Origin of the sequence: Litchfieldia alkalitelluris (genome assembly GCF_002153425.1) — a bacterium.
Taxonomy (GTDB): Bacteria; Bacillota; Bacilli; order Bacillales; family Salisediminibacteriaceae; genus Evansella; species Evansella alkalicola.
On the sequence record NZ_KZ119600.1, the window covers coordinates 1,244,316 to 1,285,092 of the forward strand.

Here is a 40,777-nt window from a genome sequence, read left to right on the forward strand (position 1 = left end):
CGGAGCGCCAGCTTCGGTGGAGGCGTTGGTGGGATACTACCCTGGCTGTACTGAAATTCTAACCTCGAACCGTGATCCGGTTCAGGGACAGTGTCAGGTGGGCAGTTTGACTGGGGCGGTCGCCTCCTAAAAAGTAACGGAGGCGCCCAAAGGTTCCCTCAGAATGGTTGGAAATCATTCGCAGAGTGCAAAGGCATAAGGGAGCTTGACTGCGAGACATACAGGTCGAGCAGGGACGAAAGTCGGGCTTAGTGATCCGGCGGCACCGTATGGAAGGGCCGTCGCTCAACGGATAAAAGCTACCCTGGGGATAACAGGCTAATCTCCCCCAAGAGTCCACATCGACGGGGAGGTTTGGCACCTCGATGTCGGCTCGTCGCATCCTGGGGCTGAAGTAGGTCCCAAGGGTTGGGCTGTTCGCCCATTAAAGCGGCACGCGAGCTGGGTTCAGAACGTCGTGAGACAGTTCGGTCCCTATCCGTCGCAGGCGTAGGAAATTTGAGAGGAGCTGTCCTTAGTACGAGAGGACCGGGATGGACACACCGCTGGTGTACCAGTTGTTCCGCCAGGAGCATCGCTGGGTAGCTACGTGTGGAAGGGATAAGTGCTGAAAGCATCTAAGCATGAAGCCCCCCTCAAGATGAGATTTCCCATCACGTAAGTGAGTAAGATCCCTCAGAGATGATGAGGTTGATAGGTCTCGTGTGGAAGCATGGCGACATGTGTAGCTGAGAGATACTAATCGATCGAGGGCTTAACCAATTTTTAAAATCTTCTTTAAGTCTTATCAATCCAATATGTTATCTAGTTTTGAGAGGACAATCTATTTTGTTTTATCTCAATCAAGTCCAGTGACGATAGCGGAGAGGTCACACCCGTTCCCATGCCGAACACGGTAGTTAAGCTCTCCAGCGCCGATGATAGTTGGGGTTTACCCCTGTGAAAGTAGGACGTTGCTGGGCTATAGTATTCCACAGTAGCTCAGTTGGTAGAGCAATCGGCTGTTAACCGATCGGTCGCAGGTTCGAGTCCTGCCTGTGGAGCCATTTTACGGAGAGCTGTCCGAGTGGCCGAAGGAGCACGATTGGAAATCGTGTAGGCGGTTTGAAACCGTCTCGAGGGTTCAAATCCCTCGCTCTCCGCCATAACATTTCGGCCCGTTGGTCAAGTGGTTAAGACACCGCCCTTTCACGGCGGTAACACGGGTTCGAATCCCGTACGGGTCACCACTTATCTTAATAAGATTTAGCTGCGGAGGATTAGCTCAGCTACGAGCGAAACTTCATGAATCAACTACGAGTTGTTTCGACGGATAAACTGCGAAGCATTACTAGTAGAGGAAGAAACAGGGAACATCACTGAATATACATCATCAAAGCTGCGGAGGATTAGCTCAGCTGGGAGAGCACCTGCCTTACAAGCAGGGGGTCGGCGGTTCGAGCCCGTCATCCTCCACCATTTTTTTATCACATCAAGTAGTTTAGTGACATAGACTACTCAGTGTGAAAAGTTAACAATAAAGTTTTATAACGTCGCGGGGTGGAGCAACGAGCGTTTGCTTCATGAATATGCTGCGAGTTGTCCCGACGGATACTCTACAGAGCGATACTAGTAGAGGAAGGGACAGTCAATACTACAAAGCAATACATCATCCGTAAACTTTATAACGTCGCGGGGTGGAGCAGTCTGGTAGCTCGTCGGGCTCATAACCCGAAGGTCGGTGGTTCAAATCCGCCCCCCGCAACCAAATGGTCCCGTGGTGTAGCGGTTAACATGCCTGCCTGTCACGCAGGAGATCGCGGGTTCGATTCCCGTCGGGACCGCCATTTTTTTGTTTAAAAACGGCTCGGTAGCTCAGTCGGTAGAGCAATGGACTGAAAATCCATGTGTCGGCGGTTCGATTCCGTCCCGAGCCACCACTATTACATTTTACTTGCTGGCCTAGCTCAATTGGTAGAGCAACTGACTTGTAATCAGTAGGTTGGGGGTTCAAGTCCTCTGGCCAGCACCATTAAATTTTACCTTGACTAAAGCACTATTTTTTTGTAATATAAAAATTGTCTTCCTTAAATGGAGGGGTAGCGAAGTGGCTAAACGCGGCGGACTGTAAATCCGCTCCCTACGGGTTCGGGAGTTCGAATCTCTCCCCCTCCACCATTTTTTTTATTTCTAGGGGTATAGTTTAATGGTAAAACGAAGGTCTCCAAAACCTTTGATGTGGGTTCGATTCCTACTACCCCTGCCAAATAAGAAATTTTCTATTATGGCGGTTGTGGCGAAGTGGTTAACGCACCGGATTGTGGTTCCGGCATTCGTGGGTTCGATTCCCATCAGCCGCCCCATTGATATTGGGCTATAGCCAAGCGGTAAGGCAACGGATTTTGATTCCGTCATGCGCAGGTTCGAATCCTGCTAGCCCAGCCATTTATATGCGGAAGTAGTTCAGTGGTAGAACACCACCTTGCCAAGGTGGGGGTCGCGAGTTCGAATCTCGTCTTCCGCTCCAAATATTCGGCGGCATAGCCAAGTGGTAAGGCACGGGTCTGCAAAACCTTTACCCCCGGTTCGAATCCGGGTGCCGCCTCCATATTTTTATAATTGAATGTACAAGCAATAAGTCCTGCCGGGGTGGTGGAATTGGCAGACACACAGGACTTAAAATCCTGCGGTAGGTGACTACCGTGCCGGTTCAAGTCCGGCCCTCGGCACCATTTTAATATTAGCAAGTTACTGCCTTTTAGTTGTTTTGCCGGTGTGGCGGAATTGGCAGACGCGCGGGACTCAAAATCCCGTTCCTTCACGGGAGTGTCGGTTCGACCCCGACCACCGGTACCATACATAGTTTACTTAACTCACAAGTGTTGATACATCAACGTTTGTGAGTTTTTTGTGTTTAAGATAATAGGGCCATATTAAATGAGATTCATTTGGAGTGATTCAGCACATAAATTAATAGTTAAAGGAGAGGAAGAAGATGGATATAATTACAAACCGTATTGTGACAAAGCACGTGAATATTTGGGATCCAGAACAGTTATTAGAAATGGGAGCTCCTGATGATGAGTATGAAATGGAGATCGAACGAATAACGAAGAAGGTACCACGTTGCCAAGATGAAATTGAAGTGGCGGAGGCGATTTTGATGATTCGTTTGGTCAGGATTTTCCCTTTGAAGATTGTCTTGAAATAGCTAAAAAGATTTGGAATGATTTATATAACTAGAGTTTTAATAGGTCATGGTAGAATATAGGGAAATGCTAAAAATCGTGTATAATTAATATTGGAAAGTTATGTATATAATTTATGAGGTAATAACAATGGATACCATTAATGCAGAAATGATTATTATACTTTTAGATGGACAGGAAACAAATCCCAAACATCTCTCTCATGAATAACCTTTGTTCACAATATTACAATGTTTAATATACTATCTAAACTAATCTGAATTATTCAATTCTTATTTTATTTTTTATTGAGTTAAAATATCAATTATGTTTTTAACTGTTCTCCGCATAACCACCCTCTTTAGATGACTCTCTTAGACCATTTGAAGTTCAATATGATTGAGGGGTTCTATCTCCTTCACTAATGATTCAAGTGCCTTCTCAAATGTAAATACCATAAATAGATTCCTTACTCCACTGTCTTCATAATATATTTTTCTCTAAACAATTTTTCAAACCATTTTGATGTTTACTCTAGTTTACTGTTGTTCTCACATAAAGCTATTGTATTTTTACAAAAGATCACTAATAAATTGCTAGATAATATATGGTTATAAATAATCTATTAAATTATTAAATAAACCACACTTTCAATCATTACTTTGATAGACTATAAGTGTAAACGTAAATAAACAGAAAAAGGAGGCTATGGAATAATAAACCAATTGTAATATAACTTAAAACAAAGGTGGTTTTTATATGAAATTAATTAAGAATTATATTATCTTTTTAATCATTTTTTGTATGATATTTAGTTTATTTGGTTCGAGTGTTTCTGCAAATGGAAAACCAACCTTAAATGATAATGTTAAGATTGCTAGTCTATCAGAGGAATTGGTAAAAGTAGTAGATGAACATATCACCATTATTGATAATGCATTTGTATTAACTGATATTGATACACTCCGATCTAATATTACATCTGATGAATATGAATTAATTGTGAAAGTTATTTCAGAGACAAATGAAAGTATTAAATTAACTAATAATTCAATGGAAACAGAGGATAATACTTTTACTGCGGAAATTACTGATCGTCAAGCACAATTGCAAATGATTAAAGCTGGTTATAATGTTAATTTACAAACGAGTAGTGGTCTAGAATTTGGAACACTCTCAACTAACGAAGGTGTAACAAAAGTGGTTTGGAGATGGTGGGGACCGGAAATATATCTTAGTAGAACAGTTGTTCAAAATATAATTCTACATGGAACAGGAGTTGGTCTTGCAGCAATCTCAGGTTTAGTATCAGGTGGTGTATTGACAGCTGTTGGTTTTTATATTAGAGGAGTACTAATTGGTCATTTTATTAGTGAGTCAAATATTAGACCAATAGTTATATATGTACGACCATTAATTACTACTTGGGACTATCAGTAGGAGGGAACATGAGTTTATTAAAGAGAATTCTATTTTTAGTAACAATATATGGAATTTCTTTAACAGTGGTATTAATATTACTATGGTATTTTGAGCCTAACTTAAATGGGTTTATTAGAATTTTAATAATATCATTACCAATACTTATTTCACCTATCCTTGTACAATTAATCGAAAATAAGCAAATTAAGTAAAAATTGAATGGACTAGTTTAGTTTACATTTCCCGTTTTAGCTTTTTTTGAATTGGCTAAAGCGGGGAATTTGTAGTTACAACAAATTCATAGGTTACGGCGTGATTATCTAGAACACGGCGCTAGAGTTGGTTCCTGACCACCAGTACCTAGCTGGGGGCTAGGAACCTTTTCTTCAACCGAAACATGTTTCTGAGGTGAATCAGGATTGTCAAAATAAAGGTCAACCAGAATTATCATATCTGGTTGACCTTTTACAATTTTTTAACTATTCGAAGGATTTTTACACCCTTATATTAATGTGAATTTTTACAAAGACCTTATTCAACATCATACTAAACTGTTAATTATAAGTCTATATTTTCATGAAATTATTTATTATTCTAAGGGTATTAAATGGTTGGAGGTCGAAAACAATTGAAAAAACCTTATAAGATGGATCCTAATTATCTGCAGAATTATATGCGTAATGTTTTTGGTGAAAGTTATACAATAGGCAACATAATAGAGTTGCATGGTGGAGCACAAAAAACAGTTTACAAGATTGATTGTATTAATGGTTTTTCCTGTGTTTTGTATATATGGGATTTAGTTGATAATTTTTTTCAGAAAGAAAAGCTTGGGGAAGAATCAGATGAACGTTCATTCGGGAGTGACTTATTTTATTTAAATAATAAATACTTATCGGAGAAAGGTATTAACACTCCTTTTCTTTATGATTTAAAAACTGATAGAAACATTTATTCATTTGATTATGGATTGATTCAATATATTGAAGGTCATAAGCTGGAGAGCTTTCTGAAAAATTATGAAGTAACTGCTGAAAGAAAGTTAATGCAGCGAGTAGGAGATTTGATCACATGTATGCATTCAGAAAAACGTAATGAATTCGGGTGTCTTGAAAGCAAGGCAATCAACAATGGAAAGTGCCATTTATTGCAATTGAAAAAAGCTATTAAAGATTTGTCTTATACCTCTCAGTATGATACTTCGATTCAATACAACCATGATAAAATACTATCTATTTTAAATGAACTAGAATCAAAAATTAAACTTAGAAATGAATACCGTTTTATCCACTGGGAATTAGGTCCTGATCATATATTAGTTAATGCTGAAAAGGAGCCCTTTATAATTGACATAGAGGGAGCTAAATTCTTCGATGTCGAGTATGAACATGCTTTTTTAAAACTACGATTTGGTAACTTTTATAGGTACTTTGAAGATAAAGACTATGATTTAGATCCGGACAGAATGTGTTTTTATCAATTCTATCACCATATCTCTTTAACTTCAGGGGGCTTAAAACTATTGAACAGAGGATTTCCTAATCAAAAATTTGCTAAAGAGTTGGCACGTTATCATACTGATTGTGTGCTGAACTTAATCAAATGTTACTCTCAACGATAATGACTGAGCAATCACTAAGGTCAATAAGAACCGTCCTAATTTACCATAATCCAATGATAGTGCTTGACCCTCAGTGCGTTAAAATTTTACCGTACAAGGGATCAGGCACTTTTTTAACTTCGCGAGGATATCCTCAATGGAAAATTGGAGACAATAGAGGATTTTTTGGTTTTTTGTCAAATTATAGCAGTAAGGAATTCTGAGCTAGTATTTTGGTAGGGGGAGGGAGGCAAACGAATGAGTGATAAATGGACAGAGGTTTTTGGAGAGGGAAACATTAATAGTTATTTACAACGGACTAATACGCTGCAAGAGATGGATGATCAGATTGAAGAGTTGAAGAATTTACGGCAACGGGCGTCGAATGTCTTCAATGTGAAATTAACGACAACGGATATTGTAGTTTCTGCATCCTCAGGTGTCTTATTAGGTCTTGCGAATGCATTATTTAAGAACTATGTGCCGACGACTGGAAAGTTCAAACATAAGCACTCTGAAACGAGAACGGCTGTAGATTACAAGATTAATAAAACGGATGACCTCAATATGGATGGAAAAATAGGTGATCTTCATCGGCAAATTGGTCCTGGCCATGATTTATTTCGTTTTAAGGAAGCGTTAGATTTAATGAGTGGTAAAACCGATGATTTTAACTTATGGGGAGGGAAAGCAACTGATTTTCTCGGAAAACTCAGGTCTATAGGGTTAAAAGAAAGTCATTTTAATGCACTAGGTGGCTTTAATATCCCTTCAGATCCAAAAGAAGAACTATTGAATCATTTGCTCATCGACTTTTTCACCAAACGTAGTTTACCTATACCAGGTAGTACCTATATTGCTGATCATTCACCGCAGGCTGCAAAAGCGATGTTAACGATGTATAGAGAAGGACTAAATTTAAAGGCTGCGACGGGAAATTTTGTAGGTTTTGCACTTATTCAAGCTATTCTTCACGGTTACTTCTTTTTATTCAAGGCAATACCACAGTCTAGTATATCGTTTGATAATTTATCCGTTGCTAGTTTTAAAGATTTAGGAGCCACATATAAGTCACTTATTCAGTCTAATGAATTCCATATGATGATGATGATGGCACATGGGTCATCCTTTATGGTAGATACACTGATTAGTACAAACAGCCCGAATTTTACGGGGATCTTTCAACTGAATTATGCATCTTTACTGCAGTTTTCTAGACATTTAATGAAGTATCTCTTGAAAAATGGGAAAGAGTATCACTCTTTAATTGGAAAGGTCAAAGAGAAAACGGTTAGATTAGAAGAAATTCAGGGTGTTTGGGTGGAGCAAGCACGGTCAGAATTAAAAATCCAAATGTCCGACCCAAGCTTTCTCTCTATTTTTAGCGAAGAAGAATGGAAGAGAAGTGAAGGAATCGTGGACAAGTTTGTAGATAAATCAAAAGACACACTAAGTAAACGCAAAGAATTACTTACACAATTGGAGGAAATATAGATGAATGAGATCTTACAAAAAGAAGAAGTTTCAATAAAAACTTTTGGGTCAGAGGAAGAGGTAACGAAGAACTTTCCAGAGGTCATCCGTCAAACGATTATTGATAGTACGAAGAGCTTGAATCAAATTACCATAGAAGCAGCAGGTATCAGAACACAAAATGGCTGGAAGAACTTCTGGGCTAAATCGCAAAACATCAATACTATCGCGGAACACTTGGAGCAAGTCGCCATGGTACAGAAAAAATCGTTGGACATGATCCTGTTGTTAATGGGTGCTTCTGGTCGTATGAAGACGGATTATGATGTCATTATCAATACGATTAATGATCTAAATGAAGGTTACAAAGATAATGATATCGTTATAGAACACTTAATTAATGTGAAGATGACGATTAAGGAGCTGCAACAAAGAGAAGTGGATTTTGACGCGTTGAAGGAAGAGTTAGATAGTGTGAAAAAACGCGGGAAGTTAAATAATTGGCTCAATATTATTTGTTTGGTAGCTGTAACGGGAGTTGCTGTTGTGAGTTTGATGTAGTTGGCGATGAGGTGGTGGATTATTTTTAATCAATGGTGACGTTTTATTAACGTAGGGTTCTCTCAAAGTAAATGAGAACCGTTCCACTTAGCCTAGAATTAACGTGCCTACCACCTGTACAGTGAAATTTTACCGTACTAGGGGTCAGGCACCTTTTTGTGTCTCCCACTAAATATATTGGAGCAGGAAGCTATTATTTGAATAACCAAATTCACCAAAAGTATCGTCAAGACATTGTGGAGAAATGGAATAACTATATATGGTCAAAGCACAGTCCTCAATCTGTTCAAAATATTGTATTTGGAGATAAAGTCATCTCTAATGTAAATGGTGAGAAGGATTATTGGGATGGTGCACCGGGGAAAGCATATATTGCAAATGGTGAAATTGGAATTATGGTAAATTACCCAGGGCAATATGGCAAAAATGATAGGAATACTACTTACTATAAATTCCGTTTTGGTTCTTTCGAAGGTAAAGTATTCTCCTATAAGAAAGCTGATTTTGGTGGAGAACACAATGACTCTAAATTAGAACTTGCTTATGCCCTTACGGTTCACAAATCACAAGGCTCTAGCTTTGGAAGAACCATACTTGTCATAAATGGAAAAAGTTCATTTATTACGAAAGAACTCTTGTATACTGCATTTTCTCGTCAAAAAGAAAAACTAATTATATTAAGTGATTTATCGATTCATGAATTGGTTCAGTATTCGAATGACTGGTATTCGGATACGAAACAACGATATACGGACTTATTTGAAGTTCCAAATATCATTGAGATAGAGTCTAATAATCAAAAACGATACTTTGAAGAGAATTTGATCCATAAAACGATTCGTGGAGAAATGGTACGATCAAAGTCCGAAGTAATTGTAGCAAATGTACTCGATAAGTTGAAAATGGAGTATACCTATGAAGAACGTTTAAATGTAAATGGTAAAACCTATATTCCTGATTTCACGCTACGCTCCAAAGGGAAAACGGCTTATTTAGAGCATCTTGGAATGTTAGGGAATAAATCATATGAAAAGGGTTGGGAGAAGAAAAAAGCAAAATACGAAAGTGTAGGAATATCAGAAACGCATGGAAACTTGATAATTACTGAGGATGGACTAGATGGAAGTTTGGATACAACGTTAATAGAACGTAAGGTTCAAACATGGATTAATAACAGTTGATGAATACCTACAAACAACATAGAAAAATAGATAGCTCTCATGTTCCCTCATACCTGTTATCTAATTCATCACCTCATTCTATTGTTACGTGTTTGCGTGTTTGGAGTAGCTTAATGATTTACAAACGGATTCCGAATAGCGGAGTTCGTTTTTCTTTTTTTATTTTAAAAAAGCAGGGTTAAATCCGGTAATAGAGCGGGTGAGATATGTAATGAATACATGCCCCAAATTTGCTATAGCTCTAGCATAACGGGGCACCGTCTTAAGTGTATTTTTTCTAATGTTGAGTGTTGTCAAAATTTGGTTTATGATTAACCTATAATCAGATATATTTGAGGGGTGATAACCAATGTATAAAGCAATATTTGATGATAATATAGTTAACCTACTAAACGATGAATACAAGGATAAGAGAGAATATTTAAAAGCAAATAATGATCACTTCAATTGTCCGATTTGTAAAGAAAAAGTTCGATTAAGGTGGGCAGAGAAGGCAATTAGGGCTCCTCACTTCTATCATAAATCTATTAGTGAATGTATATACCATGATAGTGAATCACCAGAACACAGGGATGGAAAAATTAATTTATTTAATTACTTTTTGGCCAACCTTCAGCATAAAACAGAAATTATTGATGTAGAGCATTACCTTCCAGAAACCAATCAAATAGCAGATATATACATAAAATTTATTAACGGAACACAATGGGTAGTAGAATATCAACGTTCAAATATACCTTCTGAAGTCCTAATTGAGAGGAGAAGTAAATATAAAAGTTTAGGTATTCAGGACATTTGGATATTAGGTGAAAATGTAGTTACTGAAAATGGATTTCTAGAATGTAGTGTTTTGAATATTGGTCAAACCCTAGTATCTGAAACATCATTTGGAAAAGGATCATTAGTCACTTATAACCCTTTAAGTAATGAAGTTATTGTGTATAGGGGGCTATAACAACAAAATAGTAGGAGCTTTCTGATTAATGAAGGTAGATATAAATACCAACTTGATAATGTTTGTATTAATTTATATGGGGAAGTATTTTGTTTTGATGATTACAATAAAAATAATAACAGAGTTACCTACAATTTCGAAGGTACATTTGGACTTTCTCCAATTATTCCTAATGTAAATTTAATTAAAACAAAACTTAATCCTTATAACTTTCTGGTTCAACAGGAGTCTGATGAAATACTTATTCATGTTCCTAATGAACTAATCAAATATATACCGCTAGAAATGAAGAATATTGATGTAAAAGTAGAATGGGTAATAGAATCGCAGAATATACACGAGGAAGGAGGTTTTTTTGCAATAACACTATCCCCAAACAAATGGAACGATCTAATTAACTTATCTATGGGTAAACCAAAACAGTATAACTTTTATAAGCAAGAGGTTGTTGAAGGTACACTTTTAATGGCTATAGAAAACATTTATGAAAGTAGATTTCAAACAGTAGAAGAACTGGAAGAAGAGATTGAATTTAATAAGACTAGGGGAGGGCTCCCCTTTTCGAAAAAAAATTATTTGTTGAGGCAGAAATACGGGTTAATATCGAGAGATTTTAGAAAAGATGAGTTAGCAAAACCTATCTCATTAGAAGAATGCTTATCCGTGTTCTTGAAAATAGCAAAAATAGAATTTAATGAAAAAAACATTATTTCTGTAGCAATTGAGCAAGGTCTAATTACTGAAGAGCAAACCACTAGGATATTTATTTTAGAAGATCTTGAAAAAATTGTAAAACATATAAAAAAAGTAGTGTCTACAAGTAAGGACTATCATCACGCATTTACTGGTGGGAAAGGACTTTTTCAGTAGAACATAATTGAAATTTTGTTAATTAGCAGGGAGAGAATATTATGCAATTACCATTGAACCAAAATCAAATTGATGGTATTTGGAAGACACTCACCTTAGAACAGCAGCAATGGATAAATAATTATACTAATCAACGAAGAAGAGATAAATGGTTTGAAGCACTTGCCAAAAGAAAAGGTATTATAATTAACGCCCAAACTACAGATGAAGAAAAGAGAGAGGCAATTGATGATTGGGAACTAGTTGAAGTTCTGGATGGTGGGAAAGGCAACACGCCATATAGATGTGAATGTGGAAGACAAATAAGGTTTCAATATATAGTTTCTCATGCTTCAAAAACTATATCCTATAAACTAGGTTCGACTTGCATTGAACATTATACAGGTTTGTCAGCTGATGTTGTGAAAGACGTAGAAAAAGGAATTTTTCAAATTAATACGAAGCGCGATGAAATTCTACTAAAAATTAATGGTAATCAACTTACTAATCTTAGTAGATACATAGATAAAGGTATCGAAATTCAAGAGAATATCCTACAACAAGTTGAGTTGGGTATTCCTTTAATGGACGGTCAAATAGATGCTTTAGAAACTCAATTGGAAGATATAGAATGGCAGTTATCATTCGAGAAGAGAAAAAAAGAGAGAACGGAATGGCAACGAAAGTGGAGAGAAAATAAAGCATCAAATAAAAACCAAAGACATCTTTCACGAGTAGACAAAATACCACAAGAAACATTAATAGAGATAAAAGAAAGAAATAAGTACACTTACGATTCATTTATTGAAGAAAATAAAGCTAGTTTAGTCAAAATACGTGAGAAAGAGGCAATGCTATCACCTAAACTAAGTGAAGAATGGGTATGGATGCAGAATGAAGTACGTCGATTGAAAAAAGAAGGCAATATGGATTTTCATAAATTCTTTCTTCGTATGGATAATATGATGATTGCTCTAAAGATAAAAAAATAACTCTTATATTCACATCCCCCTATAAGAAATAAAATCCAACAATATTAATTCAAACATACGTTACAAAACTTGCAAGTTATTGTATCCCAAGGGAGTGAACAATCATGTCACATCGTATTATTGAAAACTATTTAAACGCGAAATACGAGGAAATTTGTTTGGATATTATGAATACGTCAACCTCTGATTACTCAATCGATAATCAATATGGGATAAAATTTTCGAGTTATTTCGATGAACTAGTATTCACAGTTCTATATGAACCAGAAAGGTATAAAGTTACTGTAGAAAGAACTTACAGAATTATTGAAGACAAGTTTATGAACATGGAGAGAAGTGAATTAGACTTCCTTTATTTAAAATGTGAAAACTACAATTCTAACATTTCTGATGAACTTACATACTCTCCAAGCACGCTACATTATCTTGCTAATGAGGTTATGAAATTAATTAACGAAAAAGTGTCAGAACATATATCAAGTCTTTCTAGTGATATACTGAAGTATTATTTAGAAGAGTTGCAAAATAATATAGAAGGTTTTGCTTTTTATGGTTCACTAGAAGGAGATGACTATAACACTAGAAATTATTGGGAAGAATTCTGTTACCAAGTACAATATGGGGATAGTTATCCCTATGAGATTACAGTTGATGTAGTAGAATCACATATAGATTCAATGTTATGTAGTATTCCAAAAAGAGATCTGTATCTTTTATATACATCTACAGATCAATTTATTTACGATGAATACGAACCGGAGGATTATTTCCCTTTCCCTTCAGAAGAAGAGATGATAGAGCCTACCGCAAATAAATTAATGGAAGAGATAAAAAGTGTTGCAACAAATACTTATGTACCCGATTTTTCTAGTGGAGAAGATTGGGAGGATTATGATGAAGAATATGAAGATGAATGGATTCTACAATCTTTATCTAAAGAGCCAATAATTCCTGAAATTAAAGAACTTTTACAACTTCAGGAATATGTTTTACAAAATGAAGGGGAAAAAATTAAAATACCAGATGGTTTCATTCTTGGTGGAACCTTTACCCAAGTTGCATTTCCTGCTGACGTTTCAGTTTCATACTTAGCAAAAGGTCCTGCCGGTCCAGATAGAGAATCGTGGGACCTGAACAAAAAAATAGAATACTTTGAAGAGGTCATATTAAATAAAATAAATGAAATTGAACCTGAGTATTTTAGAGATGCCTTTGAAGAACAACTTGAAATAACATTTGGATGGGTAATAGAAGAGTATGATGAATTAGACCCAGAAGAAAAAGTTTTTACATGCACCCAAATTCTATTTGATTTGTTCTTAGGTGGAGAAATAGTGTTCAAGATATAACTCTACAAATGAATGTGAAACACCACAATATTATAAATATGATTATGTCGGTAAATAATGAATAATAGAAAAATCTATTATTCAAAATTAAAAATATATTCCTTGTCCACTCCCTTTACTGTAAAATAAAGTAAGGGAGTATTTCTTATAACATAAGACTTTTGGAGGGGATGTTAGTATGAACTCTTCTAATATAGATCAAGATAGGGCTTTACGCTTATTTACATATTTGAAGGAATTTTCGATGTTGAAGACTCCTTTAGTTCGTAATGTGGAAAACTACGACGATGTTTTGTGGTTTTCTGAAGTTCCTGAAGAAAAGGAATGTAACACCCCATTACAAGATGGAGATTTTCATGATGTATGGGTAGAAATCGAAAAGCCAATTAAGCCTCCTGTCCCTTCGCCATCTGAGAAAATAGTTACTTGGTTAGAGTCAGAAGATGAATTAAATAATGAAAATAAAGAGCCTAAGCTGGTTGAGCAAATTCCTAATCCTAACTATGTTGAAGATGATGAGGATGAATCACCAGAATCAAGATACATAAATGTAAACGACTATCCTGAAATTATTAATGAATTTCAAAAATACATGGAAAATGAGTGGATGCCTTGGAAAGAAGAGGTATTGCGCTTTAAGAAAGTTCAATCGATCTATACAAATTTATTCTCCATTTATCAAAAGCAAAAAAATTTAGGAGAACAATTTGAGCTGATTGTAGGTGTCGGTTTATTGAACTGGAAGACACCGAATGGGCAGATTGTCCATCGCCACCTATTAAGTGTTCCGGCAACATTTGATTTTGATGCCGACACAGGTGTAATACGGGTTGTTCCTTCTGCTCAAGGGATTAATCCAGATTTAGAACAAGATATGTTGGAGTTAGAAGATCGGCTCGATAGTACTTCACTTCAGCCAGTTATTGAATTGATCCATTTATTACAAGAAAACTTCTGGGACAAGACCACACAAGATTCCATATTAAGATCCTACGTGCAATCATTATCAGCAGAAGGAGTTTATTACGAAGAAGAAACAGAAAATAAACATAATTTTGCAGCTGAACCTATTGTCTTATACAGTCCAGCATTAATCTTAAGAAAAAGGGTGGAAAAAGGCTTTCAACAAGCTTGTACGAAAATAATAGATAATATAGAGAGTGATCCAAGTTCCATACCACAAGGAATAACCCGCATTTTTAAAACTATGGATGACTTACAACCAAATGGTGTAGCTGGAATGGACACTGGTGTGGAAGCAGAGGACAATATTATCTACTTTCCGAAAGAAGCGAATGAAGAACAAGAAAAAATTATTTCCAGGTTAAGTAGTCGAAATGGAGTGATCGTTCAAGGTCCACCTGGGACGGGGAAAAGTCATACCATTGCTAACTTAACCTCTCACTTACTAGCAACAGGAAAAAGAGTGCTTATTACTTCAGAAACGGACCGTGCTTTAAAAGTTTTAAAGGCTAAACTTCCTGAAGAGCTGCAAGGTCTTTGTGTGAGTTTATTAGGGGCTGATTCACAATCCTTTAAGGATTTAGAACATGTGATACATATGATTTCTAATGAACGTGATGATTGGGATCCGGATGTGACAAAAAAAGAAATCGACCACCTGATTAATAAGTTCCATGATTTAAAAGAGCATGAAGCGGCTTTAAAACATCAACTTCGATCAATAAGGGAAAGTGAAACGTATACGCATTATCTAATAGATGGAGCTTATGTAGGTACTGCTCAAAACATAGCCCAACAATTACGAAAAGATAGTGATCAGTACGGGTGGATTTCGGATAATGTTCCTTTAGATTATAAATTTCCATTAACTAATGATGAAATGATGGAATTAGTTAGTCTTTTCGATGAAATTGATTTGAACATAGAGGAACAGTTAAAACGTACCTTTCCAGATTCTAAGAGTTTATTGACTCCCGAGGAATTTACTGGACTCACATATAGGGAATATTCGCTACGGGAACAACTAACTAAACATCAGCACATTTCTGAAGAAGAGCTAGAGCCGTTTTATCGTTACTCTAATACAGCAAGAAATGAGTTATTTTCAACTACTGAGGAAGTTCTTTCTACTATAAAACTACTGGAAAGTAAGAGTGAAACATGGATTCAGCGTGCATTAGATGATTTTTCAAATAAAAAAGCTCAAGAGTGGAAAGAATTTTATCAGCAAGTTGAGGCACTACTTAATGAAGTTAGTGAATTATCAAAAAAACATAGTCTTGTAGAAGTAACTGGTCTATCTGATGGCTCACTAAATGACGTTAAGTCAGATACATCTTTACTACGTAAACACCTAGAGAGTGGTAAGGGGTTAGGCTTTCCATTAATTCGTCCTAAAGTCGTAAAGGATTCTTGGTATATCGTAAAAGATGTAAAGATAGATGGAAGGAAATGCGATAACCTCGAAAGCCTTATAAGGTTGGAAGAAGTGTTAACAGTCGATTGTGCGATTAATTTAATGAATCATTTAATGAATGACCAACTGAACATAGAGCTTCCTAAGAAAACAGGTCGAGGATTAATGATAGCAGCTATAAAAAATGAATTAGAGATTTTTAATGAAATAATGAAGTTGGGAGATTTGCTTAAAGAAATTCCATTAGAGTTATCAAATAATCTATCGAAAGATTCCCTTTTATCCTTAAGAAACAAACTTGAATTACTAGCTGTTAAAGATGAAATAAAAACTATCGAAGAATCGATAAATAATATGCTGGATAATTTGAATCGAGTAGAGACAGATACTCATGATGTTGTTGAACGAATTAGGATGTCGATTACAAATAGGAACATAGAAGAGTATGTTACTTTCTTTAATCAATTATTACAATTAGAACATTATGCCACTAAATCTAATCGTTGCAGTGAATTAAAAATGCTATTAAAAGAAAGTCTACCAGCCCTTTACGATGAACTTAGCCATTCCACAAATTATGTTGAATGGAAAAACAGGATAGAGTATTTCAATAAAGCATTGAATTGGGCGAAGGCGAATACTTGGTTAAATAACTTTATCAATTTAGATGTGGAGCAATTAACAAAAGACCTAGAAAAAGTTGCGAAAGATATTAAAACAACACTCACAGAACTAGGTGCTAATAAAGCATGGAGTTCTACTTTAATGAAAATGACAGAGACACAACGGCAGCATTTAATGGCTTGGTCAACCTCAATTAGGAAAGCTGGGAAAAAGACAGGAAAGCACGCACCTAAACATCTGAAAGACGCTCAATATCATATGAGTTTCTGTCGAGATGCCATACCAGCGTGGGTGTTGCCATTGTATCGAGTTTGTGACACATTTGAAATGGAACCGAATTTATTTGATGTGGCCATTATTGATGAAGCGAGTCAATCAGGTCCAGAAGCTGTTATTCTAAAGTATCTATCTAAAAAATTAATTGTCGTTGGTGACGATAAGCAAATCAGTCCTGAGTATGTTGGTTTAAATAGGGATGATGTTAATTATTTGAGAAAAGAATTTCTATCTGACTTCGAAATAGCAGATATGCTGGATGGGGATACTTCATTCTTTGATCTTGCAAACGTTCTTTTTGGAGGAAGAATTACATTACGAGAGCATTTTCGATGTATGCCGGAAATCATTGAATTTTCAAATAAAATAAGCTATACAAATACCCCATTAACACCTTTACGGCAATATCCGCCCAATAGGCTGGAACCAATAAAGACTAAACAAATAGCCAATGGCTATCGTGAAGGATCAGGACAAAAAGTTTTAAACCGTCTAGAAGCTGAGGCTGTCGTAGAACAAATAAAAAGATGTATAAATGACCCACGTTATAATGGTAAAACGATGGGAGTAATTAGTCTTCAGAGTACTGGACAAGCACAAGAGGTCCAGCGATTGTTAGTGAATGAGATTGGAACAGAAGAAATGGAACGAAGAAACCTTATTTGCGGTGATGCATATGCATTCCAAGGGGACGAACGAGACATCATCTTTTTAAGTCTAGTTGCTGCACCAGGTGAAACTGGGATGCGAGCATTAACATCAGAAAAAGATAGACGCCGATTTAACGTTGCAGCTAGTCGTGCAAAAGATCAGCTTTGGTTATTTCATACTCCTACAGTTAATGACTTTAGAAATAAATCATGCTTACGTTACCAATTAATAGCTTATTGCCAAGATCCTTGTAAAAAAACAATGGAATCTAATCGTGAAAAATGTGAATCAGACTTCGAAAGGGCAGTATTTGATCAAATATCAACAAGAGGATTTAAAGTAGTTCCTCAACATGAAGTTGCCGGCTTCCGAATCGATTTGATTGTTGAGGGTACAACTGGAAGAATTGCTGTTGAATGTGATGGGGATCAGTGGCACGGACCAGAACGATATGAGTACGACATGAATAGGCAAAGAATTTTAGAAAGATGTGGTTGGAAATTCTGGCGTGTTAGAGGTAGCGAGTATTATCGAAGTCCTGAAACAGCACTTGATTCACTGTGGAAAACATTAGACTTATATGACATAAGGCCAGAAGGTTACGAACAAGAGCCTAGGGTAGAAGGCAATTCTGATGAAAGGAGTTCATCAAAGAAACAACAAAACAGTGATAAATTGGCGAGCTCTATTAAAACAAAAACCATAACTTTAAAGAAAAAGAGTACACATAATAAAGACAAGAAGAAAGATAAAATATTTCAGGAAACCCAGGATGAGCCAAATAAGGTTGAACAAATGTACCTATTCTCCGGAGACGAAGAAGAGCAACTAACTTTATTTGAGGAAGAAACTAGTACACCAATTATTACCATATCAGAAGATGAGTCTGTTAAGACGGACGATATGAAGGTTAGCCAGTCACCGACTCTAAAGTCATATTTAGAAAATGAAGGTTTCGAAGTTATTGATAAGCGACCAAAAGGTGGTGCACTATGGGTAATTGAAGCACAAGAATTAACACCGATAATACAACAGCTAAAAAGGCAAGGTATTGAATTTACCTACTCCAAAAATGGTGGTCGCGCAACAAGGAAGAAACCTGCTTGGTTTACATCATATAAAGATTAAGAGTTAGATGAATTTGGACCCCTAGAGTAGTAACATTTTAATGCACTGGGGTACTAGGTCCACTAAAAAAATGATGTACTTAGCAATTAATTAGGAGATTTTATATACTACAGACTTTCCATAAAGTCATGGTCATTCCTTTTTTATCCTTTGGAGAAAAGGTATAATTGTCCTAGAGCCCTTCTAACTAGAGGGTGAAAAAAAGAGGGTGTTACTAACGATGAATTATGCTGCAACATTTATGACGGAAGCTTGGTTTGAAACAGAAATGCGTACGGTGATTCAACTGAAAAAAGAAGAGCTTACTCGTGCGGAGATTCTTGAAAAGCTTATTGAAGAAAACACCTTCCAAATGAGAAGTGTAGATAGTATTAAAGCTCGTTTTCAGTTGGTATATAGACGAGTCAATTCATTAGATAAAGAGTTATCGAATTTATTCCTACAAAGTCATGCATACGACATGAAGGCAATCAATCTATATACCTTTTTAAAAATATATCGAATCCCGTATGAATTCTTTTTAGAAGTAATTGTACCTAACTCTCAAACAAATCAGCAAACATTTGTAAGAAGTGACTTTTATTATTTCTTTGAGAAGAAAGAAGTCCAGTCAGAGATAGTGATGAAGTGGAAAGAATCCACGAAGAAGCGTCTTATTAGTGCGATGTTACAATTCTTTAGAGAGAGTAATTTAATTACTCAAGAAAATAAAAATACATTTAAAATTGCTCCTTTACATATGAGTTCAGAACTAAAAGAATATGCCGGGAAGAACGATAGACTTCTTTCTCTTATGGCGACGTTAAAGTAGGTGAGAAGATGAGTGAAGTATACAAACGATTACAACGGTTAGAAAAACGAATACATGAGGAAGGTTTCACGACCCCTACTGGAATAGGTAGTGAAATTCCTCATTATGTATTTGACTATCCACCAGAAGAAGAACTGCAAGTCCGTTTATATGTTCCAAGTTTAATCCAGCGGTCAACAGTGGACATTAAAGAGATTAATTTATTTCAATTCTTATTAAACCTGTTTGAAGATGAGTTGGACGAGTTGTTAGAGATTAGTGAGGAAGAAGGATATGAAGGTATCGTTGATGTCGTGGAAACGATGTTAGATGAGCAAGATACATTAGTAGATACATTTATTGAAGAAGCAGGAGAAGCAGAGATTCTATTTATTACAGGGGTAGGGAACTCATTTCCATTTTTACGATCAAGTCAAATTTTAAAAATGCTTTCTAATGCTGCTTACCGGAAGCCAATTGTTTTATTTTATCCTGGTCATTTCACTGGATTAGAGTTACGACTATTTAATCGATTAAATAATGAAGACCAATATCAATTGTCACGTATTTCTTAGGGGGGATATTATGCGTGTTGAAGAGCTATTTAGAAAGAGTATACACCGTCCTATAAATGGTGTCGTCCAAGCTGGTCAGCTTGATGAAGTAACGATTAAAAATGAGCTTGAAGAATATGTTATGACCGAAGAGGGTTCATTTTATTTAGAAACTTTCTATAAGAACTATCTTGCTGTATTCAAAAATCCGTCAACAAATATCGGTGTGTGGGTATCTGGTTTCTTTGGTTCTGGTAAATCGCACTTTCTTAAAATCTTATCCTACTTGTTAGATAATAAAGAGATTGATGGGAAAAAGCCAGTTAGCTATTTTGAAGAAAAAACATCAAAAGATGACTTACTTTCAATGATGCATGAAGTAGCGGAAAAAGAATCAGATGCGATTCTCTTTAACATTGATTCTAAATCTTCTTCTTCATCTACTGATAAAGAACGCATTGTTGAAGTGTTTTTACGTGTATTTAATAGACATCTTGGTTACTCTGATACACTTTGGGTTGCGGAGATGGAACGACAACTAGCTGCCGATGGGAAGTACGGGGAATTTCGTGACGCAATTCAATCGATATCTGACACGAGCTGGGAGCAATTCCGTCTAAAAGTTACATTAAGAAAGAAAAAAATAATTCAAGCACTTGTAAAAATAGGCTATGACGAAGATACTGCAACAGACTTTTTCGATATTAATCGGAAAACGTTTGAAATGAATTCAGAACGTCTTTCACAGTTAATTGCAGATTATTGTGAAAATCGGGGAAAAGAGTACCGTTTGACATTCCTAGTCGATGAAGTTGGACAATATATTGGTACGAATTCAAGTTTAATGTTGAACCTACAGACAGTCGTAGAAGACATCGGAAACCGGTGTAAAGGACAAGCATGGGTTATTGTAACATCGCAAGAAAAAATCGAAAGCTCAGTATCAAATCTTGATAGTACGAAGGATTTCTCAAAGATCCAAGGACGTTTTGCGACTCGAATTAATTTATCGAGTGCCAATACAGATGAAGTAATCAAGCGTCGTTTACTTGAGAAAACAGATGTGGGAGCAGATACACTACAAACGATGTATGACCAAGAAGAACAAATGATTCGTAATCGTCTGGCGTTCGATAACAAGACCCAATTACGTTCAGGATATCGCTCATCGAGTGAGTTTGTATCACTCTATCCATTTGTTCCTTATCAAGTAGAACTACTACAAAAAATCTTTAATAAGATTCGTCATCAAGGAGAAGGTGGGGCTCACTTAGCTCACGGGGAACGGTCGTTACTGAAAGCTTTTCAAGAGGCTGGACAGTTAAATGCAAGCTATGATGTAAAACATATGGTCACACTTGAAGAATTCTACCCTTCTATTCGTGGTTTTCTAGAATCCTCAATCACAAGTACCATTGCACGAGCAGAAGACCGCGCTAGGAATAATGAGGGATTAGAAGTAGGAGACGTAGCGGTATTAAAAGTTCTTTATTTAATCAAAGGAATTGATGAAATTAAAGCTACTGCCAACAATATTGCAACCTTGTTATTAGAAACAATTTACGATGAAAGACAACCATTAGAATACAGAGTGAAAGAGTCATTAAATCGCTTGCAGCAGACAATGTTTATTGAGCAACATGCTGATGGAACATACTCATTCTTATCAGATGAAGAACAAGAAATTAATCGCGAAATCAGGGTAGAAGAGGTGAATCATATTGCGATTAAATCTCAACTTGGTGATATGTTCTTCCGTAAGATGTATCCTAAAGTGAAGTTTGATTATAAAAAAGATGCGCTGCATATACCGTTTGAGTTTAATAAGCGCTTTGATAATTATACGAAAGGACAAATGAATCACCCTCTAACGATGCAAGTGTACTCTGTGTTTATGTCGAACGAAGCGGCTGCATTAGAGGCTAATGAAGGGCATTTAATTATTTGTTTAAACGAGGAAGTTGTAGCTCAAGCAGAAAGTGCTTTGAAGTACATCGAACAAGTACAAAGCTATATCAAACGAAAAAGAACAACAACGACAACACAAGCGCAATCAAGAATTTACGATGAAAAAGAATCGCAAATCGATGAATTTGCACAAAAAGCAGAAGAGCTACTTGTAAAGTCTTGTGAAGGTGCAAGGTTCTTTATACAAGGGCAAGAGCGTGTATTCAAAGGTTCATTTGAAACCCAAACAAATAGTGCCTTAGAAATGCTCGTAAAAAACACATATCGTAAGCTTGAATATGTCGATACACCAATATCATTTAAAAACCAAAAGGAAGAATGGAAAAAAGCTGTAACAGAAGGGCTTCAAGGGAACCTATTTGGTAAAACAAACAACAAGAATGCCGTTGAGGAGGTTGCGTTTGTACTCGACGATTTAGCAAGATTGAATGATAAAATGACGGTCAAAGCTCTTTTAGAGAAGTTTCGTGGTATTCCGTATGGTTGGAGTGATCAAGATACTATCGGGATATTGTTAGCTTTACTAAAAGATGGAAAGTGTAAGCTGACATATTCAGGTGAAACATTTACTCCTTTAAATAATTCTTTCTTTGACCGTCTGACGAGGGTTACAGAACTTGAGAAAATAATGATTTTACCAGTAGTTGAAATGGATCGACAAGTAAAAATCAATGCGAATGAATTAATTCGGGATTTCTTTGGGCGAAACGATACGTTTGATACGTATGAAGATTACGATCAATTTATCAAAGCGCAACTAAAAGAGCGTTTTTTAGACCCATTAGATGCGATTCGAGATCGTAAAAGACAAGCTCCTTCACATAATTATCCTTACCCCGGGGATAACATGCTAACTCAAGTAGCGACAGGCGTACAAAAAGTTGTAGCCATACGTGAACCTGAACAGTTTGTTAAAGAGTTTATCAATTTAGAAGATGAGTTAGAAACATGGCTCGGTAAAATCGAGCAATTAAATAATTTTTATCATAAATCTGCAATTCAAAGATTTGATGATGCTGTAAAAGCGATTGAGCAGAACAAGCAGGACTTGGCGATTATCCGTAATGAAGAATTAAAAATAATTGAAAACGAAATTAATCGTATTTTAATTGCAGATGAGCCATATCGTGAGATACCCTCACTATCAAAATTGATCGTTCAATTAAATGAAAAACTTACTGAGGAAGTAGAAGAACAAAGACAAGCATCTATTGTACAACTAGGAAAAATGGAAGAACGTATTTCATCCACAAAAGAGTTTTATTCAGCTGAGGAATCAATAGTTGCATTTATTGAGAAAGAAGAACAAGAAGTTGGAAATTTGAAGAAACGTATTGAGGATGAAACTAAGTTAACTACAATTCGTCTCTTATTACAAGAAGTTCAACATCTTACAAACGATATAGAGTCCAAAGCAAAGAGCTTGGAAGAAAAGCTTCGTAAACAAGTGATAAATGTTCAGCCGGAAGATGAGGAAAATGAAGGCCAATCTACTCAACCATCGCCCCCAACTATGGTCAGGGAAAAACAAGAAAAAGTAATCAGCCCAGCCGTGCTTTCAAATATTTTCTTTAAACAGAAAGCAACGATAGAGACGCAAAATGATTTAGATAATGCAATACAAACACTAAGACAAGAATTGCTAAAGGAATTGAAAGACCATAAGTTAATGAAAGAATAGGATAAGGAGGCTGTCTCGAATGTATTTTACTAAATTGAGACAGCCTCTTCTTAAGAGGAGGGTTATCTTGAATAAAGCAGAGTTAAAAACATTTGCAATAGAAACGAGAAGAGATTTATTAGAAAAAGTAGCGCTTCGAGGGAAATTATTTGGGATAGATAAGGATACAAGTTCCCTGTCCATGAACGAGCAATTCGGTCAGCTTACAGTTAATGAAAAACAATACCCATTACATACGAAACATGCCTTTACATCGCTTGAAAGAGAGCTAAACTCAAAAGGCTATGAGCAGTTAATTGAAGAAGTCGCATATACATGGTTTAACCGAATCATTGCGATTCGTTATATGGAAGTACATGGTTACCTACCTGAACGAGTTCATGTGTTATCAAGTAGCACAGGAAAAGCAGAACCAGATATATTAAATCAATATGATTCAATGGATTTACATGTAAAAAGAGAAGAGGTTGCTGAAGACATTCGTAAGGGTGACACGGAAGCAGCCTATCGCAAGCTTTTTATTGCTCAATGTAATGCCTTAAACTCAATCCTCCCGTTCTTATTTGAGAAAATTAATGATTATACAGAACTATTACTACCGGATTTTTTACTTGATAGTGAATCAGTGATTAGTAAGCTGGTTAATAATGATAAATTGACAGAGAGCTTTAATGAAGTAGAGGTCATTGGTTGGTTGTATCAATTCTATAATACAGAACCAAAAGATAAAGTGTTAGAAGGGTTAAAGAAAAACAAAAAAATAACAAAAGCTACTTTACCATCAGCTACTCAATTATTTACTCCAAAATGGATTGTGAAATATATGGTAGAAAATACATTAGGGAGATTATGGCTGGACAATTTTCCTGATTCTGAATTGAAAAAAGAAATGGATTATTACATTAATCCACAGGAACAAAAAATTAAGGGTCATACAAAACAAATAAACCTAGAAGAAATAAAAATTTTAGACCCGTTTTGTGGTTCAGGTCATATATTAATTTATGCTTTTGAATTGCTTTTTAATATGTACGAAGAAGCAGGGTATCCAACAAGTGAAATACCAAAAAGTATAATTGAAAACAACCTAATTGGAATAGACATTGATAAAAGAGCTGCTCAGTTATCGAGCTTTTCGTTATTAATGATAGCTCGTTCTAAATCAAGGTCAATTTTCAGAAAAAGAATTCAACCAAACATTATAATCATTGAGGAGACAAATGAAATTCCTAAAAAAGAATTAGCTAATTTATTTTTTAGTGACAATCAAAGAATAAACGAATTATTTATTGAATTCCTTGATGAATTTGATAATGCAAAAATTTTTGGTTCTCTCATTAAACCGAATGAATACCCAATTGATTTATTTCAAACTGGTATTGACGAATTTAAAAAGGAAGAATCATTTAATTTATTTAATTTAGAATTATTAAGTTATGTTGAAAATATTAAACATTTTCTAAAGCAGTACAAGCTACTAAATTCAAAATATGACATTATTATTACTAACCCTCCTTATATGGGGACGAAAGGTATGCAAAAAATACTTTCTGATTTTGTATACAAGATTTATCCAAAAAGTAAATACGATTTGTATACTTGTTCAATAGAAAGAATTTTTGATCTAGGACATACAGAAACGTATTATTCCTTAGTAACTCCATTTACGTGGATGTTTTTAAAAAAATATGAGTCATTTAGAGAAAATATTGTTAGTAATAAGGATATTTTATCACTTATACAGCTGGAGTATAATGCCTTTGAAGTTGCTATGGTACCAGTCTGTACCTTCACCTTGAAAAATAGTCAGGAGGGTATTAAGGGAGACTTTATACAATTAGCAGAATTTAAAGGATCACAAAATCAACCAATAAAAACTCTAGAAGCCATAAAGAACCCTGATATATATTACAGATATTCTGTTGAAACATCTAGATTTTCAATGATTCCTGGTTCACCTATTGCTTTTTCAGCAAGTGATAAATTGCGTGAAACATTTTTAGAAAATAAAAGTATACATGATTATACAATTTCAGCGAGTCAAAATGTTACAGGTAATAATAATAAATACTTAAGACACTTCTGGGAAGTGAATAATAAAAATTATATAGCGAATGAGGGGAAATGGAGATTTTATGCAAAGGGCGGTGGTTTTAAAAAGTGGTATGGGAATTTAATTGAATTGGTTGATTGGTCTCCAGAAGCGAGAGAGCAATATAAAACTGGACACGCTTCACAGATAATACCTGAGAAATACTGGTATAAAAAAGGTATTACTTGGGGATTAATTACAAACTCTAAGCCGAGTTTTAGAGTTTTACCTCAAGATGCAACCTTTGATAAGGGTGGATCATCAATTTTTGTAGAGAATAATGAGAATTATAATTTAATCATCGGTATTTTAAATTCTAAGGTAAGCCAGCTATATCTTGAATACCTGGCACCAACACTTAATTTTCAAGTTAGTGATATAAGAAAAATACCTGTAATAGAGCCTATGAATAAAGATGGATTTAGAGAAATTGTTGATAAATGCATTGAAATATCGACTATAGATTGGAACTCTTATGAAACGTCTTGGGATTTCACTTCTCATCCGTTTGTAAAGTATAAAAATAATTATGATAAAATACCTTACATTTTTTCTAGCTGGGAAAAGAGAACGGAGATACAATTTTCTAATATGAAAAAATATGAAGAACAGTTAAACAGTCTCTTAATTGAATTATATTCACTTCAATATGACCTTACTCCAGAGGTGTCAGATAAAGATATTACAATAAACAAAGCTGATCGAGTCAGTGACACCAAATCCTTCCTCTCCTACTTCATCGGATGCATGATGGGGCGTTATTCTCTAGACGTTGAAGGACTTGCTTATGCTGGTGGGGAATGGGATGAATCTAAGTATCAAACATTCAAACCTAATAACCATGGGTTAGTACTACTAACCGACGATCGTTACTTTGACGATGACATCATCACCCGCCTACGTGAATTTTTATCTGTTGCTTTCAGTCCTGAAACTGTAGATGAGAACATGGAGTGGATTGCTGAGTCATTGACAATGAAGAAAAATGAATCTGCTGAAGAGCGCTTGCGTCGTTATTTTATCGATGAATTTTTCAAAGACCATATTAAGGTTTATCAAAAGCGACCGATCTATTGGCTTGTTGATTCTGGAAAACAAAAGGGCTTGCGTACACTTGTTTACTTGCATCGTTATCAACCAGACACAATGGCTACGATTAGATTTGAGCATTTACAAGAGATACAAGCAAAGTATAACAATGAAATCTCATCTATTGATAGTCGTATCGTAAACCCTAGCTTAAGTGCAACAGAAAAGAACGAATTAGATAAGAAAAAGACTCTCTTCCAGAAACGTTTAGATGAGCTAGTAGAATTTGATAAAGATCTTGCGATGTATGCAAATGAACAGATTGATATTGACTTAGATGATGGCGTGAAAGTGAATTATTCTAAATTTGACAAGGTATTGGCTAAAATATAATCTTTATTGCTAGGTGTTTGTTCTGAGGACAAACACCTATATAGAGGGAGGGTATGTATTAATGAACAAAGCAGAGTTAAAAACATTTGCGATAGAAACAAGAAGGGATTTATTAGAAAAAGTAGCGCTTCGAGCGAAATTATTTGGAATAGAAGAGGGTACAAGCTCCCTGTCCATGAACGAACAATTCGGTCAGCTTACAGTTAATGAAAAACAGTATCCATTACATATGAAACATGCCTTTACATCTCTTGAAAGAGAGCTAAGTATGAAAGGCTATGAACAACTAATTGAAGAAGTCGCTTATACATGGTTTAACCGCATCATCGCGATTCGATATATGGAAGTACACGGCTTTCTACCTGAACGAGTCCATGTGTTATCGAGTAGCACTGGAAAAGCGGAACCGGATATATTAAATCAATATGAGTCAATGGATTTAAATATAAAGAGAGAAGAGGTTGCTGAGGATATACGTAAAGGAGATACGGAAGCTGCTTATCGAAAGCTTTTTATTGCTCAATGTAATGCGTTAAACTCAATCCTCCCGTTTTTATTTGAGAAAATTAATGACTATACAGAGCTATTGCTACCTGATTTTTTACTTGATAGTGAATCAGTGATTAGTAAGCTTATTCGAAATGACGAATTGACTCAGAGCTTTTATGAGGTAGAAGTCATTGGTTGGTTGTATCAGTTCTATAATACAGAACCGAAAGATCAAGTATTTGCAAATTTAAAGAAAAACAAAAAGATAGAAAAATACGATATCCCAGCTGCTACCCAGTTATTTACACCAAAGTGGATTGTTAAATACATGGTAGAGAATTCACTAGGACAAATTTGGCTTGAGTCAAACCCTGATTCACCATTAAAGGATTCACTGAAATATTATATCGAGCCTGCTGAACAAGAAGAAGAAGTAAAGAATAAATTAGAGGAAATTGCATACAAGAATATAAGTCTTGAAGATATTAAAATAATAGACCCATGTGTTGGTTCGGGGCATATCCTTGTTTATGCATTTGATTTATTAAGTCAAATGTATGAAGAATCAGGATACCCAAGTGATGATATTCCACAACTAATTCTCGAGAAAAATTTGTATGGTTTAGATATCGATGACCGCGCAGTTCAGCTTGCTTCCTTTGCATTAATAATGAAATCACGTGCAAATTCTCGTCGTTTTTTTAGGAAAAAAATTAAACTAAATATTTTCTCAGTTAAGGAATCCAATTATTTAAATAAAGAAGGTATTATAGATATTTTCTCTTCTAATCCTGAAGAAAGGGTTGAAATACATGCATTGCTTGATTTATTTCGGAATGCAAAGAATTTTGGCTCAATACTACCAACAATTAATATAGATTTCGAAAAATACTTGAAAATGTTATCTGAAAAAGACAAAATTGAGACGACACTCATGAATTATGGGGTAGTGGATCAATTGGATGATTTGCAAGAATTATTAAACGTTGCAAAAATTCTATCAGATAAATACGATGTTGTTATAACAAATCCTCCCTATTTAGGATCTAAAGGAATGAATTCAGAATTACTTGAGTTTTTAAAGGTTAATTTTCCAAATTCAAAAGGTGATTTAAGTACTGTAATTATGGAACAGTCTATGAATCGTCTGAAAAATAATGGTTTTATGGCTGTGATAAATATTCCATCATGGATGTTTTTATCTTTATACGAAAAAATGAGGGTAACTATTATAGACAAATACATGATCCATAATTTAGTTCATTTGGGTAGAGGTATATTTGGATCAGATTTTGGTACAGTTACATTTGTTTTTAGAAATTCTCACTTGAATTCCTATAAGGGATATTATAAAAAATTAATAAATAAACAAGGTGAAGTTGACTCTGTTGAAAAAAAAGAACAAAAGTACTTTGAAATGGAAAAAAATTATTACGTTTGCCAAGAAAATTTTAAGTTAATAAATGGTAGCCCTTTTGCCTATTGGGCCTCTGAAAGGATATTAAATTTATACAAAGTTCAAAATAAAGTTGGCGAATTATATGACGTTAAACTTGGCACTACCACAGGTAATAATGATTATTTTTTAAGACTTTGGCATGAGGTAGATGCCAATAACTTTGTAGTGAAATCTCCCTTCATTACGACTAAAAATAAAAAGTGGTATCCAGTTGTAAAGGGTGGTGATTTTCGTAAATGGTTTGGAAATCTATTTTATGTAGTTCTTTACGAAAATGACGGTTATGAATTAAAGAATTTTAAAGGATCAACTTTTAGAAATGCCGATTTTAATTTTAGAGAGGGGATAACTTGGACAGCTTTAAGTTCTTCCAAATTTGGGGTGCGTTATCTTCCCGAAGGATTTGTATTAATAAATGGTGGATCAGCCTTGTTTCCACAAGATCGGAATGAGATACAGATAACTTTAGCTTTTTTAACAACTAAAGTAGCACATTATTTGCTAGGTTTTGTAAGCCAGACTTTTCAATTTGAAGTCGGACATATAAAATCAATCCCTTTGATAAATGTTATTAATAAGGAAGTTGAAAAATTATCCTCCGAGAATATAAATATATCTAAACAAGATTGGAATTCATTTGAAACATCTTGGGATTTTGTAAACCATCCACTATTACAATATAGAAAAGTAAAACTTAACGAATCATTCAAGCATTGGGAAATGAATAAAGAAATTCATTTTAAAAAAATGAAGGATAATGAAGAAAAACTTAATCGTATTTTTATTGAGTTATACAATTTAGAAGAAGAAATAACACCAGAAGTTTCTGAATCGGATATTACTATTTATAAAGCGAATCGTGAACGTGAGGCAAAATCATTATTGTCCTACTTCATCGGATGCATGATGGGGCGTTATTCTCTAGACGTTGAAGGACTTGCTTATGCTGGTGGGGAATGGGATGAATCTAAGTATCAAACATTCAAACCTAATAACCATGGGTTAGTACTACTAACCGACGATCGTTACTTTGACGATGACATCATCACCCGCCTACGTGAATTTTTATCTGTTGCTTTCAGTCCTGAAACTGTAGATGAGAACATGGAGTGGATTGCTGAGTCATTGACAATGAAGAAAAATGAATCTGCTGAAGAGCGCTTGCGTCGTTATTTTATTGATGAATTTTTCAAAGACCATATTAAGGTTTATCAAAAGCGACCGATCTATTGGCTTGTTGATTCTGGAAAACAAAAGGGCTTGCGTACACTTGTTTACTTGCATCGTTATCAACCAGACACAATGGCTACGATTAGATTTGAGCATTTACAAGAGATACAAGCAAAGTATAACAATGAAATCTCATCTATTGATAGTCGTATCGTGAATCCTAGCTTAAGTGCAACAGAAAAGAACGAATTAGATAAGAAAAAGATTCTCTTCCAGAAACGTTTAGATGAGCTAGTAGAATTTGATAAAGATCTTGCGATGTATGCAAATGAACAGATTGATATTAACTTAGATGATGGTGTGAACGTGAATTATGCCAAATTTGATAAGGTGTTAGCAAAAATATAGGTAGGTTCACCCTAAAAGTCAAAAGTATATACCTGAAGAAGAAAGTTCCGATTCTGTTTTAACAGACAGGAGATCAACGAACTAGAAAGTATCAACAAAAAGGCTGATAATAGTTCAGTTGTACGATGGAGAGAATTAAGAAGGACATTAACCTATAAAAATACAGTTGAAAAGGCAAAGCTTACAATAAGTGCTTTGCCTTTTCTTGCGAGATTTTATATATCAATAATGATACAATATAAGGAAGTAACACTTAATTTTAACATTTAATTATAAATTATAGATGAACAACTACCTAGTTCGAGGTGATTATATGGATGTAATTGATTCGTTAAAGGAAAAGATTCAACAAGAGAAAGAGAAGAAAGGTAGAGCGATTGTTTTTTGGTACGATCCAGCGATGCAAGTTTTATTAGATGAACTACAAGAATCGTTAAAAGATGAAGAGGTTGTTGTTCGTGAATTAACGGAAAATAATTTCTTTACGACGAAAGTAGAGCTTGAGATCAAACAGCCTAAGCAATCATATTTATTATATGCACCGTTCCCACAGCCGAAGGAACAGCATAATTATTTACTTGATATTTTATTATATAGTGCAGAGTTTAAAGCGGATGAAGTAGCAGTATTAGCAGAACGATTAGGGGTTAAAGATAACGTCCTTCGTCCGATGATGGAGCAATACCCATTGTTTTTCCGTAGCGCAAAACGAAAAGAAAGGCTTGGACGTTTCGTATCGCAGCAATCCGATGTACGCGATTTAGAAATTGCAATGGTGGCAGTACTCGTTAACTCTCCATCACCTACTATTTCTAGAATTACAAGAAGTCTTTTAGTTGCTGGGATTGAAGAGGAAAATAATAAGTACATAGGTGATGTTAAGAAATACTTTTTACTTGAACGAATGTACGAACTAATTCAGCAGTATTTCGGTATTTCGATTCAAATTCATGAAAATCCCCTTACATACATACTTGAAATCATGTTATATCAACACGTGAAACGAGATGCGTTGTTGTCAGCAAATTCATTAGATGAACAGTATCCATCTACATTACCAAATGTTTGTGCCATACTAGTTGATGATTGGATGCGTTCCAGTGAAAAAGAAACTTTGGTTCTTGAGCAATACATTAAGGATACAGAGGCAACATTCCAACTTCGTCCGTTAATGATGGAGCATGAGTTAGACCAGTTTGAGAAGGTATCAACTTTCCCGACGATAGATTACTTATTAATTGAAAAGCTTATTGATGAATTAGAGCATGACATCTCTAATGTGAAGCAATGGCAAAAACGTCTTCTATACAGGAAGGGTACCTATTGGGGTAAGAAGAAGCATATTCAACAACTTTATGACGTTTTGATAGAGTCAGTTCGTTTCACTGAAAGAAAGTCATTCCTAAAACAATATGACAGTCGTTCAGAGGTATATGGTCAATATGCGACAACCTTGCATCTAATTGACCAATCATATCGTCGGTTTATGTTTTATTATACGAAGCTACAATCAAGGGAAATCGTTGATTCATTGGCACAGTCTTTAACCAATTGGTATGAAAACGTATTTTTATTAAAAATGGCAACAGAAAGTAATTATTTTCTTGAAAACAACGAAAGCACACATGTACCGAAACAACGCTCGTTCTTTTCTTCTTCCATTAAGCCGATTCTTGATAAAGAACAAACAAGGGTGTTTGTCATTATTTCAGATGCCTTACGTTATGAGGCAGGGGCAGAATTAAGTGAACGGTTAAACAAACGAATTAATGGACAAGCATCTGTTTCACCATTATTTGCTAGTCTACCTTCTTACACACAGCTTGGCATGGCGTCGTTACTACCAAATCGTCGTTTTTCGATTGACAATAAGGTCGTGTACACTAGTGAACATTCAACAAGTGGATTAGTGAATCGCAATAAAATTCTACAGCAAGCTCATCCTGATGCTAGTGCATATCACTTGAATGATTTACTTGATTGGAAGAGTGAGGCAAACGAACATTTAAAAGGAAAACGTCTTGTTTATTTTTATCATGATGTCATTGATGCGACGGGAGATTCAAAGAAATCTGAACGTGAGACGTACGATGCTGTAGAGAGAGCTCTTGAGGCAATCGAACGTGCTGTTGACCGTTTATCTGCGTTACAAGCGAAGCGAATTTTTATTACGTCTGACCACGGTTTTTTATTCCAGCTAACAAAGGTTGAAGCAGATGCAAAGGTAGAAGCAGTGACTGGTGATGTTGTCGACCAAAGTCGTCGTTTTGCGATTGGTTCTTCTCTTTCTGTTCCAGAAGGAGCGATTAAATTATCTGAAAGTCAAACTCTGTTTGAGAATGCAGAAGTTGTACTTGCTAAAGGGGTTAATCGATTTATAACGGGTGGTGGCTTACAGTTCATTCATGGTGGTGCGATGCCACAAGAAGTGATTACACCTCTTATTGATTATCGAAGAACAGAAATGGCAGAACAGGTGAACGTTAGTGTTGCGATGCTTGACAAGACGATTACCAACTATCGTATTCCTGTTTCATTCTACCAAGAAGAGAGTATCTCAACTGATTATGTACCACGACAATTAAAAGTGGCGTTTTATCAAGATGATGAACGTATTTCAAATGAAGTAACCGTGACGTTTGATTTAGTGGGTGAAACACAGGATCGTAATCAAACGATTCCATTCAACCTTGTCGAGAAGTATTATGCAATTGGTGAGACATGTACGCTAAGAGTCGAAACGATACAAGGGAACAAATCCCAAATTTATAAAGAGGAACGATTTACTATTCGAATGTATGATGCAATCTATTAATGCTCATGAAGCTTGTGGAGGGGTAATATGCTAGATGTTGGTGACATAGTCAAAGGACCGTTCTGGTCTGAAATTGTAGAGATAAAAAAATGTGAGCTGATTGATGATGCTTTATATGTTGTTGAAGCAATTGGAAGACAGAGTAGTCAGTTCTATGAGACCTACCTCGAAGATTATCAACTAGAGCAATTAGAACGATTGCAACAAAGGACGAATACATCCTTTAATAAAGAACGTCTGCAGCATTTTTTACAATATTATGTGCTACGAGCAGATGAGAAATATTCAGAGTCTCAGGCACGAGGTAATAATAAAATGATGCCACTACCTCATCAAATAGAAGCCGTTTACAGTCGAATGCTTCAATCACCTCAAGTTAGATATTTACTTGCAGATGATCCTGGTGCAGGGAAGACAATCATGTCCGGAATGCTTTTACGGGAATTAATGGGTCGTGACATGGTTGAACGTGTTCTAATTCTAGTGCCACCTCTTGTCTTAAAGCAGTGGCAGGAAGAGCTTCGTGAAAAGTTCTCAGAGGACTTTGTTATCGTCAATCGTACCCTTTTAAATAGCGCTGGTGACATGAATCCATTTGAAACACATGATAAGCTACTTACCTCTCTCTATTGGGCTTCAAGAGAAGAGGTTAAGAACTTAATTTTAAAAGCAAACTTTGATCTGGTTATTGTAGATGAAGCACATAAAATGGCAGCCTATACTCATGGTGTGAAAAAGAAAAAGGTGCAAAGGACAAAGATGTTTCAATTAGGTGAGACGTTGCTTCGACATACGGAGCATTGCTTGCTTTTAACTGCCACACCACATAAAGGAGACAAGGAAAATTTTCGCCATTTGATGAGCCTGATTGATCACGATATTTTTTCAAAGTTAAACAGTAGCGAGTCGTTATTTGAAAAGAGCAATCCATTCGTTATTCGTCGATTAAAAGAGGTGATGGTAAAGTTTGATGGTACACCATTATTCCCTAAGCGAACAACGAAAACGCTTGGCTTCGACCTGAGTAAAGAGGAAATTGAATTGTATGAGGAGGTAACAGAGTATGTAAGGGAGCACTTTAACCGCGCAAAGCAAAATAATAAACCGAGTGTGGCCTTTGCAATGATGCTTCTTCAACGGCGCCTCAGTTCATCAGTAGAGGCGATTTATTTATCACTAGTCCGAAGAAAAGAAAGGTTAGAAGAAGTGATGACGCAAGAACGGAAGTCCCACCAGTTAGATATTGACCCGTATGAAGAGTTGTCACCAGAAGAACAAGAGGAGCTTGAAATGAATGTAGAAGGCGAAACGGATACATTAGACTTAGCTGAACTGCAGCTGGAGATTGATGTACTTAGTCGTCTTATCAGGAAAACAAATCAAGTTCGTCAAAGTGGCACTGAACGAAAGTATATGGAATTAGAGCGAACATTATTTGGACCAGATGGACTTCTAGCAAAAGGGGAGAAAATCTTAATTTTTACCGAATCAAAAGATACGCTACATTTCCTAGAGCAGCGTCTACTTGGATATGTTCCAGAAGTGACAAAAATCATAGGAAACTACTCAATGGATAAACGACGTGAACAAGTGGAAAGATTTCGCAATGAGGCTCAAGTAATGCTTGCAACAGATGCAGGGGGAGAATCGATTAATCTCCAATTTTGTAACCAAATGATTAATTACGATATTCCTTGGAACCCTAACCGCTTAGAACAAAGGATGGGGCGTATTCATCGTATTGGACAAAAGAATGAAGTGTTTATTTTTAACTTAGTTGCAACTAATACAAGAGAGGGCGATGTATTGTCGCGCTTACTGACAAAGCTAGAGATGATGCGTGAAGACTTAGGACAAGAGCTTGTCTATGATTTTATTGGGGATGTCTTAGAAGAACAGTCTGTCGATTTATCCTCATTAATGGAAGAAGCCATTAGTGGACGAGAACACCTTGATGATATCATCGCACGTATGGAGAAAGCGTTATCAGAAGAACATAAACGATTGTTAGAGCTAACCAAAAATGAACGGGTAGACGAGCAGAGTTTTGATTTGCCAGGAATGAGAAGAGCTCACCATGAACGCACAATTACGAGCTTGCCAGCAAGAGTCTATGGAGAATTTGTAGTTAAGCAATTTGAAACGTCTCGTATAAGGTTGAATGTATCTCACGACCGTAAGATAGCTAGAATTGAGCGTTTTCCAAAAAATATTCGTGAATTTGCAAGGAAACAGAAAATTATGATTAATACTGAAGAATCTACGCGCTTTGCCCTTAAATCTAGAGCACAAAAAGAAAATTTAGAACTAATAAAGAGCAGTGATCCTGTCTACAAGTTATCGATGATATTAACAGCTAACGAAGTACAGCAAATTGTTTTGCCTGTATGTGTACTTAATGGAAATGTGACTGAGCCTCTAACTGTCGAATTAAGTGAGGTACGTATAGTCGATGGAACAGGAAGAGAACTTGAACAAAAGCTATTATTACTAGCGAAAAGAGATGATGGTCGAAGAGTAACGATTAGCCCGTATCTTCTTTTTGAAAGTGAATTACGTCTAACTAATGCAAATATTCCGGAAGAACAGGGCTTCAAAGGAGAAGTGATTCAACAAGCAAGAAAGCTTCTTAGAAGTGTTCAACTAAAACGTGACCATTATGTGAACCGAAAAAGTATGTATTTACGTAAAGCCTTCGACGAGCAAATGAACACGCTTCAAAAGCGCCTGCAACAATACGAAAGTAACAACGATGACAATCGAAATAGTGCCTTAATTAATCAAACATACACTCAAATAGAAGACTTAGAAGAACGCAGCCGTGAACGTTTGGATGAAATGGAACGAGAGCGTAGCATCCAGCTCCGTCCTGTTAAACGACTAGCCCAAATAAGAATTGAACCACTAACAGAGGCTTATCCAAGGCTGATTCCAGAAGATGTGTATTCTCTTATCAAACAGTATGAACTTGAAAATGGTAGAGTGAATGTTACTCCACAAAGTGCTTTTGGACTTATTGATTTTACATCTGAAACACCAGATGGGGAGATTCGTCTCATTTTATTTACAACTAACATAAATGAGTTATTAAACCATCTTCGAATAGAGGACTATGAACATATAAGGGATAGTGTGTATGTATACGAGCTAGATAGTGATTCAATTATGGTAGATAAGCCATTATCATTGTTAATTAGCGAGTCACTGCTTTAAATAAGGCTCCGGTTACTGAATACATTGAAGTCCTAACTGAATTACCAAAAAGTTGTACGAAAAAATAGAAATTTAATAGTTGAAATGGTCATAAACTGAAGTGCGTCATTCTGGTTGGGACCGTACCATAAAAGATTGGTAAAAGTGTTCGTTTCATAGTGGAATTAGGCAAAATGTTGGAATATTATCGACAAAATCCGGGGAGTGACACAGGCACTTTTACTTTTTCGATAGGTACTAAGATTTAGTGGTTTGGGCACCTATTCCCTCCCCTTGGGCTACAGAGGATTACATTCCCTCCTATCAGGGAAGAGAAAGTAATTTCCACAAGTGAGAACTTTATTACTAAGCTTATAAATCGACGATGCTACTTTTTATTCCAGATTCATATCCTACATTACTTTCTTATGGAAGTGTATTTAATTCCACGCATAGATCATGTATGTATCATTGGCAGTAACTCAATTGAGTAGCTCTGGTTTTACGGTTTGGTTTGCTAAAAAATTTTCAAGGAACATAACATAGCTTATTAATCTAATTACAATATATTTCTAATAGAGAAATAATTAATTTGATATAATCTGGTAATACGGTAAATTATATTTATAAATGCTTTTGAATGGAGGGGCAAAAAATGGGGAAACCACTAACACCTGCTCAAGAAAAGATAAGAGATGATCAAATCTTAAAAAATGAAAATTTTATTGAAATGATTGATTCTTTGCTAGAAGAAATTGAACCATTTTACATAGAAAGCAATAAATATAATACCTATTTAGTAGACTTGTTTGACAAATTAAATAATGCCCATGGAATGCTAATGCAGGGGGAATACGCCAATCTATATACAAAAAATCTTGCTAGCCCAGTATCTGCAGTATTTGATTTTTATAATAGTGTTAGTGATGAATTCTGTATCTTAGATGAAAAACTGCAAAAGGAACTTCTGAAGGATTTACCAGATTTAGATAGATTTCAAGATAAAATAAATTATTTCTTTAATAAAATTAAGCCACTATTTGATGATGTAAATGCTGAAAATTCAATAATCGTTAGGTTTGAAGGTTTAGAACAAATCTACATCGAACTTAAACGTCTATCAGAAGATTATTGGAGTTATCCTAAAGAACTTGCAGTAAGACAAGCATTACATAATCGAGAGTTTATTCAGCCTGTTATGTTGCATGGTATTCCTAGAACTAATCCATTTCATATTAAAATATATATTGATTACTCACCTAAACTAAACACTGCTCTATTGTTAAAAGGCAAACTGTTAAAACTAAAACCATTACTTAAGACAATTAATGCTCAACTACCTTTTGCCGAGTTAAATGAAAAAGTACCTCATATTCAAAATATTGTAAATGGCATTGACAAAAGTACATCTATTGGAGAGCACACAAGTATTGGGAATAATAATGCTATAGGAGATAAATCTTCTGTAAGGGGAGAGTAAAATGCCAGTGAAAATTGAGAAAGGCGCTAAAGTTGGAGATAATAATGCCATTGGAAATAATGCAAGTGTGAAAATTAACCATAACAACGACTCAACAAAAGCGGATAAAACATGGTTTGGAAAGCACCCTTGGTTGTCAGCAATTATTTGTTCGTTAATAGCTGGTATTATTTTGCTTTTGGATTGGGATAAAATTTTTTCTTTTATAAAGGGGCTATTTGGCAGCTAGGTGTTATTTAGCTGTCAGTTTAATTTAATATATGATGTTAAAAAACATATAGAAAGATTAGTTGTTTATAGGCAATTAAATTAAATTAATTAAACAAGGGGGCAGAAATTTGGCAAACTCTCAATTTCAGTATTACATTGATGAACATGCACAAAACTTTAAAAGAGCTTTTGAAAGTTCGAAATCACTTTTTAAGAAGCATCCCGATGCAATGAGTTTTCATAATCATGAATTTGGAACTTACCGTGAAGAACTGGTTAGACAATATTTAAGGTCTTTTATTCCTGAATTTCTTGACTTAAGTCATGGTTTTATTATTACTCCTTCTGATAACAATAGTCCTCAATGTGATGTAGTTGTATACGACAAAGGAAACAGTACGTTAATTCAAGCAGGGGGTCTACAAAGGTTCTTTACTGTAGAAAGTGCAGCAGCAATTGGAGAAGTGAAGTCTGATTTAGCATTAGGTGCTGAAAAGAATTCTTTGAAAAGTAGTTTGTTAAAACTCGCAAATAAAGTGAAGTCTCTTAGAGAAGATGTGAATTTAAATTCTGTAGTTATATTAAAAGGCAATTCACACAGGAAACAAACTGATTTCTTTTATAACAGATTACTTGAAAATGCTGCGGTACTAAAAAAGTTAATCGGTAGTTTGGATGAAGAAAAGCAAGAAAATTTTAAGGATATATTAAAGGAAGTAGACGAGAAAATAAAACTATTTTCTAAAAATACTGAGGAAATAAAAATTGAGTTGGAATTGGAACAGGATGTTGAAGTTAAATTAGAGCGAGCGATAAAAGATTTTAACACCATGTATAAAAGTTATGTGGCAATGAGATATAATCCCCAATCATATCATTTTGACCACCTAGCAACTTTTCTAGTTTGTAACAAATTAAATTTTGGTGATACTGATGAAAAAAATGAAAAAAATAAAAACAGTTTAATAGAAAATATTAAGAATTGGTACGGAACGACAGAACAGTATAACTGGAATAATATGGTCCTAAGTATTGAAGATGGAATAATTTTATATAGAAGTAAAAAAGGAGAATTTTGTCCATACCCTGTTTGGTGGGGGGAAAATACTGAGATGGTGTTTGTGCCAGCTAATGAGGGTAATGATCATATTAAATTGTTTTTCTATTTTATGTATCAAATATCAAGTAATGCAACGATTTTATGCCCAGAAATTAATGAATATATAACAATTCCAGACATGAAATATATATAATCACAAAGGAAGTCTTTTTATGTATCAAAAACAAAGCGCATTTTATATAAGAAATTAACTAACACCCCATGTATTGCCACATACACTCCGGACATGTGGATTATAGAAACATTTATTCATTAACAAAATATAGATAAAAAAAAGTGAAAACATCTTCCCCCTTTTTTACATTCAAATCATTTTACACAAATTTTACACACGACTCTACCAAAACTTCATAATATCAATACTTAAAGCCCTATATCGACCCCGACCACCAGGATCATTAGCTTATAATAAAACTCACAAGTGATGCTACATCAACGTTTGTGAGTTTTTTGTGTTTAAGCGGAGCAGATTAATAAGGTTAGATTTGGATTGATTCATATTCTTAAAGTGATAGTAGGTCTTATAGAATGTTAATATAATGAATAATAATTTGAGGTGGGGCTTTTGGTTAAGAACAGTTGGGTGAATGGGGATTATCTTATTACTACTGATAAAACTGATTTAGAACTGGACGTTATTTATGATTTCTTGAGCAATGAATCCTACTGGTCAAAAGGAATTTCCAAAGAAGACGTTATTAAATCTATTGATAATTCTGCAATATGTTTTGGCTTGTATTATATAAACCCTATTGATAGAAAGAAGAAACAAATAGGTTTTGCACGGGTAATTTCTGATTTAGTTACCCATGCATATTTACAAGATGTTTTTGTTTTAACTCCTTTTAGAAATAAAGGATTGGGAAATTGGTTACTTGATATAATCACAAATTATGAAGAATTAAATATTCGTAGAATGATGTTAAGCACAGATGATGGACATTCATTTTATGCGAAATTTGGTTTTACCCCACTCGATAAGCCTGACTTATTTATGCAAATAAAGGGGAAGGGTGCAATTTAATATAATAAAGCTGCCTGACCCCCAGTACGGTGAAACGCTACCGTGTTGGGGGTCAGGCAGCTTTATGCAAAAAACACACACATTTTTTCCCAACAATTGATAATCCTATAAAAGGCTGAATATAAAGTATGAGATAGGAGGAACATTCATGTCTGAAAAACCATCAATCACATCATCAGAACTTGGTACGTTATGGCTTACTTATCAAGAAAAGACAATGACTTTAAGAATTGATTATTGCAATTTAATTGAGCCACATATGCGTTGTTTTGAGCCAGTAATTGCGGAGTAAAGA

23 protein-coding genes, 16 tRNA genes, 1 rRNA gene and 3 other annotated features are annotated in these 40,777 nt (G+C 35.3%); all 40 genes read left to right on the forward strand.

The features are described from left to right. The first annotated feature begins 121 nt into the window (after nt 1-121). Nucleotides 122-290, forward strand: a sequence feature (23S ribosomal RNA rRNA prediction is too short). A 19-nt stretch (nt 291-309) separates the two neighbouring features. Further along, nucleotides 310-469 (forward strand) — a sequence feature (23S ribosomal RNA rRNA prediction is too short). A 19-nt stretch (nt 470-488) separates the two neighbouring features. After that, nucleotides 489-750, forward strand: a sequence feature (23S ribosomal RNA rRNA prediction is too short). Between the two features lie 97 nt (nt 751-847). The 40 genes from rrf (at nt 848) to BW724_RS23525 (ending at nt 40,774) form a co-directional block, all read left to right on the forward strand. Continuing rightward, a 5S ribosomal RNA gene (rrf, locus tag BW724_RS05760) occupies nt 848-962 on the forward strand. A gap of 8 nt (nt 963-970) precedes the next feature. Continuing rightward, nucleotides 971-1,046 (forward strand) — tRNA-Asn (locus BW724_RS05765). A 6-nt stretch (nt 1,047-1,052) separates the two neighbouring features. Further along, nucleotides 1,053-1,145, forward strand: a tRNA-Ser gene (locus BW724_RS05770). 9 nt (nt 1,146-1,154) lie between these two features. Beyond that, a tRNA-Glu gene (locus tag BW724_RS05775) sits at nt 1,155-1,229 on the forward strand. Between the two features lie 153 nt (nt 1,230-1,382). Further along, nucleotides 1,383-1,458: transfer RNA gene (locus tag BW724_RS05780), tRNA-Val, on the forward strand. Nucleotides 1,459-1,670: 212 nt separating this feature from the next. Further along, nucleotides 1,671-1,747: transfer RNA gene (locus tag BW724_RS05785), tRNA-Met, on the forward strand. A 3-nt stretch (nt 1,748-1,750) separates the two neighbouring features. Beyond that, nucleotides 1,751-1,826: transfer RNA gene (locus BW724_RS05790), tRNA-Asp, on the forward strand. 17 nt (nt 1,827-1,843) lie between these two features. Then, a tRNA-Phe gene (locus BW724_RS05795) sits at nt 1,844-1,919 on the forward strand. A gap of 16 nt (nt 1,920-1,935) precedes the next feature. Then, nucleotides 1,936-2,011 (forward strand) — tRNA-Thr (locus tag BW724_RS05800). A 61-nt stretch (nt 2,012-2,072) separates the two neighbouring features. Continuing rightward, nucleotides 2,073-2,157: transfer RNA gene (locus tag BW724_RS05805), tRNA-Tyr, on the forward strand. Nucleotides 2,158-2,171: 14 nt separating this feature from the next. Further along, nucleotides 2,172-2,245 (forward strand) — tRNA-Trp (locus BW724_RS05810). Nucleotides 2,246-2,266: 21 nt separating this feature from the next. Further along, nucleotides 2,267-2,342 (forward strand) — tRNA-His (locus BW724_RS05815). 7 nt (nt 2,343-2,349) lie between these two features. Beyond that, a tRNA-Gln gene (locus BW724_RS05820) sits at nt 2,350-2,424 on the forward strand. A gap of 7 nt (nt 2,425-2,431) precedes the next feature. Beyond that, a tRNA-Gly gene (locus BW724_RS05825) sits at nt 2,432-2,506 on the forward strand. A gap of 7 nt (nt 2,507-2,513) precedes the next feature. Next, nucleotides 2,514-2,587, forward strand: a tRNA-Cys gene (locus BW724_RS05830). Between the two features lie 35 nt (nt 2,588-2,622). Continuing rightward, nucleotides 2,623-2,711, forward strand: a tRNA-Leu gene (locus tag BW724_RS05835). Nucleotides 2,712-2,748: 37 nt separating this feature from the next. After that, nucleotides 2,749-2,835: transfer RNA gene (locus tag BW724_RS05840), tRNA-Leu, on the forward strand. 139 nt (nt 2,836-2,974) lie between these two features. Next, on the forward strand, nt 2,975-3,190 hold the full coding sequence (locus BW724_RS05845; protein ID WP_088074337.1) for a hypothetical protein: 216 nt from the start codon (nt 2,975-2,977) through the stop codon (nt 3,188-3,190). Nucleotides 3,191-3,926: 736 nt separating this feature from the next. Further along, complete coding sequence (locus BW724_RS05850; RefSeq protein WP_088074338.1) at nt 3,927-4,607, forward strand: hypothetical protein; 681 nt, start codon at nt 3,927-3,929, stop codon at nt 4,605-4,607. 610 nt (nt 4,608-5,217) lie between these two features. Beyond that, nucleotides 5,218-6,210, forward strand: a complete 993-nt coding sequence (locus BW724_RS05860) for a phosphotransferase (protein ID WP_328588698.1) — start codon at nt 5,218-5,220, stop codon at nt 6,208-6,210. 237 nt (nt 6,211-6,447) lie between these two features. Then, entirely contained in the window at nt 6,448-7,683 is a 1,236-nt protein-coding gene (locus BW724_RS05865) for a hypothetical protein (protein WP_088074340.1), read from the forward strand. Then, nucleotides 7,684-8,223 (forward strand): hypothetical protein, encoded by a 540-nt coding sequence (locus BW724_RS05870; RefSeq protein WP_088074341.1) that lies wholly within the window; start codon nt 7,684-7,686, stop codon nt 8,221-8,223. It begins immediately after the preceding gene. Between the two features lie 197 nt (nt 8,224-8,420). Then, nucleotides 8,421-9,404: an ATP-binding domain-containing protein gene (locus BW724_RS05875; RefSeq protein ID WP_088074342.1), complete on the forward strand. Its 984-nt coding sequence runs from the start codon at nt 8,421-8,423 to the stop codon at nt 9,402-9,404. Nucleotides 9,405-9,753: 349 nt separating this feature from the next. Then, nucleotides 9,754-10,359 carry a competence protein CoiA gene (locus tag BW724_RS05880; protein ID WP_088074343.1) on the forward strand — a complete coding sequence of 202 codons (606 nt, stop codon included), beginning with the start codon at nt 9,754-9,756 and terminating at the stop codon, nt 10,357-10,359. A 285-nt stretch (nt 10,360-10,644) separates the two neighbouring features. After that, complete coding sequence (locus BW724_RS05885; RefSeq protein WP_088074344.1) at nt 10,645-11,229, forward strand: hypothetical protein; 585 nt, start codon at nt 10,645-10,647, stop codon at nt 11,227-11,229. Nucleotides 11,230-11,270: 41 nt separating this feature from the next. Beyond that, complete coding sequence (locus BW724_RS05890) at nt 11,271-12,200, forward strand: hypothetical protein (RefSeq protein ID WP_088074345.1); 930 nt, start codon at nt 11,271-11,273, stop codon at nt 12,198-12,200. 104 nt (nt 12,201-12,304) lie between these two features. After that, on the forward strand, nt 12,305-13,549 hold the full coding sequence (locus tag BW724_RS05895; protein WP_088074346.1) for a hypothetical protein: 1,245 nt from the start codon (nt 12,305-12,307) through the stop codon (nt 13,547-13,549). 178 nt (nt 13,550-13,727) lie between these two features. Further along, a complete protein-coding gene (locus tag BW724_RS05900) occupies nt 13,728-18,608 on the forward strand; it encodes an AAA domain-containing protein (protein ID WP_088074347.1) in 4,881 nt (1,626 codons plus the stop codon). Between the two features lie 220 nt (nt 18,609-18,828). After that, the gene (locus tag BW724_RS05905) at nt 18,829-19,419 is read left to right on the forward strand and encodes a DUF1819 family protein (protein ID WP_088074348.1); all 591 of its coding nucleotides are present in this window, start codon (nt 18,829-18,831) and stop codon (nt 19,417-19,419) included. 8 nt (nt 19,420-19,427) lie between these two features. Continuing rightward, nucleotides 19,428-19,973 carry a DUF1788 domain-containing protein gene (locus BW724_RS05910; RefSeq protein WP_088074349.1) on the forward strand — a complete coding sequence of 182 codons (546 nt, stop codon included), beginning with the start codon at nt 19,428-19,430 and terminating at the stop codon, nt 19,971-19,973. A gap of 10 nt (nt 19,974-19,983) precedes the next feature. Then, nucleotides 19,984-23,601, forward strand: coding sequence for a BREX system P-loop protein BrxC (gene brxC / locus BW724_RS05915; RefSeq protein WP_088074350.1), 3,618 nt, complete (start codon nt 19,984-19,986; stop codon nt 23,599-23,601). A 67-nt stretch (nt 23,602-23,668) separates the two neighbouring features. Next, a complete protein-coding gene (gene pglX / locus BW724_RS05920) occupies nt 23,669-27,115 on the forward strand; it encodes a BREX-1 system adenine-specific DNA-methyltransferase PglX (RefSeq protein ID WP_088074351.1) in 3,447 nt (1,148 codons plus the stop codon). Between the two features lie 61 nt (nt 27,116-27,176). Continuing rightward, nucleotides 27,177-30,641, forward strand: coding sequence for a BREX-1 system adenine-specific DNA-methyltransferase PglX (gene pglX, locus BW724_RS05925; protein WP_088074352.1), 3,465 nt, complete (start codon nt 27,177-27,179; stop codon nt 30,639-30,641). 313 nt (nt 30,642-30,954) lie between these two features. Continuing rightward, entirely contained in the window at nt 30,955-33,456 is a 2,502-nt protein-coding gene (gene pglZ / locus BW724_RS05930) for a BREX-1 system phosphatase PglZ type A (protein ID WP_088074353.1), read from the forward strand. 27 nt (nt 33,457-33,483) lie between these two features. Then, entirely contained in the window at nt 33,484-36,669 is a 3,186-nt protein-coding gene (locus BW724_RS05935; RefSeq protein ID WP_088074354.1) for a DEAD/DEAH box helicase, read from the forward strand. A gap of 634 nt (nt 36,670-37,303) precedes the next feature. Then, entirely contained in the window at nt 37,304-38,128 is an 825-nt protein-coding gene (locus tag BW724_RS05940; RefSeq protein ID WP_088074355.1) for a hypothetical protein, read from the forward strand. 1 nt (nt 38,129) lies between these two features. Beyond that, nucleotides 38,130-38,357 (forward strand): hypothetical protein, encoded by a 228-nt coding sequence (locus BW724_RS05945; RefSeq protein WP_088074356.1) that lies wholly within the window; start codon nt 38,130-38,132, stop codon nt 38,355-38,357. A gap of 109 nt (nt 38,358-38,466) precedes the next feature. Continuing rightward, nucleotides 38,467-39,591: a DUF6602 domain-containing protein gene (locus BW724_RS05950; RefSeq protein ID WP_088074357.1), complete on the forward strand. Its 1,125-nt coding sequence runs from the start codon at nt 38,467-38,469 to the stop codon at nt 39,589-39,591. A 432-nt stretch (nt 39,592-40,023) separates the two neighbouring features. Continuing rightward, nucleotides 40,024-40,482 (forward strand): GNAT family N-acetyltransferase, encoded by a 459-nt coding sequence (locus tag BW724_RS05955; protein ID WP_088074358.1) that lies wholly within the window; start codon nt 40,024-40,026, stop codon nt 40,480-40,482. A gap of 148 nt (nt 40,483-40,630) precedes the next feature. Beyond that, nucleotides 40,631-40,774, forward strand: a complete 144-nt coding sequence (locus BW724_RS23525; RefSeq protein WP_176371313.1) for a hypothetical protein — start codon at nt 40,631-40,633, stop codon at nt 40,772-40,774. The last annotated feature ends 3 nt before the right edge of the window (nt 40,775-40,777 follow it).

Bases quoted from the DNA above. Each gene is read 5' to 3' on its own strand.
- brxC (WP_088074350.1), top strand. From the start codon at position 19,984: ATGCGTGTTGAAGAGCTATTTAGAAAGAGTATACACCGTCCTATAAAT.
- BW724_RS05900 (WP_088074347.1), top strand. From the start codon at position 13,728: ATGAACTCTTCTAATATAGATCAAGATAGGGCTTTACGCTTATTTACA.
- BW724_RS05935 (WP_088074354.1), top strand. From the start codon at position 33,484: ATGCTAGATGTTGGTGACATAGTCAAAGGACCGTTCTGGTCTGAAATT.
- pglZ (WP_088074353.1), top strand. From the start codon at position 30,955: ATGGATGTAATTGATTCGTTAAAGGAAAAGATTCAACAAGAGAAAGAG.
- BW724_RS05870 (WP_088074341.1), top strand. From the start codon at position 7,684: ATGAATGAGATCTTACAAAAAGAAGAAGTTTCAATAAAAACTTTTGGG.
- BW724_RS05940 (WP_088074355.1), top strand. From the start codon at position 37,304: ATGGGGAAACCACTAACACCTGCTCAAGAAAAGATAAGAGATGATCAA.
- BW724_RS05895 (WP_088074346.1), top strand. From the start codon at position 12,305: ATGTCACATCGTATTATTGAAAACTATTTAAACGCGAAATACGAGGAA.
- pglX (WP_088074352.1), top strand. From the start codon at position 27,177: ATGAACAAAGCAGAGTTAAAAACATTTGCGATAGAAACAAGAAGGGAT.
- BW724_RS05880 (WP_088074343.1), top strand. From the start codon at position 9,754: ATGTATAAAGCAATATTTGATGATAATATAGTTAACCTACTAAACGAT.
- BW724_RS05890 (WP_088074345.1), top strand. From the start codon at position 11,271: ATGCAATTACCATTGAACCAAAATCAAATTGATGGTATTTGGAAGACA.
- BW724_RS05885 (WP_088074344.1), top strand. From the start codon at position 10,645: ATGAAGAATATTGATGTAAAAGTAGAATGGGTAATAGAATCGCAGAAT.
- BW724_RS05865 (WP_088074340.1), top strand. From the start codon at position 6,448: ATGAGTGATAAATGGACAGAGGTTTTTGGAGAGGGAAACATTAATAGT.
- BW724_RS05850 (WP_088074338.1), top strand. From the start codon at position 3,927: ATGAAATTAATTAAGAATTATATTATCTTTTTAATCATTTTTTGTATG.
- BW724_RS23525 (WP_176371313.1), top strand. From the start codon at position 40,631: ATGTCTGAAAAACCATCAATCACATCATCAGAACTTGGTACGTTATGG.
- BW724_RS05905 (WP_088074348.1), top strand. From the start codon at position 18,829: ATGAATTATGCTGCAACATTTATGACGGAAGCTTGGTTTGAAACAGAA.
- BW724_RS05945 (WP_088074356.1), top strand. From the start codon at position 38,130: ATGCCAGTGAAAATTGAGAAAGGCGCTAAAGTTGGAGATAATAATGCC.
- BW724_RS05910 (WP_088074349.1), top strand. From the start codon at position 19,428: ATGAGTGAAGTATACAAACGATTACAACGGTTAGAAAAACGAATACAT.
- BW724_RS05845 (WP_088074337.1), top strand. From the start codon at position 2,975: ATGGATATAATTACAAACCGTATTGTGACAAAGCACGTGAATATTTGG.